The sequence below is a fragment of the Variovorax sp. NFACC27 genome (assembly GCF_048301545.1).
GTDB classification, from domain to species: Bacteria; Pseudomonadota; Gammaproteobacteria; order Burkholderiales; family Burkholderiaceae_C; genus Variovorax; species Variovorax gossypii.
This window is the reverse complement of the sequence record NZ_CP157613.1, coordinates 8,162,581-8,216,475: the sequence shown is the minus strand read 5'-3', so window position 1 is coordinate 8,216,475 and position 53,895 is coordinate 8,162,581. Positions and strand designations below refer to the sequence as shown.

At 68.7% G+C, this 53,895-nt stretch carries 58 protein-coding genes (2 of these 58 cut by a window edge); 29 read left to right on the top strand and 29 right to left on the bottom strand.

Translation table 11 applies throughout. The features are described 5' to 3' along the window. From ABL840_RS38575 to ABL840_RS38530, 10 genes are all read left to right on the top strand, one after another. A protein-coding gene (locus ABL840_RS38575) for a HipA domain-containing protein (RefSeq protein ID WP_093300570.1) crosses the window boundary here: on the top strand, positions 1-1,240 show its 3' portion. Its footprint begins 62 nt before the window's first position; 1,240 of the gene's 1,302 nt are visible here — the last part of the coding sequence; the start codon falls outside the window, past its left edge; the stop codon is at positions 1,238-1,240. Positions 1,241-1,331: 91 nt separating this feature from the next. After that, positions 1,332-2,054 carry a glycine zipper 2TM domain-containing protein gene (locus tag ABL840_RS38570; protein ID WP_093300244.1) on the top strand — a complete coding sequence of 241 codons (723 nt, stop codon included), beginning with the start codon at positions 1,332-1,334 and terminating at the stop codon, positions 2,052-2,054. 173 nt (positions 2,055-2,227) lie between these two features. Further along, positions 2,228-3,142, top strand: coding sequence for a dihydrodipicolinate synthase family protein (locus ABL840_RS38565; RefSeq protein WP_093195892.1), 915 nt, complete (start codon positions 2,228-2,230; stop codon positions 3,140-3,142). An 84-nt stretch (positions 3,143-3,226) separates the two neighbouring features. Further along, positions 3,227-4,366, top strand: coding sequence for a branched-chain amino acid ABC transporter substrate-binding protein (locus tag ABL840_RS38560; RefSeq protein ID WP_093195893.1), 1,140 nt, complete (start codon positions 3,227-3,229; stop codon positions 4,364-4,366). A 31-nt stretch (positions 4,367-4,397) separates the two neighbouring features. Then, positions 4,398-5,336, top strand: coding sequence for a 4-hydroxyproline epimerase (locus tag ABL840_RS38555; RefSeq protein ID WP_093300243.1), 939 nt, complete (start codon positions 4,398-4,400; stop codon positions 5,334-5,336). Positions 5,337-5,347: 11 nt separating this feature from the next. Then, on the top strand, positions 5,348-6,451 hold the full coding sequence (locus ABL840_RS38550; RefSeq protein WP_093300242.1) for an NAD(P)/FAD-dependent oxidoreductase: 1,104 nt from the start codon (positions 5,348-5,350) through the stop codon (positions 6,449-6,451). Then, positions 6,448-6,696: a (2Fe-2S)-binding protein gene (locus ABL840_RS38545; protein WP_093300238.1), complete on the top strand. Its 249-nt coding sequence runs from the start codon at positions 6,448-6,450 to the stop codon at positions 6,694-6,696. The genes ABL840_RS38550 and ABL840_RS38545 overlap by 4 nt, the downstream gene beginning before the upstream one ends. Further along, entirely contained in the window at positions 6,693-7,982 is a 1,290-nt protein-coding gene (locus ABL840_RS38540) for an NAD(P)/FAD-dependent oxidoreductase (protein WP_093300236.1), read from the top strand. The genes ABL840_RS38545 and ABL840_RS38540 overlap by 4 nt, the downstream gene beginning before the upstream one ends. 26 nt (positions 7,983-8,008) lie before the next feature. After that, positions 8,009-8,683 (top strand): GntR family transcriptional regulator, encoded by a 675-nt coding sequence (locus ABL840_RS38535; RefSeq protein WP_093196177.1) that lies wholly within the window; start codon positions 8,009-8,011, stop codon positions 8,681-8,683. A 106-nt stretch (positions 8,684-8,789) separates the two neighbouring features. Further along, complete coding sequence (locus ABL840_RS38530) at positions 8,790-9,719, top strand: fatty acid desaturase family protein (protein WP_093300235.1); 930 nt, start codon at positions 8,790-8,792, stop codon at positions 9,717-9,719. On the opposite strand, the gene ABL840_RS38525 is transcribed toward ABL840_RS38530, so the two are convergent. Next, positions 9,716-10,606, bottom strand: a complete 891-nt coding sequence (locus ABL840_RS38525; protein ID WP_093300233.1) for an EamA family transporter — start codon at positions 10,604-10,606, stop codon at positions 9,716-9,718. The two genes, ABL840_RS38530 and ABL840_RS38525, sit on opposite strands and share 4 nt — an antisense overlap. A gap of 81 nt (positions 10,607-10,687) precedes the next feature. Here ABL840_RS38525 and ABL840_RS38520 point away from each other — a divergent pair, with 81 nt between their 5' ends. Continuing rightward, the gene (locus tag ABL840_RS38520; RefSeq protein WP_093300231.1) at positions 10,688-11,575 is read left to right on the top strand and encodes a LysR family transcriptional regulator; all 888 of its coding nucleotides are present in this window, start codon (positions 10,688-10,690) and stop codon (positions 11,573-11,575) included. Here ABL840_RS38520 and ABL840_RS38515 read toward each other — a convergent pair. From ABL840_RS38515 to ABL840_RS38500, 4 genes are all read right to left on the bottom strand, one after another. Further along, positions 11,512-12,729 carry an acyltransferase family protein gene (locus ABL840_RS38515; RefSeq protein ID WP_093195901.1) on the bottom strand — a complete coding sequence of 406 codons (1,218 nt, stop codon included), beginning with the start codon at positions 12,727-12,729 and terminating at the stop codon, positions 11,512-11,514. The two genes, ABL840_RS38520 and ABL840_RS38515, sit on opposite strands and share 64 nt — an antisense overlap. A 34-nt stretch (positions 12,730-12,763) precedes the next feature. Next, a complete protein-coding gene (locus tag ABL840_RS38510) occupies positions 12,764-13,798 on the bottom strand; it encodes a MerR family transcriptional regulator (RefSeq protein WP_093300230.1) in 1,035 nt (344 codons plus the stop codon). Between the two features lie 19 nt (positions 13,799-13,817). Continuing rightward, a complete protein-coding gene (locus ABL840_RS38505) occupies positions 13,818-14,138 on the bottom strand; it encodes a hypothetical protein (protein ID WP_093300229.1) in 321 nt (106 codons plus the stop codon). A gap of 105 nt (positions 14,139-14,243) precedes the next feature. Then, on the bottom strand, positions 14,244-14,414 hold the full coding sequence (locus ABL840_RS38500) for a hypothetical protein (protein WP_164546861.1): 171 nt from the start codon (positions 14,412-14,414) through the stop codon (positions 14,244-14,246). Positions 14,415-14,473: 59 nt separating this feature from the next. Between ABL840_RS38500 and ABL840_RS38495 the strand changes: the two genes are divergently transcribed. After that, on the top strand, positions 14,474-15,919 hold the full coding sequence (locus ABL840_RS38495) for an MATE family efflux transporter (RefSeq protein WP_093300228.1): 1,446 nt from the start codon (positions 14,474-14,476) through the stop codon (positions 15,917-15,919). On the opposite strand, the gene dbpA is transcribed toward ABL840_RS38495, so the two are convergent. From dbpA to ABL840_RS38480, 3 genes are all read right to left on the bottom strand, one after another. Then, positions 15,894-17,324, bottom strand: a complete 1,431-nt coding sequence (dbpA, locus tag ABL840_RS38490) for an ATP-dependent RNA helicase DbpA (RefSeq protein WP_093300227.1) — start codon at positions 17,322-17,324, stop codon at positions 15,894-15,896. The genes ABL840_RS38495 and dbpA overlap by 26 nt on opposite strands. 85 nt (positions 17,325-17,409) lie before the next feature. Next, positions 17,410-17,697, bottom strand: coding sequence for a translation initiation factor IF-1 (gene infA / locus ABL840_RS38485; RefSeq protein WP_093195906.1), 288 nt, complete (start codon positions 17,695-17,697; stop codon positions 17,410-17,412). A 362-nt stretch (positions 17,698-18,059) separates the two neighbouring features. Then, complete coding sequence (locus ABL840_RS38480; protein WP_093300226.1) at positions 18,060-19,322, bottom strand: MFS transporter; 1,263 nt, start codon at positions 19,320-19,322, stop codon at positions 18,060-18,062. Between the two features lie 87 nt (positions 19,323-19,409). Here ABL840_RS38480 and ABL840_RS38475 point away from each other — a divergent pair, with 87 nt between their 5' ends. Continuing rightward, positions 19,410-20,870, top strand: a complete 1,461-nt coding sequence (locus ABL840_RS38475) for a PLP-dependent aminotransferase family protein (protein ID WP_093300225.1) — start codon at positions 19,410-19,412, stop codon at positions 20,868-20,870. 3 nt (positions 20,871-20,873) lie between these two features. On the opposite strand, the gene ABL840_RS38470 is transcribed toward ABL840_RS38475, so the two are convergent. Further along, entirely contained in the window at positions 20,874-21,356 is a 483-nt protein-coding gene (locus ABL840_RS38470) for an Lrp/AsnC family transcriptional regulator (RefSeq protein ID WP_164546862.1), read from the bottom strand. Between the two features lie 120 nt (positions 21,357-21,476). On the opposite strand from ABL840_RS38470, the gene ABL840_RS38465 reads away from it, so the two are divergent. Then, a complete protein-coding gene (locus tag ABL840_RS38465; RefSeq protein WP_093300223.1) occupies positions 21,477-22,775 on the top strand; it encodes an aspartate aminotransferase family protein in 1,299 nt (432 codons plus the stop codon). A gap of 8 nt (positions 22,776-22,783) precedes the next feature. Here the strand turns inward: ABL840_RS38465 and ABL840_RS38460 are convergent, their stop codons facing one another. Then, complete coding sequence (locus tag ABL840_RS38460) at positions 22,784-23,839, bottom strand: sugar phosphate isomerase/epimerase family protein (protein WP_093300222.1); 1,056 nt, start codon at positions 23,837-23,839, stop codon at positions 22,784-22,786. 140 nt (positions 23,840-23,979) lie between these two features. Here ABL840_RS38460 and ABL840_RS38455 point away from each other — a divergent pair, with 140 nt between their 5' ends. Next, positions 23,980-24,867 carry a type 1 glutamine amidotransferase gene (locus tag ABL840_RS38455; protein WP_093300569.1) on the top strand — a complete coding sequence of 296 codons (888 nt, stop codon included), beginning with the start codon at positions 23,980-23,982 and terminating at the stop codon, positions 24,865-24,867. Between the two features lie 16 nt (positions 24,868-24,883). On the opposite strand, the gene ABL840_RS38450 is transcribed toward ABL840_RS38455, so the two are convergent. Genes ABL840_RS38450 through ABL840_RS38440 form a run of 3 tightly spaced genes read right to left on the bottom strand, consistent with a single transcriptional unit; the run spans position 24,884 to position 28,004 of the window. After that, on the bottom strand, positions 24,884-25,468 hold the full coding sequence (locus tag ABL840_RS38450) for a hypothetical protein (RefSeq protein WP_093300220.1): 585 nt from the start codon (positions 25,466-25,468) through the stop codon (positions 24,884-24,886). A gap of 35 nt (positions 25,469-25,503) precedes the next feature. After that, positions 25,504-27,144 carry an acyl-CoA dehydrogenase family protein gene (locus ABL840_RS38445; RefSeq protein WP_093300219.1) on the bottom strand — a complete coding sequence of 547 codons (1,641 nt, stop codon included), beginning with the start codon at positions 27,142-27,144 and terminating at the stop codon, positions 25,504-25,506. Positions 27,145-27,167: 23 nt separating this feature from the next. Next, positions 27,168-28,004, bottom strand: coding sequence for a thioesterase family protein (locus tag ABL840_RS38440; protein WP_093300218.1), 837 nt, complete (start codon positions 28,002-28,004; stop codon positions 27,168-27,170). 75 nt (positions 28,005-28,079) lie between these two features. Between ABL840_RS38440 and ABL840_RS38435 the strand changes: the two genes are divergently transcribed. Continuing rightward, a complete protein-coding gene (locus ABL840_RS38435) occupies positions 28,080-28,706 on the top strand; it encodes a TetR/AcrR family transcriptional regulator (RefSeq protein ID WP_418116150.1) in 627 nt (208 codons plus the stop codon). Here the strand turns inward: ABL840_RS38435 and ABL840_RS38430 are convergent, their stop codons facing one another. The 3 genes from ABL840_RS38430 to ABL840_RS38420 all read right to left on the bottom strand — a co-directional run bounded on the left by ABL840_RS38430 (position 28,707) and on the right by ABL840_RS38420 (position 32,974). Then, positions 28,707-28,904 (bottom strand): hypothetical protein, encoded by a 198-nt coding sequence (locus tag ABL840_RS38430; protein WP_093300216.1) that lies wholly within the window; start codon positions 28,902-28,904, stop codon positions 28,707-28,709. 110 nt (positions 28,905-29,014) lie between these two features. Then, positions 29,015-30,007, bottom strand: a complete 993-nt coding sequence (locus ABL840_RS38425) for a Bug family tripartite tricarboxylate transporter substrate binding protein (RefSeq protein ID WP_418116149.1) — start codon at positions 30,005-30,007, stop codon at positions 29,015-29,017. Positions 30,008-30,010: 3 nt separating this feature from the next. Beyond that, complete coding sequence (locus ABL840_RS38420; protein WP_093300215.1) at positions 30,011-32,974, bottom strand: DNA topoisomerase III; 2,964 nt, start codon at positions 32,972-32,974, stop codon at positions 30,011-30,013. Positions 32,975-33,061: 87 nt separating this feature from the next. On the opposite strand from ABL840_RS38420, the gene ABL840_RS38415 reads away from it, so the two are divergent. The 3 genes from ABL840_RS38415 to ABL840_RS38405 are packed head-to-tail and all read left to right on the top strand — an operon-like array spanning position 33,062 to position 34,798. Further along, the gene (locus ABL840_RS38415) at positions 33,062-33,772 is read left to right on the top strand and encodes an SET domain-containing protein (RefSeq protein WP_418116148.1); all 711 of its coding nucleotides are present in this window, start codon (positions 33,062-33,064) and stop codon (positions 33,770-33,772) included. A gap of 2 nt (positions 33,773-33,774) precedes the next feature. Further along, positions 33,775-34,593, top strand: coding sequence for a biotin--[acetyl-CoA-carboxylase] ligase (locus ABL840_RS38410; RefSeq protein WP_093300213.1), 819 nt, complete (start codon positions 33,775-33,777; stop codon positions 34,591-34,593). A 4-nt stretch (positions 34,594-34,597) separates the two neighbouring features. After that, positions 34,598-34,798, top strand: a complete 201-nt coding sequence (locus ABL840_RS38405) for a sporulation protein (protein ID WP_093300212.1) — start codon at positions 34,598-34,600, stop codon at positions 34,796-34,798. A gap of 28 nt (positions 34,799-34,826) precedes the next feature. On the opposite strand, the gene ABL840_RS38400 is transcribed toward ABL840_RS38405, so the two are convergent. The 3 genes from ABL840_RS38400 to ABL840_RS38390 form a co-directional block, all read right to left on the bottom strand. Then, complete coding sequence (locus ABL840_RS38400; protein ID WP_093300211.1) at positions 34,827-36,269, bottom strand: sensor histidine kinase; 1,443 nt, start codon at positions 36,267-36,269, stop codon at positions 34,827-34,829. A gap of 112 nt (positions 36,270-36,381) precedes the next feature. Next, on the bottom strand, positions 36,382-37,056 hold the full coding sequence (locus ABL840_RS38395; RefSeq protein ID WP_093300210.1) for a response regulator transcription factor: 675 nt from the start codon (positions 37,054-37,056) through the stop codon (positions 36,382-36,384). A gap of 73 nt (positions 37,057-37,129) precedes the next feature. Next, positions 37,130-37,615: a MarR family winged helix-turn-helix transcriptional regulator gene (locus ABL840_RS38390; protein WP_093300209.1), complete on the bottom strand. Its 486-nt coding sequence runs from the start codon at positions 37,613-37,615 to the stop codon at positions 37,130-37,132. Between the two features lie 146 nt (positions 37,616-37,761). Here ABL840_RS38390 and recA point away from each other — a divergent pair, with 146 nt between their 5' ends. From recA to ABL840_RS38375, 3 genes are read left to right on the top strand one after another with little or no spacing between them, the layout of a single operon-like run. Next, positions 37,762-38,856, top strand: coding sequence for a recombinase RecA (gene recA, locus ABL840_RS38385; protein ID WP_093195926.1), 1,095 nt, complete (start codon positions 37,762-37,764; stop codon positions 38,854-38,856). Between the two features lie 42 nt (positions 38,857-38,898). Further along, positions 38,899-39,357 (top strand): recombination regulator RecX, encoded by a 459-nt coding sequence (recX, locus tag ABL840_RS38380; protein WP_093300208.1) that lies wholly within the window; start codon positions 38,899-38,901, stop codon positions 39,355-39,357. Then, positions 39,341-39,769, top strand: a complete 429-nt coding sequence (locus ABL840_RS38375; protein WP_093300207.1) for a polyketide cyclase — start codon at positions 39,341-39,343, stop codon at positions 39,767-39,769. Before recX ends, ABL840_RS38375 begins: the two co-directional genes overlap by 17 nt. A gap of 24 nt (positions 39,770-39,793) precedes the next feature. On the opposite strand, the gene ABL840_RS38370 is transcribed toward ABL840_RS38375, so the two are convergent. The 8 genes from ABL840_RS38370 to ABL840_RS38335 are packed head-to-tail and all read right to left on the bottom strand — an operon-like array spanning position 39,794 to position 46,146. Continuing rightward, positions 39,794-40,903 (bottom strand): mandelate racemase/muconate lactonizing enzyme family protein, encoded by a 1,110-nt coding sequence (locus ABL840_RS38370; protein ID WP_093300205.1) that lies wholly within the window; start codon positions 40,901-40,903, stop codon positions 39,794-39,796. A gap of 5 nt (positions 40,904-40,908) precedes the next feature. After that, positions 40,909-41,736 (bottom strand): transporter substrate-binding domain-containing protein, encoded by an 828-nt coding sequence (locus ABL840_RS38365; protein WP_093300201.1) that lies wholly within the window; start codon positions 41,734-41,736, stop codon positions 40,909-40,911. A gap of 32 nt (positions 41,737-41,768) precedes the next feature. Beyond that, entirely contained in the window at positions 41,769-42,497 is a 729-nt protein-coding gene (locus ABL840_RS38360; protein WP_093195931.1) for an amino acid ABC transporter ATP-binding protein, read from the bottom strand. Next, positions 42,481-43,128 carry an amino acid ABC transporter permease gene (locus tag ABL840_RS38355; RefSeq protein ID WP_093300566.1) on the bottom strand — a complete coding sequence of 216 codons (648 nt, stop codon included), beginning with the start codon at positions 43,126-43,128 and terminating at the stop codon, positions 42,481-42,483. The genes ABL840_RS38360 and ABL840_RS38355 overlap by 17 nt, the downstream gene beginning before the upstream one ends. Positions 43,129-43,150: 22 nt before the next feature. Next, a complete protein-coding gene (locus tag ABL840_RS38350) occupies positions 43,151-43,834 on the bottom strand; it encodes an amino acid ABC transporter permease (protein WP_093300199.1) in 684 nt (227 codons plus the stop codon). A 55-nt stretch (positions 43,835-43,889) separates the two neighbouring features. Beyond that, the gene (locus tag ABL840_RS38345; RefSeq protein WP_093300198.1) at positions 43,890-45,122 is read right to left on the bottom strand and encodes a UxaA family hydrolase; all 1,233 of its coding nucleotides are present in this window, start codon (positions 45,120-45,122) and stop codon (positions 43,890-43,892) included. A gap of 15 nt (positions 45,123-45,137) precedes the next feature. Continuing rightward, a complete protein-coding gene (locus ABL840_RS38340) occupies positions 45,138-45,464 on the bottom strand; it encodes a UxaA family hydrolase (RefSeq protein ID WP_093300197.1) in 327 nt (108 codons plus the stop codon). A gap of 10 nt (positions 45,465-45,474) precedes the next feature. Further along, positions 45,475-46,146: an RraA family protein gene (locus tag ABL840_RS38335; RefSeq protein ID WP_093300196.1), complete on the bottom strand. Its 672-nt coding sequence runs from the start codon at positions 46,144-46,146 to the stop codon at positions 45,475-45,477. 231 nt (positions 46,147-46,377) lie between these two features. Between ABL840_RS38335 and ABL840_RS38330 the strand changes: the two genes are divergently transcribed. Next, positions 46,378-47,148: an SDR family oxidoreductase gene (locus tag ABL840_RS38330; protein ID WP_093300195.1), complete on the top strand. Its 771-nt coding sequence runs from the start codon at positions 46,378-46,380 to the stop codon at positions 47,146-47,148. Positions 47,149-47,158: 10 nt separating this feature from the next. After that, complete coding sequence (locus ABL840_RS38325) at positions 47,159-48,013, top strand: IclR family transcriptional regulator (RefSeq protein ID WP_093300194.1); 855 nt, start codon at positions 47,159-47,161, stop codon at positions 48,011-48,013. Between the two features lie 39 nt (positions 48,014-48,052). Here ABL840_RS38325 and yiaA read toward each other — a convergent pair whose 3' ends face one another. Continuing rightward, positions 48,053-48,490 carry an inner membrane protein YiaA gene (yiaA, locus tag ABL840_RS38320; protein ID WP_093195938.1) on the bottom strand — a complete coding sequence of 146 codons (438 nt, stop codon included), beginning with the start codon at positions 48,488-48,490 and terminating at the stop codon, positions 48,053-48,055. A gap of 128 nt (positions 48,491-48,618) precedes the next feature. Between yiaA and ABL840_RS38315 the strand changes: the two genes are divergently transcribed. Then, positions 48,619-49,362, top strand: a complete 744-nt coding sequence (locus ABL840_RS38315; protein WP_093300193.1) for a hypothetical protein — start codon at positions 48,619-48,621, stop codon at positions 49,360-49,362. 33 nt (positions 49,363-49,395) lie between these two features. Here the strand turns inward: ABL840_RS38315 and argC are convergent, their stop codons facing one another. After that, a complete protein-coding gene (gene argC, locus ABL840_RS38310) occupies positions 49,396-50,319 on the bottom strand; it encodes an N-acetyl-gamma-glutamyl-phosphate reductase (protein ID WP_093300192.1) in 924 nt (307 codons plus the stop codon). Between the two features lie 205 nt (positions 50,320-50,524). Here argC and sucC point away from each other — a divergent pair, with 205 nt between their 5' ends. The 4 genes from sucC to ABL840_RS38290 form a co-directional block, all read left to right on the top strand. After that, a complete protein-coding gene (gene sucC / locus ABL840_RS38305) occupies positions 50,525-51,691 on the top strand; it encodes an ADP-forming succinate--CoA ligase subunit beta (protein WP_019653821.1) in 1,167 nt (388 codons plus the stop codon). A 10-nt stretch (positions 51,692-51,701) separates the two neighbouring features. Beyond that, positions 51,702-52,595, top strand: a complete 894-nt coding sequence (gene sucD / locus ABL840_RS38300) for a succinate--CoA ligase subunit alpha (protein ID WP_093195941.1) — start codon at positions 51,702-51,704, stop codon at positions 52,593-52,595. 114 nt (positions 52,596-52,709) lie between these two features. After that, positions 52,710-53,393, top strand: a complete 684-nt coding sequence (locus ABL840_RS38295; RefSeq protein WP_093195942.1) for a TerC family protein — start codon at positions 52,710-52,712, stop codon at positions 53,391-53,393. Between the two features lie 31 nt (positions 53,394-53,424). Beyond that, on the top strand, positions 53,425-53,895 hold the 5' portion of the coding sequence (locus ABL840_RS38290) for a Stp1/IreP family PP2C-type Ser/Thr phosphatase (RefSeq protein WP_093300191.1). 339 nt of this gene lie beyond the right edge of the window; only the first 471 of its 810 coding nucleotides appear in the window; its start codon is at positions 53,425-53,427; its stop codon lies beyond the right edge, outside the window.

The following is a 53,895-nucleotide window of genomic DNA, read 5'->3' as shown; positions in this document are numbered from 1 at the left end:
CCCCCGCTGGCTGACGCTGCCCCGGCACCGCTCGTTGTCGCTGTCGATCCCGATCAACCCGGCGCTCGAAGTGCGGGGCGAGGTGGTGAAGAACTACTTCGACAACCTGCTGCCCGACAGCGACAGGATTCGCGCGCGTCTGCGCAGCCGCTTCAGGCTCAAGGACGCCAGGACCTTCGACCTGCTCGAAGCCATCGGCCGCGACTGTGTCGGGGCCGTGCAGTTGTTGCCCCAGGACGCAGTGCCCCAGGGCTGGGACACCGTGAACTGCGAGCCGCTGGACGAAGAGCAGATCGCGGCGCTGCTCCAGGCCATTCCATCCGAGGACACACCGGAGGGAATGCAGGACGAAGATCTGTTTCGCATCTCCCTTGCCGGCGCGCAGGAAAAGACCGCCCTGACCTTCTGGAACGGCAGGTGGTGCCGTCCGCACGGCGCCACGCCCACCACGCACATCGTCAAGCTGCCGCTCGGACTGATCGGCGGCTCGAAGCGCGTGGACGCCTCCGATTCGGTGCAGAACGAATGGCTGTGCGCGCAGATCGTCGAGGCACTCGGCCTGCCTGTGGCGCCGACCTCCATGGCCTCTTTCGGCGGACAGACGGTTCTTGTCGTGGAGCGATTCGATCGCGAGCGGATGGACGGCGGCGCCTGGATCGCGCGCCTGCCGCAGGAAGACTTCTGCCAGGCGATGGGCCTGCCCTCCGACAAGAAATACGAGCAGCACGGTGGCCCCGGCATGGGCAAGTGCCTGCAGCTTCTGCAAGGCAGCGGGAATGCCGGCGACGGCACTCGGTTCCTGCTCGCGCAACTGGCGTTCTTTCTGCTCGCCGCCACGGACGGCCACGCCAAGAACTTCTCGATCCGCCTGCTGCGCGGCGACGCTTACGAAATGACGCCGCTCTACGACGTCATCTCGATGTGGCCGTACTTCGGCAACGGACCCAATCAGTTCCAGCCGCGCAAGGCGGGCCTGGCCATGGCCATCCGGTCGAAGAACCCGCACTATCTCCTTCACACCATCCAGGCTCGCCATTGGCATGGATTGGCCATGAAGCACGGTGGCATCGACGTCTGGAATGCCATGCTGGAGATGGTGGCTTCAGTGGATGACGCATTGGACGAAGTCGAGGCCCTGCTGCCTGCGGACTTTCCTGAATGGACCTGGGAGTCCATCTCGCGCGGCATGCAAAGCGAGAGCGAGCGGTTTCTCAGGGAGGTGGCTCACATCGCCGTGTAGGACGCCGGTCAATTGACAACGCGCCCGCCGCATTCATGCTTCCTCGTGGGTTCCGGGGCATTCCGCCCCGGTCCGCGAAAGGAGCTTTTTCATGGATCCGACGTCGCCATTCAATCCGCCTCCGGGCCAGCCGGTGACCAGGTCGCCCAAGGCGCTGTGGGCAGTGATCGGCGCTCTCTCGGTGGCCGTGGTGGCGCTTGGCGGGGTGCTGTTGCACCGGCAGCAAGGGCCGGATGCGGCCGCGAGTGTCCCGCCTCCCGTCGTCGTCGCCGCGGCTCCGGCCACGCCCAACGCGCTGGACGACTTCAAGCCTGAAGCGCTGCAGGCGCCGCCCGCAATGCCCGCGCCCGTTCCGGCAGCGGCGCCTGTCAGGGCGCCCGAACCCGCGCCGGTCCAGGCGATGCAACCGGCAGTGCCGCAGGCGCCCGCACCAGCCGCAGCACCGGTTGCTGCCGCGCAGCCCGCTCCACCGCCGTGCGCGGTCTGCGGCCGCGTGGAATCGGTGCACCCGGTACAGCGCGCACAGAAGACCACCGGTGTCGGCGCCGTCGCGGGCGGCGTGGTCGGCGGCCTTGTCGGCAACCAGTTCGGCCATGGCAACGGGCGCGTCGCCACCACGGTGCTGGGCGCGGTGGGCGGCGGTTTCGCCGGGAATGCCGTCGAGAAGCACGTGCGCACCGTCACCGTCTACGAGGTGGGCGTGCGCATGGACGACGGCGCGCTGCGCACCGTCGAGACGAAGACCGCGCCGCCCATCGGCAAGCCGGTCACGCTCAGGCGCGGCGTGCTGCGCCCCGCCGACGGGCACAAGTAGCCGGTCGGAAACCGTTGTCGCCGGCCCCGCCGCGGGGCTCGGCGCCTTGTGCCGCCGATATCACAGAAGAACCTCGCCCGGAAGAGCGCTTGCCCGACGGATATCTTGACCATATATCCTTAATATATTTAAAGTGCGACGCTTCCACACCGCACACCAAAAGGAGCGATCAAGTGAGCAATCCCCGCTGGCAAGGCATCTTTCCCGCCGTCACCACCAAGTTCAACGCCGACGAGAGCATCGATGCCGAGGGCACGGCCCGGCACATCGACTTCCAGATCCGCAACGGCATCCACGGCCTCGTCACCTGCGGCTCGCTCGGCGAAGCCAGCACGCTGACGCTGGAGGAGAAGCTGCAGGTCGCGAAGATCGCGCTGGAGGCCGCCGACGGCCGCATCCCGGTGCTGGCCAACGTGTCCGAGACCAGCACGCGCGAGGCGCTGCGCTACGTCGACGGCGCCAACAAGCTCGGCGTGGCCGGCTTCATGGTGATGCCCTCGGTGATCTACGTGGCCGACGCGCGCGAGGCCATGCTCAACGTGCGCACCATCGCCAACGCGGCGCAGAAGCCCATCATGGTCTACAACAACCCGGTGGCCTACCGCGTCGACCTCAAGCCCGCGCACATGGTCGAGCTGGCCGACTGCGAATGGATCGCCGCCATCAAGGAAAGCACCGACGACATCCGCCGCATCACCGACCTGCGCAACACCGTGGGCGACCGCTACCAGCTCTTCCTCGGCGTTGACGACCTCGCCTACGAGGGCCTGGCGCTGGGCTGCGACGGCCTGCTCGCCGGCGTGGGCTGCGCCTTCCCGCGCGAGACCGTGGCGCTCTACGACCTGATGAAGGCCGGCAAGTTCGCCGAGGCGCTCAAGCTCTACCAGTGGATGACGCCGATGCTGCACCTCGACGTGTCCACCAAGCTCGTGCAGAACCTCAAGCTCATCGACGCGCTGGTGGGCGTGGGCACCGAGCACATGCGCCGCCCTCGCCTGCCGCTCGTCGGCGCCGAGCGCGAGTTCGTCGAAGGCATCGTGAAGAAGGCGCTCGCGACGAGGCCTGTTCAATACCAGTCGGTCATGTAATAAACCGACGGCGCGCTGGCGCCGGCTTACCCGTCGGCCGCCGGCAGCGTGTTTTTCATCGTCCCCAACCCAGCAGGAAGAAGCATGAAGACAAAAGCAAGCATGGTTTCGTTTCCCGGTCTCGCCGTCATCGCCCTGGCCCTCGCCGGCCAGGCGCATGCGCAGGAGCAGGTGGTCAAGATCGGTCACAGCGGTCCGCTGTCGGGCCCCAATGCCTTCGCGGGCAAGGACAATGAAAACGGCGTGCGCCTCGCCATCGAGGAGCTCAACGCGAAGAAGCTCGTCGTCGGCGGCAAGACGCTGAAGTTCGAGCTGGCCTCGGAAGACGACCAGTGCGACGCCAAGACCGGCGTGAGCGTGGCGCAGAAGTTCGTGGACGACGGCGTGAAGTACGTCATGGGCCCGTACTGCTCGGGCGTGGCCATCCCGGCCTCGCGCATCTACAGCGACGGCGGCACCATGGTCTCCACCGTGGGCACCAACCCGAAGGTCACGCAGGGCGGCTACAAGAACCTCTACCGCATCATCGCGAGCGACAACCAGATCGGCAGCGCCATGGCCGTGTACGCGGCCAAGGAAATGAAGGTGAAGAAGGTCGGCGTGATCGACGACCGCACCGCCTTCGGCCAGGGCCTCGCCGAGGAGTTCACCAAGGAAGCGAAGAAGCAGGGCCTGACCGTCGTCGGCCAGGAGTTCACCACCGACAAGGCCGTGGACTTCACCGCCATCCTGACCAACATGAAGTCCAAGGCGCCAGAGGCCATCTTCTTCGGCGGCTACGCGCCGCAGGCCGCGCCCATGGCGCGCCAGATGAAGCAGCTCGCGGTGCCCGGCAAGCTGCTGGGCGGCGACACCGTCTGCAGCCCCGCCACCGGCAAGCTCGGCGGCGACGCGGTCAACGACCTGGTGTTCTGCGCGCAGGGCGGCTCCATCCTCGAGAAGGCGCAGAGCGGCCCGGCCTTCAAGGAGAAGTTCAAGAAGCGCTTCAACGCCGATCCCGACGCGTACGCCGCCTCGTACTACGACCAGGTGCTCTTCATCGGCGAGTCGATGAAGAAGGCCAACTCCATCGATCCCGACAAGGTCGGCGCCGAGCTCTACAAGGCCACCTACAAGGGCGTGGCCGCCACCTACGCCTACGACGACAAGGGCAACATGAAGCAGGCGCCGATCACCGTGTTCACCTTCAAGAACGCGGCCCCGGTGCCCATCGCGAGCTACTGAGCCGAAGCGAAGAAGAAAGAAGAAGACGAGCATGCAGCGCATCCAGGTCATCGACTCACACACGGGCGGCGAGCCCACGCGCCTGGTGATCGGGGGCTTCCCCGACCTGGGCAAGGGCAGCATGGCCGAGCGTCGCGCGCTGCTGGCCGACCAGCACGACAAATGGCGTGCCGCCGCCGTGCTGGAGCCGCGCGGCAGCGACGTGGTGGTGGGCGCGCTGTTGTGCGAGCCGGTCTCCGCCGATGCGGCGGCTGGCGTCGTCTTCTTCAACAACGCCGGCTATTTGGGCATGTGCGGCCACGGCACCATCGGGCTGGTCGCGAGCCTCGCGCACATGGGGCGCATCGGCATCGGCGAGCACCGCATCGAGACGCCCGTGGGCACCGTGACCACCACGCTGCACGAAGACGGCTCGGTGAGCGTGCGCAACGTGCCCGCCTACCGGCACCTGCGGCAGGCGGCGGTCGAGCTTCCGGGCCACGGCACCGTACGCGGCGACGTGGCCTGGGGCGGCAACTGGTTCTTCCTCGTGAGCGAACACGGCCAGCGCGTGGCGAGCGACAACCTCGCCGCGCTGACCGACTACACCGCCGCATTGCGCAAGGCGCTCGCGGCACAGGGCATCACCGGTGCCGACGGCGCCGAGATCGACCACATCGAACTCTTCGCCGACGACAGCGAAGGGGCAGACAGCCGCAACTTCGTGCTGTGCCCCGGCAACGCCTACGACCGCTCGCCCTGCGGCACCGGTACCAGCGCCAAGATCGCCTGTCTCGCAGCCGACGGCAAGCTCGCGCCGGGCGAGGTGTGGAAGCAGGCCAGCGTGATCGGCAGCGTCTTCGAGGCCAGCTACGCGCTCGACGGCGAAGGCCGCGTCATCCCCACGCTGCGCGGCCGCGCGCACATCAGCGCCGAGGCCACGCTGCTGATCGACGACGCCGACCCTTTCGGCTGGGGCATTCGGCTCTGACATCGGTCGGAATGAACGCGGACGTCATCGTCATCGGCGCCGGCATCGTCGGCGCCGCGTGCGCGCATGCGCTCGCCGGTGCCGGCGCGAAGGTGCTGGTGCTCGACGCTGGCATCGGCGGCGCCACCGGCGCGGGCATGGGCCACCTCGTGGTGATGGACGACAACCCGGCCGAGCTCGAACTGAGTCGCCGGTCGATCGCGCAGTGGCGCGAGCTCGCGCCGCGCATGGGCGAAGACTGCGCGTACAGCGCCTGCGGCACGCTGTGGATCGCCGCGAACGACGAAGAGATGGCCGAGGCCGAGCGCAAGCTGCAGCGGCTGCGCGCCGACGGCATCGACAGCCGCCTGCTCGACGCGCATCAGCTCGCGGCCGCCGAACCGGCGCTGCGCAAGGGCCTCGCGGGCGCGCTCGAAGTGCCGGGAGACGGCATCCTCTACGCACCCAACGCGGCACGCTGGCTGCTCGCGCAGCACGAGGCATCGATCCGCGTCGAGCACGCGAAGGTCGAGGCCATCGACGACGACGGCAGGCTGCGCCTCGCAGACGGCACCCGCCGCGCCGCGCCGCAGGTCGTACTCGCCAACGGCATCCAGGCGACGACGCTGTGCCCCGAACTGCCGATACGCCCGAAGAAGGGCCACCTGCTCATCACCGACCGCTATCCGGGCACGGTGCACCACCAGCTGGTCGAGCTCGGCTACGTGACCAGCGCGCACCACAGCGAGGGCGACTCGGTCGCCTTCAACGTGCAGCCGCGTCCCACGGGGCAGCTGCTGATCGGCTCCTCGCGCCAGTTCGACACCACCGATCCGGCGGTCGAGGCGCCGATGCTGGCGCGCATGCTCCGCCGCGCGCTCGACTACCTGCCGGGGCTCGCGAACCTCAACGCCCTGCGTTCGTGGACCGGCATGCGCGCGGCCTCGCCCGACGGGCTTCCGCTTCTGGGCAAGCATCCGTGGCGCGAGAAGCTCTGGCTTGCCGTCGGGCACGAAGGTCTCGGCGTGACCACGGCGCCGGGCAGCGCGCATCTGCTCGCCGCGCTGATGACCGGTTCGACACCCGACTTCGACGCTGCGCCCTATGCGCCTCGCGGACTGCGGGAGGCTGCATGAGCGCCCACACGCTGCTGAACATCGACGGCCACCTGGTCCGCGTGCAGGCGGGCACTTCGGTTGCCGCAGCGCTGCGCGTGGCCGGCGGCATGGGCGTGGCACGCACCTCCGTCAGCGGCCAGCAGCGTGCGCCCTTCTGCGGCATGGGCGTATGCCAGGAGTGCCGCGTGCTGATCGACGGCCGGCGCAGGCTCGCGTGCCAGACCGTCTGCACCGAAGGCATGCGCGTGGAGACTTCGGAATGAACGGCGTCGTGTCGGAGCGCTGCGACGTGCTCGTCATCGGCGCTGGCCCGGCCGGCATGGCAGCCGCCGTGGCCGCTGCACCGAGCGGCGCATCGATCGTCATGATCGACGACAACCCCGCGCCCGGCGGACAGATCTGGCGCGACGGCCCCGGCGCGAAGCTGCCGCCTGCCGCGCGCAGGTGGCGCGACGCGCTCGAACGCCACGCCAACATCCGCGTGCGCAGCGGCACGCGCGTCGTCGCCGCTTCCGCGCCTGGCGAGCTGCTGCTCGAAGACGCGGAGGGCGCCACGCGCATGCGATGGGGCAAGCTCATCCTCTGCACCGGCGCGCGCGAACTGCTGTTGCCTTTTCCGGGCTGGACGCTGCCCGGCGTGACCGGCGCGGGTGGCCTGCAGGCACTCATCAAGGCCGGCCTGCCGGTCGAAGGCGAGCGCATCGTCATCGCAGGCAGCGGCCCGCTGCTGCTTGCCGCCGCCGCGACGGCGCGCGCGGTAGGCGCCAAGGTGTTGCGCATCGCCGAGCAGGCATCGTTCGCCTCGGTCGCGCGCTTCGGCGCCAGCCTTGCGCGCTGGCCGGGCAAGGCCGCGCAGGCGGTGACGCTGGCCGATCCGCAGTACCGCACCTCGTCGCGCATCGTCTCGGCGCAGGGCACGACGCAGGTCGAGTCGGCGCGCCTACAGCAGGGCAACGGAACGGAGGTCGAAATCGCCTGCGACCGCATCGCCTGCGGCTTCGGCCTCGTGCCCAATACACAGCTCGGCCGCATGCTCGGTTGCACTCTCGCGCCTGCGGGCGGCCTGTCTGTCGACGTGCTCCAGGCCACCAGCATCGCCGGCGTCTACGCGGCAGGCGAATGCACCGGCTTCGGCGGCAGCGAGCGCGCGCTTGCGCAGGGCGCCATCGCCGGCTATGCCGCGGTGGGCGACGAGCGCGCGGCGAAAGCCCATGAAGGCGAGCGCGACCGCTGGGACGCCTTCGCCGCGCAGCTGCACCGCAGCTTCGCGCTGGCCGCCGACATCCGGACGATGCCGAAGGCCGACACGCTCGTCTGCCGCTGCGAAGACGTGCCGTTGTCTTCGCTGCAAGGCTGCTCCGGCTGGACCGACGCCAAGCTGCACCGCCGCTGCGGCATGGGCGCCTGCCAGGGCCGAGTCTGCGGCGACGCCGCGCAGTTCCTCTTCGGATGGACGCCGCCCGCGCCGCGCCCGCCGCTGTCGCCGGTGCGCATCGCGACGCTCGCGGGCCTCGGCGAAGCCGCGGCCGACGCGGACGCCCGACAATGACGCCGCAGCATCCGCAGAAGAAGACCATGGCCTCCCCGAAGAATCCCGCCGCATCCCGTCCACCGCCCAAGCGCCGCGCCGCCGACGAGGCCTACGACGCCATCGAGACGCTGCTGTCGACCATGCAGCTGCAGCCCGGCAGCCAGATCGTCGAGGCCGATCTCGCGGAGCGCACCGGGCTGGGCCGCACGCCGGTGCGCGAGGCGCTGATGCGCATGGTGTCCATCGGCCTCATCGTGCAGCAGCCGCGGCGCGGGCTGCTGGTGTCGACCATCGACCTGGCCGACCACCTCGACGTGATCCAGACCCGGCGCGTGCTCGAGCTGCTGATCGCCGCCTGCTCCGCGCGCCGCGCCACCGCGCAGCAACGCAAGGAGATCGTGCGCTGCGCCGAGATGATGGTCGAGGCCGCGGGCCGCGGCGATCTCAACGACTACATGCAGGCCGACCGCGCGCTCGACCTCGTCAACCATCAGGCGAGCCACAACGACTCGGCGGTGCGCGCGGTGATCCCGCCCATCGTGCAGTGCCGGCGCTTCTGGTACGCCTACCAGCACGAGGGCGAGATCGTCGAGGGCGCGAACGCGCACCTCGAACTGGCGCAGGGCATCGCCACGGGCGACGAGGCGGCCGCCATCGCGGGCGCCAACCGGCTGATGGACTACCTCGAAGTCTTCGCGCGCAAGATCATCGACAACTAGCACGCAGGCAGGGGGCGCAAGTAGGCCGAATGGACTCGCTCCTCGCTCCTGGCCTCCGGGCAATTCCGCGTGTTCCGAGGCGGCCTCGCGGCGCATACTGGCCCGCATGGCCGTCGCACCCCGAGCCCAACCCGAAGACTTCTTCACCACCGAGGAGTGGCAGTCGCTCACCACGCGTTCGTCGTGGAAGGGCCTGTGGCTGGTGCTGCATTGCTGGGGCGTGATCGGCGCCGCGATGCTCGTCGGCATCGTGTGGCCGTGGACCATCCCGCTCGTGGTGCCGATCGTCGGGGCCCGGCAGCTGGGCCTCTTCATCCTCATGCACGACGCGGCGCACGCGGCCCTGCATCGCAACCGCAAGGTCAACGACTGGGTGGGCTACTGGCTGTGCTCGTCGACGCTGCGCGACTACCGGCCCTATCACCTGCAGCACCACCGCTTCGTGCAGCAGAACGAAGACCCGGACCTGGTGCTGTCGGCGCCCTTCCCTATCACGCGCGCCTCGATGTGGCGCAAGGTGGTGCGCGACCTGAGCGGGCAGACCTTCTACAAGCAGCGCTTCGGGCACATCGCCGAGGGCATCCGCAAGCGCGCGCCAGGCGAGTCGGCGCTGAAGGCTTTCGGCCGCGAACTCGCGAAGGACCGGCGGTTCCTCATTGCCAACGGCCTGGGCTTTCTCGCCTTCGCGCTCGCCGGCTACTGGTGGGCATGGCTCGCGATGTGGCTGCTGCCGATGGCGACCTGGCTGCCGCTGGTGAGCCGCGTGCGCAACATCGCCGAGCATGCGCTGGTCGCGCAGAACGAGGCCGATCCGATGCGGCAGGCCCGCACCACGCATGCCGGCTGGCTGGAACGTACGCTGGTGGCGCCCTACTGGGTCAACTACCACTGCGAGCATCACATGTTCACCAGCCTGCCCTGCTGGGCGCTGCCGAAGGCGCACCGGCTGCTGCGACGGCAGGACGCCATCGCGCGCATGGAAGTGCAGCCGGGCTACCTGAGCCTGCTGAAGCGCGCCACCGCGCAGGCTGTCTAGCGCGCGGCCGCTGCGGCGGGCCTCGCCGCCGGCTGTCCGCCGCGCTGCGCGTGCTGGCTCAGCCAGATGCTCGCGATCACGATGAAGATGCCCAGCACCTGCCAGGTCGATAGCGCCTGGCCGAGCAACGCCCAGCCGAGGATCACGGCCGTCACCGGGCTCAGGAAGGCCAGCGGCGCGATGGTCGAGGGCTCCAGCCGGGCCACGCCGCGGAACCACACGATGTAGGTCATCGCGGCGCCCACCAGGCCCAGCCAGCCGAAGCCGATCCAGTTGTGCAGCGTGAGCGCGGGCAGCGGCGGCTCCAGCAGCAGCGCTACCGGCAGCAGCAGCAGGCCGCCGGCGGTGAGCTGCCACGCGGTGAAGGTCAGCGCCGACACCGGCGGCTGCCAGCGCCGGCTCAGCACCGTGCCGAAGGCCATCGACGTCGCCGCGGCGATGGCGGCCGCGATGCCCAGCGCATCGAGCGCCGCGTTCGGCGTCAGCACCAGCAGGGCGACACCCCCGATGCCGACCACCGCAGCCGCCACGGAGAGCATTCGCACCGGCGAGCCCAGGAAGATGCTGGCGAGGAACACCACGAAGAGCGGCTGCACCGAGGTGATGGTGGCCGCCACGCCGCCCGGCAGCCGGTAGGCCGCGAGAAACAGCATCGCCCACAGCACCGAGAAGTTCAGCGCGCCCAGGATGAAGATGCGCCCCCACCATGCCCGCTCGGGCAGCTGCCGCACGATCGCCATCAGCAGCAGGCCCGCCGGCAGCGCGCGCAGCAGCGCCACCGTCAGCGGGTAGTTCGCGGGCAGCAGCTCGGTGGTGACGATGTAGGTGCTGCCCCAGATGGCGGGCGCCGTGGCGGTGAGAAGGATGTCGGTGGTGCGGCTGGTCATGCCTCGAATCTAGTGAGTTGACCGGTGGTTGTGAATGTCCGAATAATGAATTGATTCTTTACCGACAGTCGTCAATCAGGCATGGACCACCTCACCGCCCTCAAAGTCTTCCGCACAGCCGCCGCCACGGGCAGCTTCGCCGGGGCGGCGCGGCAGATGGGGCTCTCGGCCGCGGCCGTCAGCAAGAACATCGCGGAGCTGGAGGCGCACCTGAAGGTGCGGCTCATCAACCGCACCACGCGGCAGATGAGCCTGACCGAGGCGGGCGCGGCGTACTTCGAGCGCCTGTCGCGCATCCTCGACGAGCTGAGTGAGGCCGACGCGGCGCTGGCGCCCATGGGCAGCAGCCCCGGCGGCGTGCTGCGCGTGAGCGCGCCACTGACCTTCGCGCTCACGTTGCTGTCGCCGGCCATTCCCGAGTTCATGGGCCGCTATCCGAACCTGCGGCTGGAGCTGAACCTGCAGGACACCCGCTCGGACATCATCGGCGAGGGCTACGACCTGGCCATACGCGGCAGCGACCGCCTGGAGGATTCGAGCCTCGTCGCGCGCAAGCTCATGACCATGGACCACGTGCTGTGCGGCTCGCCCGCCTACTTCGCCGCCGCCGGCCGGCCCGCGCAGCCCGAGGACCTGAAGGCCCGCGAGTGCGTGCAGTTCACGCTGTCGGGCCATGCGAACAAATGGACCTTCACGCGCGGCGGCCGCAGCGTGGCGGTGCCGATCGACGGGCGCTACAAGGTCAGCTCAAGCATCGCCGTGCGCGACGCGCTGCTCGCGGGCTTCGGCCTGAGCCTGATCCCGCGCATCTACGTCGAGGCCGAGCTGGCATCGGGCCGTCTGGAGGCGGTGCTCGAGGACTGGCAGGCGGACGAGACGCCCGTGTACGCCGTCTATCCCTCGCGTCACCTGGCGGCGAAGACGCGGGCCTTCGTCGATTTCCTGGTCGAGCGCTTTTCCGCGCGCTGACCGTTGAGCAGCCTGCCCACGAAGGTGCGGCGCACCAGCAGCTGGTAGCTGGCGAGTGCTACCAGCGAGGTGGCCAGGATGTTCAGGCCCATCTTCGCGACCACACCGAGCGGTGCATGGAACAGCAGGATGCCGAAGCCGATGGTGCCGAGCATGTGCACCAGGTACACCCAGTACGCGCTCTGAGACAGGTAGGCCAGCACCGCGTTCTGGCGCGGCAGGTAGCGCACGAAGGCGCCGACGAGGGCCAGGCTCCAGAGCCATGCGGTCGCGTTGTAGGCGAAGGCGATCCAGAACTCCGGATGCGGAAGGCGATGCGCACCGGCGCCGCGCGAGGCGCCAAGAAGCATCACCGTCGCGACGAGGAACACCAGCCCGGCCGCCGCGTAGCCCTTGCAGCGCGCCGCGAAGAGCGCCAGCAACCGCTCCCGCTGGCCGTGCACGTGCCAGCCGACCAGGAAGAACAGGCCGCTCTGCACCCATTCGCCCAGCGGCGGCAGGAACGAGCCGCTCACCGTGACCATGCCCGACGGATAGAAGGCGCCGACGACCGCCAGCGGCAGCGCGAGCACCACGAAGCCCCAGCGCCGTTCGACGAGCGTCGTGAAGCCACCGGCCAGCGCATCGCGCAGCCGCGCCGGCACGAAGCGCTGCAGCCGCACGGCGGCCCATGCCAGCACGCAGAGCCAGAGCAGCTGGTAGAGAAACCACAGGTGCATGGTGTTGAAGGGCGACCCACCGGGCTGCCGCGCCGGCGTCAGCGTGGGGTCGATGCCAGGCACGCCGCGCACGGTGAGATGGATGTAGACCATCGCCAGCACGGTGGTCGCCGCGAACAGCAGCGGCCAGAAGATCGCGAAGGGCAGCGCCAGCCGCAGGCCACGGTTCTTCAACATGCCGTTCGCGCCGCGTCGCTCGACCAGCAGCGCGGCGAAGAAACCGGCCAGCAGGAAGAACACCGGCATGCGGAAGCTGTGGATGAAGAGCACCAGCAGGTCGGCCGCCGGCGATGTCTTCGGATCGCGCCAAGGCAGCGGCGATTCGATCGTGAGATGGTTGACCGCCACGTGCAGCACGATGCCGAGCCACATCATCAGGGCGCGGAGGTTGTCGAGCGCGTGGAGCCTTTGCGAAAGGGGTTGTGCGTTGTTCATGCGGCCCACTGTCGGGCCTCACGCAACGTCAGGGTCAAGCGCTGGCGGCGGTCGGCGGCGGATTTTTCTGCTGCAGCACGGCCATGGCACGCAGCAGGTAGTCGCGCACTTCGGGCGTGGTCACCGCGGCGGCCTGCAGCACGGGCTCTGCGTTCATCGCCTGCATCAGGCGGGCTGCCAGGCCGGGGTCGTGGCCGGTGAAGGCGTCGAACAGGCGCGCCCATTCGCGCGCGATGGTCTGCACCCGCTCGTCGTCGGGCGGGACGCCGCGCGCCTTCAGCGCGGCGAGTTCGCCCGCCAGGCGCCGCCATTCGTCTTCGGGCGGGCGGCTCAGGTGCGCGAGATCGTCGGTGGTCAGGTGGCGCAGCAGCGCGGCCATGCGTATGCCGATCGCTTCGCCGATGTAATCCAGCAGTTCGGCGGGAGGCCCGTCGTCACTGCGCGCCACGGGCTCGCGCCGGTACATCTCGCCCCAGCGCGTGATGAGGTCGAAGCTGCCGTCCATCCACTGGCCCATCAGCATCATCCAGCGGGCGGCCAGCGGCTGCACCTCGGGGGCGCTGGCCGGCACGCCGCGCGACATCAGCGCGGCCACCTCGGCCACCAGCGGCGGCCACCGGTCGGCCACGGTCTTCCAGTTGGCCATGAACGACCTGATCTCAGCGGGGCTGAAATAGCGCCCGTAGGTGGTCATCTTCTCGAGCGTGTCCAGCCAGTCCTTCATGTCGGGCTGGGCGCCTTCGTCCAGGCGCTGCTGCAGCAGGCCGAGCCGCTCGCGCAGGGCGGTGGCCTGCGCGATCTGCTGGTCGAGCGATTCGATCTGCCGCGCGATGATGGCGGGCATCGAACCGCCCTCCTTGCCCAGCAGGGCGCCTATCTCGGCCAGCGGCAGTCCCAGCAGCCGCAGCGCCTGGATCGCGTGCAGGCGGGCGACGTCGGCCGCGTCGTAGAGCCGGTAGCCGGCCTCGGAGCGCGCGGAGGGCGCCAGCAGGCCGATGGCGTCGTAGTGGTGCAGCGTGCGCACCGTGAGGCCGGTGTGCCTGGCGAGTTCCCCGACCTTGAGCAGCATTGCCGGCTCCCGCTGGGGCTCAGTCGGCGCCGGACATCGGCCCGGGGTCTTCCCAGCCCAGCAGTTCGGCCAGCCGCCGCACGACCCATTCGGCCTCGGTAGGCGACACGCCGGATTCGGGGGTGGCCAGCCCGGCGTGGATGCGCCGCAGGATCTCGCTCTCGACCGGCACCTCGGTGTGGTGCTGGATCTGCGCATGGCCCACGAGGTGGCTGGCGAGGTCTTCGCAGATCTCGTAGCGCTCGCGCACCACGCCGACCGGCTCGCTCAGGCGCTGTCGCGCGTCGGAGTAGACGGCGAGGAACGAGGGCGGGATGAGGATCTGGTTGTCGTCGGACATCGCGGGTCTAGGGGGAGGTCTGGGCACGGCGGCCCCAATGACAAAACGCGCCCGGGGGCGCGTTCGTCGTGGCCCCTTCGGGGAGCCGGCAGGCCGAAGGCCGGATCAGCCGCCCTTCTTGGCGCGCTTGCCGGGGTTCTTCTTGCTGCGCGTTGCGGTGCCGCGTTCGAGGCTGACCTTCTGGCCGCCACCGGAGCGCGGCACGGTGTAGCCGGGCAGCGGCGTCGGCTTCGGGGTGGCAACGCGTTCGGCTTCGGTACGGAATGTCTTGGGCATGAAAAGCTCGGGTAAAAGTGATGTTCGAACCTGCAATTAGGCCACATCGGGAATTTCATATGCCAATAACCGCAACGGCGGGTGGTGTCGGGCGCGCACGCTTCGTTTCGGGCTCGCTGATGCGCCACGTCTGCGTGATGGCGGGCACGGGGGCCATCGGGCTGATCGCGGTGTTCGCGGTCGACCTCATCAACCTCTTCTACATCTCGCTGCTCGGCGAAAAGGAGATCGCCGCGGCGGTCGGCTTCGCGGGCGTGGTGGGCTTCTTCCATGCCTCGCTGTGCATCGGGCTGACCATCGGCATCGCGGCGGTGGTGTCGCGCACGGTGGGCGCGGGGCGAGCCGAGGATGCGCGCCGCATCGGCACCTCCAGCCTCGTGCTGATGACGGCGCTGTCGGTGGTGGCGGGCACGGGCACCGCGTTCTTCCTGCATCCCGCGCTGCATGCGCTCGGCGCCGAGGGCGAGACGGCGCGGCTCGCGCATCGCTACCTCTCGGTGACGGTGCACACGCTGCCGCTGCTGGGCATCGGCATGGCGACTTCGGCGCTGCTGCGTTCGGTGGGCGATGCGCGCCGCTCGATGACGGTGACGCTCGCGGGCGCCTTCGTGACGGCGGTGCTCGATCCGATCCTGATCTTCGGCTTCGGCCTGGGGCTCGACGGCGCGGCCATCAGCGCGGTGGTCTCGCGCACGGTGCTCGCGGCCATCGGGCTGCACGGCGTGGCGGTGAGGCACCGCATGCTCGGGCGCTTCGAGCCGTCGCGGCTGGCCGGCGATGCGCGCGCGCTGGGCTCGGTGGCCGGGCCGGCGGTGCTGACGAACCTCGCGACGCCCGTGGGCGCCGCCTTCGTCACGCATTCGGTCGCGCAGTTCGGGCCCTCGGCGGTGGCGGGCGCGGCCACCATCGACCGGCTGACGCCCGTTGCCTTCGGGCTGGTCTATGCGCTCAGCGGCGCGGTCGGGCCGATCCTCGCGCAGAACCTGGGCGCCGGGCAGTTCCGTCGCGTGCAGGAGGGGCTGCGCGACAGCCTGCTGTTCATGGTGGCGTCGGTGGCCGTGGCGTGGCTGGTGCTCGCGCTCGGACAGGGCGTGATCATCCGCGCGTTCTCGGCCGACGGGCAGGCGGCGCAGCTGATCTCGCTCTTCTGCAGCTGGCTGGCCGCTAGCTTCTTCTTCGCGGGCGGGCTGTTCGTGGCGAACGCCTCGTTCAACAACCTCGGGCATCCGCTGCTGTCGACGGGCTTCAACTGGGGGCGCGCCACGCTGGGCACCATTCCGTTCGCCTGGTGGGGCTCGCACTACGGCGCAGCCGGCGTGCTGATCGGCCAGGCCGTGGGCTCGTCGATCTTCGGACTACTGGCGGTGATCGTGGCGTTCCGCCTGGCCGCGAAGCTGGCGCGGCAGGAGGTGCCGGCGCCGGATGCCGCACCGGCCCCGGTGCTCGACGCGCCGGTGGCGCCGACCTCGGCGCAGGCGGCTACTGCTCCAGCAGCCGCACCTTGACCGACTTGCCCTTCACGCGGCCGGCGGAGAGCTTGCGCACTGCCTCGGCTGCGATCACGCGGTCCACCGCCACGTAGGTCGAGAACTCGTTGACGTTGATCTTGCCGACCTGCTCCTTGGCATAGCCACATTCGCCAGTCAGCGCGCCCAGCACGTCGCCGGCGCGGATCTTTTCCTTGCGCCCGCCCACGATCTGCAGCGTGGCCATGGGCGGCTGCAGCGGCGCGCCCTTGCCCGGCGTGAGCTCGGCCAGCTCGTGCCATTCCGATTCGCGGCCCTGCAGCTGCTCGATCTTTCCGACGCTGCCCATCTCGTCCATGCTGGCCAGGTTCAGCGCAAGGCCTTCCGACGCGCCCTGCTGCCCCACGCGGCCGGTGCGGCCGACGCGGTGGATGTGCACTTCGGCATCGGGCGTCACGTCGACGTTGATCACGGCTTCGAGCTGCGCGATGTCGAGCCCGCGCGCCGCCACGTCGGTGGCCACCAGCACCGAGCAGCTGCGGTTGGCGAACTGCACCAGCACCTGGTCGCGCTCGCGCTGCTCCAGCTCGCCGAAGAGGGCCAGCGCACTGAAGCCCTGGCCGCGCAGCACGTCGACAAGGTCGCGGCACTGCTGCTTGGTGTTGCAGAAGGCCAGCGTGCTGACGGGGCGGAAATGGTCGAGCAGCAGGCTCACGGTGTGGAGGCGCTCGTTGTCCGCCACCTGGTACCAGCGCTGGCGAATCTTGCTGCCCTCGTGCTGGGCCTGCACCGTGATCTGCTCGGGGCTCTTCATGAACTGCTGCGCGAGCTTGGCGATGCCCTCGGGGTACGTCGCCGAGAACAGCAGCGTCTGGCGCTCCTTCGGGCACTGGCGCGCCACCTTCACGATGTCGTCGAAGAAGCCCATGTCGAGCATGCGGTCGGCTTCGTCGAGCACCAGGGTGTTGAGAGCTTCCAGGTTCAGGTTCTCGCGCTCGAGGTGGTCCATGATGCGCCCCGGCGTGCCCACCACGATGTGCGCGCCGTGCTCGAGGCTGGCCACCTGCCCGCGCAGCGCGACGCCGCCGCAGAGCGTGACCACCTTGATGTTTTCCTCGGCGCGCGCCAGGCGGCGGATCTCGGTCGTGACCTGGTCGGCCAGCTCGCGCGTGGGGCACAGCACCATCGCCTGCACGGCGAAGCGGCGCGGGTTCAGGTTGGAGAGCAGTGCCAGCGCGAAGGCGGCGGTCTTGCCGCTGCCGGTCTTGGCCTGCGCGATCAGGTCCTTGCCGAGCAGCGCCGGCGGCAGCGCTGCTGCCTGGATCGGCGTCATCTGCGTGTAGCCGAGCTGCGTGAGGTTGGCCAGCATCTGGGGCGAGAGCGCCAGCGCGGCGAAGCCGTTGCTGTTGTCGCCGTTGCCGGCCGTGGAATCGGGGGTGGTCATGGTTCGATGGCCGGCAGGACGCACGAATGACAAAGGCCTTGCGGCGCCCTATGTGAGCGCTGCAAGGCCTTCGGTCGGTCGGGTATCAGCGGCGGGGTGCGTTGTTGTTGCCGGAGCCGCCGGAACCGGAGTTCGTCGGCGGCGGGCCGCGACGTTCCAGGTGACGGAAGGTGATGCGACCCTTGGTCAGGTCGTAGGGCGAGAGCTCGAGCGACACCTTGTCGCCGGCCAGGATGCGGATGTGATGCTTGCGCATCTTGCCGCCGCTGTAGGCGATCAGCTGATGGCCGTTGTCCAGCGTGACGCGGTAGCGCGAGTCCGGCAGGACTTCGGTCACCGCGCCGTTCATTTCGATGAGTTCTTCCTTTGGCATCTGTGCTTACCTCTGAATCGTTCGATGTGTGTTGGAGATTGAATTGGTGTGATTGTTTCAGCCCGCGTACGGGAGCGCGAGACGGACGCGCGGTTCGCTTCAACAGGAACGACGGCAGTGGTGGCCATCATGGGCGCCGGTCTTCTGGCACTCCAACACACTGTGAAAGCCGGCTTGCCGAGCGGGGAGGCCTGGAGAATTTCCGAGGCGGCGCAGGTTTGCCGGCGGTAATGACGAAATCTTCTTCGCCGTGGTATCGAAACGAACCCGACATTATAGCTTGCGGGGCATGACAGTTGCTTGTCTTAAAACAACGACTAAAAGAAAAAGGCCCCGAAGGGCCGTCGTGCAAGCGCTTTTTGCTATCGAAAACATAGTTCTGTCGGTGTGGCGCAGGCCGCGTGCGCCCGGCGTGCGGCGCGCAGCAGCAGCATCAGGCCTGCGAACTGGCAGGCCGCGCCCACCCAGCCCACCGTGCCGACGCCGAACAGGTCGATCGCCACCCCGCCTAGGCCCGAGCCCGCCGCGATGCCCAGGTAGATCGCCGAGGCGTTGAGCGACAGCGTCATCGGCGCGCGTTCCGGCGCCAGCCGGATCAGCCGCACCGCCTGAGCCGGCCCGAAACCCCAGCCCGCGAAGCCCCACAGCGCCGACAGCCCCACGATCGCTGGTAGCGCCAGCCCGCGCGGCAGCATCTGCGCCGAGAGCGAGAGCCCGCCAAGGATCAGCACCAGCATCAGCGCGAAGCCCTGCGCCATGCGGTCGGCGCCGAAACGGTCGGTGGCCCATCCGCCGGCCGCGGTGCCGACGGCCGCCGCCACGCCGATGGCGAAGAACACCGCGCCCGTGCCTTCGGCGCCGAAGCCCAGCGTGCTCGACAGGAACAGCGCGATGTAGGTGTAGAAGCTGAAGCCGCCCGTGGCCCACAGCAGGCTGACCAGCAGCCCCGGCAGCACGCCCGGCTCGCGGGCTACCGCGAAGGCCGGCGCCTGCTTCCCGGCGGCCGGTGCCTGCGCCAGTTCGCGCGGCAGCCCCAGCGCGAGGCCCCAGGTGGCGAGCGCCGCCACCGCGGCGATCAGCAGGTAGGCCGTGCGCCAGCCGCCCCAGCCCGCGATCCACGCGCCCAGCGGCACGCCGAGCGCGACCGCCACCGTGCCGCCGCCGGTCACGATGGCCAGCGCCCGGCCGCGCAGCGCGGGCGACACCATCACCGCAGCCACCGCGCTCGCCGTCGGCAGGAACACGCCGGCCACCAGCCCCAGCGCGACGCGCGCCAGCGCCAGCTGCATGAAGCCGTGCGCCATCGACGCGGCCAGCGTCAGCCCGGAAAAGATCGCGAGGCTCGCGACCAGCAGCCGCCGGCGCCCGAAGCGCGCCAGCAGCGCCGCCATCACCGGCGAGCCGATGGCATAGCTCAGCGCGAACAGCAGCACCAGCTGCCCCGCGCGCGCGGCGCTGACATGCAGGTCGGCCGCCAGCACCGGCAGCAGCCCCGCGACCATGAAGCTCTCGGTGCCGATGGCGAAGGCGCCCAGCGCCAGCCAGCCCAGGCTCAGCGGCAGGCGCCCGGCCGGTTGCGGCGAGGAGGAGGGGGAGGGGGAGGAGGAAAGAGCCGTGTTGTTCATGACGAATGACTCCGTGGAAAGTGTGTTCAGTGCCTCCAGAATAGGTTTGCAATTGGCTCTTCAAAAGAACCACAATCAGCGAAGTTCATGGAGCCACTTTTCGAACTCGCCATCCGCCTGCCGCCAGCCGGCTCGCGCGACCTGCTGCGTGAGCTGCATCGCCAGCTGCGCGGCGCCATCCTCGACGGCCGGCTGCAGCCCGGCGCCCGCCTGCCCGCCACGCGCGCGCTGGCGCAGCGTCTTGGCGTGTCGCGCAACACCATGCTGGCGGCCTACGACCTGCTGCTGAGCGAGGGCTACCTGCTGGCCCGCCCCGGCGCCGGCACCTACGTGGCCGACACGCTGCCGGCATCGCGGCGCGGCCGAGCCCCCCGAAAGTCCCTGGCGCTCCGGCGCGACCCCCGGCTGGTGCCGCCGGGCGTGCCGGGCGCCGACCTCGCCCCCACCCTGCAGCCGCAGCCCGCGCGCGACGACTTCCGCGTCGGCCTGCCCGACGTGAGCCTCTTTCCCTTCGACATCTGGCGCCGCCTGAGCGACCGCGCCCTGCGCCGCATCGCGCGCCAGACGGCCGACTACGCCGATCCGCAGGGCCAGGCCTCGCTGCGCGAGGCGATCGCCGGGCACGTGTCGTTCACGCGCGCGGTCGGCTGCACCGCCGACGACATCGTGGTCACGGCCGGCGCGCAGCAGGCCTTCGGGCTGCTCGCGCGCATCCTGGTCGTGCCGGGGCGCACGGTGGTCGCGGTCGAGCAGCTTTTCTATCCCTCGCTGCGCGAAGCCATGCTGGCCGCGGGCGCGAAGGTGGTGACGGTGCCCACCGACGCCGAAGGCCTGTGCGTGGAGCGCATCCCGCCCGAGGCGCGCGTGGTGTGCGTCACGCCCTCGCACCAGTTCCCGACCGGCGTCGCGATGTCGCCGCAGCGCCGTGCCGCGCTGCTGGCCTTCGCGCGCGAGCGCGACGCGGTGATCGTCGAGGACGACTACGACAGCGAGTTCCGCTTCGCCGGCCGCCCGCTCGATGCGCTGCAGACGCTGGACCGCGCCGAGTCGGTCTTCTACGTCGGCACCTTCTCGAAGAGCCTCTTTCCCGCCCTGCGCCTGGGCTTCGTGGTGGCGCCGCCCTGGGCGCGCGCGGCGCTGGTGAGATCGCGCGAGCTGGCCGACTGGCACGGCCCGGTGCTCGGGCAGGAGGCGCTCGCCGCCTTCATCGCCGAAGGCCACCTGGCGCGCCACATCCGCAAGATGCGCAAGCTCTACGCCGCGCGGCGCACCGCGCTGCTCGAAGCCCTGGCGCGCCACGGCGCGGGCCGGCTGGAAGTGATTCCTTCCAGCGCGGGCCTGCACCTGTCGACATGGCTGCACGGCGGCGCGCGCGACCACGTCGTGGTGGAACGCGCGGCCGCGGCGGGCATCACGCTGCCGCCGTTGTCGCGCTATGCGCCGGAGTCGAGCGCACCCGATGCACCCAACGGCCTGGCCTTCGGCTACGGCCTCATCGGCGAGTCGCAGATCGACGGCGCCATCCGGCGGCTGGCGGCGCTGCTGTAGCGCTCAGGCCCGGTCCAGCGGCAGCTGCGTGGTGAACTTCGTGGTCGACAGCACCACGTCGCTCGAGTAGTTCTCCAGCTCCAGCGCGTCGCCCAGCTGCTCCTGCGCGAAGGCCTGGTACTCGGGCAGCGAGCGCGCGCAGATCACGAGCACGAAGTCGGTGTCGCCCGCCACGCAGTGGCACTGCAGCACCTGCGGCAGCGCATGCACCTTGCGCTCGAAGGCCTGGATCGCCTCGCGCGTGGTGCTGCGCAGCGCGACCCGCGAGATCACCAGCACCGGAAAGCCCACGCGCGCGGCGTCGAGGATCGCCACCTCCTCGCGGATCACGCCCGCGCGCCGCAGCCGCTGCACGCGCTTGAGGCAGGCCGAGGGCGAGAGGTTCACGCGCTCGGCCAGCGTCTGGTTCTGCAGGCCCGCGTCGGCCTGCAGCTCGGCGAGGATGCACTGGTCGATGCGATCGAGATCGAGGGTGCCGGTTTTCATGGTGCCGCCAGTGTGGCGCAACGCCCGGGCAATCGGATTCGCTTTGAGGCCCTCACAACGACACCGGATTCTCCGGCCGCTGGCTACGCTGCCCGCATCCCCCACGAAAAGGAGCATCCGATGGCAGAAGGCGCAACCTACGACCCCGTGGCCAGCAGGCACCTCGTGCGCTACGGCATGGGGCTCAGCCCGCACGTGATCGTCAAGGCGCGCGGCGCCACGCTGTGGGACCAGCAAGGCCGAGAGATCCTCGACTTCACCTCGGGCCAGATGTGCGCCACCATCGGCCACAACCATCCGCGCATCGTCGCGGCCATCCAGAAGGCCTGCGAGGGCGCGCTGCACCTCTACAGCGGCTTCGTCGGGCCGGCCGTGCCGGCGCTGGCCGGGCGGCTGGCGTCGATGCTGCCGCCATCGTTGTCGAAATCGATCTTCCTCTCGACCGGCGGCGAGGCCAACGAGGCCGCGGTTCGCATGGCGCGGGTGACCACCGGCCGCTACGAGATCGTGGGCCTCAACGGCGGCTGGCACGGCGTGACCGGCGGCATCGCCTCGCTCACCTTCGCCGGCCGGCATCACGTGGACTACGGGCCGCGCAAGCCGGGCACCATGTCCATTCCGGCGCCCAACTGCTACCGCTGCCCGGTGCGGCACTGCCGCGACGCCTGCGACACCACCTGCCTGGACGTGGGCTTCGACATGGTCGACGCGCAATCCAGCGGTTCGCTCGCGGCCTTCATCGCCGAGCCGGTGCTCAGCTCGGGCGGCGTGATCGTGCCGCCCAGGGGCTACTTTCCGAAGCTCAAGGAGAAGTGCCGCGAGCGCGGCATGCTGCTGATCCTCGACGAGGCTCAGACCGCCTTCGGCCGCATGGGCGCCAACTTCGCCTTCGAACAGGCCGATGTGGTGCCCGACATCCTCACCGTGTCAAAGACGCTGGGCGGCGGCGTTGCCATCGGCGCGGCTATCACCAGCGAGGCCATCGAGCAGGACTGCCACGACAAGGGCTTCGTGCACGTCACCTCGCACGTGTCCGACCCGCTGCCGGCCGAGGTTGCGCTGGCGGTGCTCGACGTGCTGGAGGAGGAAGACCTCGCCCGCCGCGCCGCCGAGATGGGCAAGCGGCTGCGCGCGGGCCTCGAGACGCTGAAGGCCCGGCACGAGGTGATCGGCGACGTGCGCGGCCACGGCCTGCTGCAGGGCGTCGAACTCGTGAAAGACCGCGAGACCCGCGAGCCCGACGCCGAGCGCGGCCGGGCCATCACCGACGCCTGCATGGAGCGCGGCCTGAGCATGAACATCGTTGCCGTCGGCGGCATGGCGGCGGTGTGGCGCATTGCGCCGCCGCTGAACGTGAGCGCCGAGGAACTCGACCGGGGGCTCGAGATACTCGACGACGCGATCCGGTCGGTGAGCTGAAGGACGGCCTAGCCGATCCCCAGCATCCGCTTGTTGGCCGCCACGTCCACGCCGCCCGCCGCGAAGTCGTCGAAGGCGCGGTCGGCCACGCGGATGATGTGGTCCGCGATGAACTTCGCGCCCTCGCGCGCGCCGTCTTCCAGGTGCTTGATGCAGCACTCCCACTCCAGCACCGCCCAGCCCGGGAAGTCGTACTGAGCCATCTTCGAGAAGATGGCCTTGAAGTCCACCTGACCGTCGCCCAGCGAGCGGAAGCGCCCTGCCCTGTTGATCCAGCTCTGGAAGCCGCCGTACACGCCCTGCTTGCCGGTCGGGTTGAACTCGGCGTCCTTCACGTGAAAGATCTTGATGCGCTCGTGGTAGTGGTCGATGTAGGCCAGGTAGTCGAGCTGCTGCAGCATGAAGTGACTCGGGTCGTACAGCAGGCAGGCGCGCGGGTGGTTGTTCACGCGCTCCAGGAACATCTCGTAGCTCACGCCGTCGTGCAGGTCCTCGCCGGGGTGGATCTCGTAGCCCACGTCCACGCCGGCTGCGTCGAAGGCGTCCAGGATGGGCCGCCAGCGGCGCGCCAGCTCGTCGAAGGCTTCCTCGATCAGGCCCGGCGGGCGCGGCGGCCACGAATACAGGTAGGGCCAGGCCAGCGCGCCCGAGAAGGTCGCGTGCGCCGTGAGCCCGAGGTTGGCCGAGGCCTTGGCCGCAAGGTGCAGCTGCTCGACGGCCCACTGCTGCCGCCGCACCGGGTCGCCGCGCACCTCGGGCGCCGCGAAGCCGTCGAAGCCCGCGTCGTAGGCCGGGTGCACCGCCACCAGCTGGCCCTGCAGGTGCGTCGATAGCTCGGTGATCTGCAGGCCGTGGCTCGCCAGCGTGCCCTTCACCTCGTCGCAGTAGGTCCTGCTTTCGGCCGCCTTCCTCAGGTCGAACAGGCGGGCGTCCCAACTGGGAATCTGCACGCCCTTGTAGCCCAGGCCGGCGGCCCAGCCGGCGATGCCGTCGAGGGTGTTGAAGGGGGCGGTGTCTCCCGCGAACTGGGCCAGGAATATGGCTGGGCCCTTGATGGTTTTCATCGGCTTGTCTTCCTTGTACGTTGGGGCAGCGTTGAAAGCATACTTGGCGTGTCGTCCGACCCCGTGCGAGAGGCCAACGAGCCAAAATGGACTTTCCTTTTCGCATCACCCGTCCGGTTCCCACCGACGACAGTCCAGCGATGACACAACCTGTTTCCGCCAGGCTCAAGATCGGCCTGTCCGCCTGCTTCTCGCATGCGGACCCGGCCCGCTCGCTCTTCACCAACAAGACTTTGCAGTACGTCGAGCAGTCGATCGCGCACTGGCTCATGTCCGCCGGCGCGATGGTCGTGATGGTGCCCTGCCCCACCGGCGAGACCGCGCGCGGCGACACCAAGCTGTCGCACTACGCCGAATGGCTCGACGGCGTGGTGATGCACGGCGGTGCCGACGTCTGGCCCGGCAGCTACGGCGAGGTGCCGCTGAAGGACGCCTGGATCGGCGACCGCATCCGCGACCTCTACGACCTCGCGCTGGTCGAGGCCTTCGAGCAGGCCGGCAAGCCCATCTTCGGCGTGTGCCGGGGGCTGCAGCTCATCAACGTGGCCTTCGGCGGCACGCTCTACCAGGACATCGAGGAACAGCACGGCCACCCCCAGACGCTGAAGCACCGCGACCCGGTGACCTACGACCAGAACTTCCACGACATCGAGATCGTGGAGGGCACGCGGCTGTCGAAGCTCTATCCCGAGGTGCGCACCGCGCGCGTCAACAGCATTCACCACCAGGGCATCAAGGGCCTCGCGCCGGGCTTCGAGGTCGAGGCCTGGAGCATGCCCGACCGCGTGCCCGAGGCCATCCGCCGCCGTCCCGAGAAGGGCCGCAGCTACATCTCGGCGACCCAGTGGCACCCGGAGTTCCACAAGTACGGCAGCACCGAGACCGTGGACGACACGCCGATCCTGCACGACTTCCTGTGGGCCTGCGCCACCGCCAAGGTCGCGCCCAAGACCACGCCGCGCTCCGGCTCCGGCAAGATCCGCGATCGCGCCGCGCGGGTGCTGCGGCAGGCGCTGCTGCGGCGCTGAGGAGGAAGTTCGCGGGCTAGGTCCGGCCCACGAAGGTGGCCGCCGGCACGTTCGTTCTCCAGAAAGCCTCGTCGCGAACGGGCGCGCCCCAGGCTTCCAGATAGTCGAGCACCAGCTCTCGCGTCAGGCGGTCCCTGACCAGCCTCGATGCATAGCGCTCGGTCCGTTCGAACCCGAACGGGCTGCCTTCCTGGAAGAAGGCCCAGCGATCGTCCTTCATCGCGCGCACCATGCGCCTCGGCTTGCCGTCCGCATCGACCTCGAACGAGTTGATCGGGTCCTCCGCCTGCGGCGAAGTGCTCCGCACCTCGGCGACGTCGAACAGGAAGCGGGTGCAGTACGAGCGGAAGAAGTAGTCGCTCGACGCGGCGTGCGGCATGAAGGCCGTGAGATGCGGGGCGGCTTCCGGCACCCAGAGCAGCATGGTGGAGCCTTCCCCACTGTACGACTGGGATGGAAAGGCGAATGGCGCGGCCGCCACCTTCACCTTCATCGGGGGATGGCCGTCGAAGGCGCGCGCCACCTCGATCAAGGGAGCGCGAACGACAACGAGATTGAAATACGCCCGATCCAGCACTCCGGGTTGCGCCGCAATGGTCATGGGCGCGATTCTCAACTGCTGGGACAGGCGTCTGGTCAGCGCCAGGCAGCACGCAGCAGCGCCGCCGGATCCGAAGTGCCGGCGCTGATGCCCGTCACAGGCCCCCAGTCGGGATCGAAGCGGCTCGACAGGAACGCGGCCGATTCCTCCGCGCTCGCGTGCTCCAGCATCAGGCAGGCCTGCGCGGCCAGCACCAGCCGCTGGATGAAGCGGCGGGCCTGCTGCTCCAGCTCCTGCGGCGGCAGCTGCGTCATCCGGCGCACGGTCTGCAGCGCGTCGAGCACGCGGGGCTCGCCGGTGGCGACTTCCTGCAGGTGATCGAGCACGAGGTGCGCGTCGTCGGGGTTGCGCGAGACGGCGCGCAGCACGTCCAGGCACATCACGTTGCCCGAGCCTTCCCAGATCGAGTTGACCGGCGCCTCGCGGAAGAGCCGGCCCATCGGGCCCTCTTCCACGTAGCCGTTGCCGCCGAACACTTCCATCGCCTCGCCGGTGAGCGCCACCGCGCGCTTGCAGTTCCAGAACTTCGCGGCGGGCGTGAGCAGCCGGCGCCAGGCCGTGTCCAGCGGCGCCGCGGAGCCGAAGCGCGAGGCCAGCCCCATCGCCAGCAGCGTGGCGCTTTGCGATTCGAGCGCCATGTCGGCCAGCAGGGCGGTCATCACCGGCTGGTCGGCCAGCGCCTTGCCGAAGACGTGGCGGTTGCGCGCGTAGTGCAGCGCCTGCGCGAAGGCCTGGCGCATGAAGCCGGCGCTGGCCAGCGCGCAATCCAGCCGCGTCACGGTCGCCATCTCGATGATGGTCGGGATGCCGCGGCCCTCGTCGCCCACGAGCACGCCCCAGGCGTCCTTGAACTCGACCTCGCTGCTCGAATTGGAGCGGTTGCCGACCTTGTCCTTCAGCCGCTGAATGTGGATCGCGTTCTTGCTTCCGTCGGGCCGCCAGCGCGGCACGAAGAAGCATGAGGAGCCGTGCTCGTCGGTCTTGGCGAGCACCAGGTGGCCGTCGCACATCGGCGCCGAGAAGAACCACTTGTGGCCTGTGATGAGGAATTCGTCGCCCCACGGCCCGCTGCCCGCAGGCACGGCGCGCGTGGTGTTCGTGCGCACGTCGCTGCCGCCCTGCTTCTCGGTCATGCCCATGCCGACCGTGATCGAGGTCTTGCCCTCGAGCGGGATGTCGCGCGCATCGTGGTCGTTCGACGCCAGCTTGTCGCGCAGCGCGGCGTACAGCGCCGCGTTGCGGCGCACGACCGGGATGCAGGCCTTGGTCATGGTGGTCGGGCAGGTCGAGCCCGATTCGATCTGGCTGTGCATATAGAGCGACGCGCCGTAGCCCACCCAGGCCGAGGGCCGCTCGTCGAAGAACGGCAGGTTGGCGATGCCGTTGCGCCGGGCGATGGTCATCATCGTGTGCCAGGCCGGGTGGAAGCGCACCTGGTCGATGCGCTCGCCGGTGCGCGAGTGGGTGTGCAGTTCGGGCTCGTGGTGGTTGGCGTCTTCCGCGGCGCGCAGCGTGGCCTCGGCGCCGTACTCCGCGCCCTGGCGCGCCAGCTCCTCGTCGCGCCAGGCCGCGCCGCCGCGTGTCACTGCGCCGCGCAGCGTGGGGTCGCTGGTGTAGACGTTGTAGTCCTTGAGTTCGGGGACCTGGTTGTCGGGGTGGATGCCGGTGGTGGTCATGGTCGTTTCTTCCGGTTGAAGGCTCAGGCTTCGGGGCGCCGCTCGCGCAGCACCAGCGTCTGGGTGGCGAGGCCGATGGGGCCGCTCTCGTCGTAGAGATGGGACACGACGAGGCCCGCGCCGCCGCCGTGGGCCTCGGTGACCGAGCTCACGCCGATCCACTCGCCCTGCGGCACGCGGAACAGGTTCATGCTCATGTCGGCGTTGGTGAACAGGTAGCGCTCGGCCGGCAGCACCCAGCTCAGGCCGTTACCGAAGTCGGCGGCGGCCGCAGCACGCATCGCGGGCGAAGTGGCCGCACCGTGCAGCAGCGGCACCGCGAGGCGGAACCACGCGCCGCATGGGCCGGGCCGGGCGGCGTCGCCTTCGGCCACGCGCGTTTCCATGGCGGTGCCGTAGAACGACACGCCCCTGGGCAGCCCCGGGATGCGCACGGGCTCCTTGCAGTCGCGCGGCAGCGGCAGCATCTGCCGCCGCGGCCAGCCGGGCAGATCGGACGGCAGCGTCAGCTGCTGTTGCGCCAGCAGCAGGACATTCGCCCGCGCCACCAGCACCTCGCCGGCGAGCAGGTCGATGCCCACGCGCACGGTCGAGCGCGAAGCCTGCACCTGCGTGCGCGTCGTCAGCGGCGCCACGGGCACCGGCTTCACCAGCTCGGTGGTGAGCCGCGCCAGCTGCCAGCCGGTGCCGGGCGCGGCCCGCTCGGCTACGTACGCGAGAAGTGCGCAGGGCGCGCCGCCATGCTGCGCGCGCGGGTCCCAGGGGCCGCGCGAGAGTTCGCTCGGCAGCCAGGCGTCGCCGCCCTGCGCGGTGTAGACGGCGGGGTGGGAGCCGTCCGGATCGATGTCGTCTTGAGCCATTGCAGAATGCCGTTCGATGGGTCAAAAAATTCTAGGAACAACCCGCCCGCGAGGTGTTCGGGTTCGGCTGCGCTGATGGCTGCTCCCCGCGCCGCCGCCGCCCCGAGGAGAAAGCCGCGCCAGTCCCGCGCGCTCCACACCTCGCAGGCGCTGCAGGAAGCCTTTGTTCGGCTTTTGGTCGAGAAGGGTTTTGCCGCCATCACCATCCGCGAGATCGTGTCCGTGGCGGGCACGGGGCTCGGCAGCTTCTACGAATACTTCGCGAGCAAGGAAGACCTGGCGCGCGTTGTCCTGCACCTGCGCTCCAAGGCGCTGCTGCTGGACATGCGCGCGGCCGTCGCCGCGCACGCGGGGCGGCCGCTGGCGGAAATAGTGGATGCGGTGATCGACGCGCAGCTGGAGGCGCACCGCGCGCAACCCCTGGCCTGGGGCGCGCACTACCTGCTGGAGCGGCACCTCTCGGGTCCGGAGGCCTACCGCAAGATGTACGACCGCTTCGTGGGCGAATGGGTGGGCGTGCTCGACGCGGCTGTTGACCTGTCGCCGGACTGCCAGAAGAAGGAAGTTGCCCGCGTGTGCCAGACCATCATCTACGGCCTGTTCGCGCACCTGCACATCGGTACGGGCGGGCGGCCCGACCTGCAGGCGCTGTCACGGCAGCTGCGTGCCGCGTTGCACGGCTACCTGGCGGGCGTGGCCTGATCAGCGCGCGCCGCTGCTGTTCTTGTAGCCGCTGACGCTGGCGTCGATGGTGCCGAACACCGTGACGCCGCTGCCGCTGGTCGGCGTGGCGGCGGAGGAGCCGGCATTGCCGTTGCCGGCCGAACCCGTGCCGGCGCAACCCGTGGCCAGTACGCCCATTGCGATCGCGAATGCTGCGGCGATGAAAGACGACTTCAACGGAATCTCCTGGATGGTTGGACCGGGGCCACTATAGGCCGGCCGCGTAAAGCGGCTGTAACAGCACACCCGGCGCCGTCAGGGTTGTTGGCGCCGCCTGCCCCTCCTGCTTATTCGGGCTTGGCGCCCGAGGCCTTCACCGCCGCGCCCCACACGCCGATCTCGCTCGCCACGAAGCGGTCGAACTCGGCCGGGGTCGTCGGTGCGGGCTCGGAGCCGCGCTCGCGGATGAAGCGCGCCATCTGCTCGCTCTTCAGGATGTCGGTCACCTCGCGGTTGAGGCGCTCGACGATGTCGGGCGGCGTGCCGCGCGGCGCCATCAGGCCGAGCCAGCCCACGGCCTCGAAGTTCTTCGTGCCCGCCACGCCGCTTTCGCGCACGGTGGGCACGTCGGGCAGCTGCGAGGAGCGCGTGGCCGAGGTCACGGCCAGCGGTACCGCCCGGCCCGACTTGATGTGCGGCAGCGCGGCCGTCACCGAGTCGATCATCAACGGCACCTGGTTGCCCAGGAAGTCCGACTGCGCCGGGCCGCTGCCCCGGTACGGAATGTGCGTGACGAAGACATGCGCCGCCGCCTTGTACATCTCGCCCGACAGATGCTGCGTGCCGCCGATGCCGGCGCTCGCGTAGCTCAGCCGGCCGGGCTCGGCCTTGGCGCGCGCGGTGAGCTCGGCCAGCGTGCGGATGCCGCTCTCGGGCGTGGCCAGGAACACCAGCGGCACCTTGGCGATGAGCGAGATGCCGACCAGGTCCTTGCGCGGATCGAACCCCGGCTTGGCGTAGAGCGTCTGGTTCACCGCCATCGCGCTGCCCGCCACCACCAGCGTGTAGCCGTCGGGCTGCGAGCGCACCACGAACTCGGTGCCGATGTTGCTGCCGGCGCCGGCCTTGTTGTCGACCACCACCGGCTGGCCCAGCCGCTTGCCGAGCTGTTCGGCGATGGCGCGGGCGAAGATGTCGGTGGCCTGCCCGGGCGGGAACGGCACGACCAGCTTGACCGGCCTGTCGGGCCATGCGGCGGCATGCGCCATGCCCGTGCCGCCGAGCACCGCCGTGGCCAGGGTGGCCAGCGCCACGCTCGTCGCGAAGTGTCTGCGCAGCATGGCTCAGGGCGCCGAGAGGTGCTTGCCCACGATGCCCGCGAGCTCGAACATCGTCACCTGGTCCTTGCCGAACACCGGCTTGAGCTTGGCGTCGGCGTTGATCGCGCGCTTGTCCTTCGCGTCCTGCAGGCCGTTGGCCTTGATGTAGTCCCAGAGCTTCTTCACCACCTCGGTGCGCGCGACCGGCTCGTTGCCGATCACCGCCGCCAGGGCGTCGCTGGGCTTCAGGCCCGCGCCGGGCTTGCGTGGCGCGGCGGCCTTCTTCGCTGCCGGGGCCTTCTTGGCCGCGGGCGTCTTCTTCGCCGCCACCTTCTTCGCGGCAGCCGTCTTGCCGGCCGGCGCAGCCTTGCCGAAGGTCTTGCGCGGCGGGAACTTGCTGCCGCCCTCGCGCGGCGCGAACTCGAAGGTCACCTTGCCCTCTTCGGCGTTCCAGGTCAGGAAGGCCTTGAAGGCGCGGCGCGTGCGCATGCTCACGAACTTGTCGAGCAGGTCGGTCTTGCCGGTGGCGAGCAGCTTTTCCATCTGCGCGCGCTCCACCGGCTGCTGCAGGATGATCTTGCCGGTCTTGAAGGTGCAGCTCGGCGTGGGCTGCGAGTTGGTCGGCACCGACTTCTCGCAGACGTAGTTGCTGCCATGCTCGAACACCGGCGCGCCGCACACCGGGCACGGGCCCACGGTGTCCTGCTCGCTGAAGTCGACGATCTCGCCGCTTTCCTCGTTCTTGTCGTCGCCGAAGTCGAACTCCAGCTTCCAGTTCTTCGCTTCCTCGTCGTACTTGATGACGATCTCGGAGGTGAAGGGCCAGCCGGCCTTGGAGCGGAAGCCTTCCAGCGGGCCGATGTGCTTGTCGTGCAGCAGCGCCTCGGCCTCGGCCACCTCGAAGGTGCGCCCGGCCGGCGACTTGCCGAACGAGAAGCCGCAGGCGTCCTCGCCGGTGCCGCTCTTGCCGGTGCAGGCGTAGCGGCGGTAGTTCTCGCGCACGATGCCGCCGCAGTTGGGGCACGGCGTGCGCAGCGTGGCGTAGTCGCCCGGCACGGTGTCGCGGTCGTACTCCTTGGCCTTCTTGACGATGTGCTCCGTCATCTCGGCAATCTCGCGCATGAAGGCGTCGCGGCTGAGCGCGCCCTTCTCCATCTGCGCGAGCTTGTATTCCCACTCGCCTGTGAGCTCGGCCTTGGAAAGTTCCTCCACGCCCAGGCCGCGCAGCAGCGTCATGAGCTGGAAGGCCTTGGCCGTCGGGATCAGCTCGCGGCCTTCGCGCAGCATGTACTTCTCGGTGATCAGGCCTTCGATGGTGGCCGCGCGCGTGGCTGGCGTGCCCAGGCCCTTCTCCTGCATGGCCTCGCGCAGCTCGTCGTCGTCGATGGTCTTGCCCGCGCCTTCCATGGCGCCGAGCAGCGTGGCTTCGGAATAGCGTGCCGGCGGGCGCGTCTTCAGGCCCTTGATGTCGGCCGACACGGTGTTGACGATCTCGCCCGGCTTCACCGGCACGAGGCGCTTGCCGTCCTTGTCGTCTTCCTTCTCGTCGTCCTGGGCTTCCTTGCCGTAGATGGCGAGCCAGCCCGGCTTCACCAGCACCTTGCCGTCGGTGCGGAAGGCGTATTTCTTTCCGCCCTGCTCCACCGTGCTGATGCGCGTGGTCACCTGGTATTCGGCGCTCGGGAAGAACACCGACATGAAGCGGCGCACCACGAAGTCGTACAGCTTCTGCTCTGCTTCGCTCAGGCCGCTCGGTGCCTGCAGCGTCGGGATGATCGCGAAGTGGTCCGACACCTTTGCGTTGTCGAAGATGCGCTTGTTGGGCTTGACGTAGTTGCCGTCCACCGCCTGCTGGGCGAAGGGCGCCAGGTGCTTCATGCCGCTGTTGGCGAGCATGCCCATGGTCTGCTTGACCACCGGCAGGTAGTCTTCAGGCAGCGCGCGCGAGTCGGTACGCGGGTAGGTCAGCGCCTTGTGGCGCTCGTACAGGCTCTGCGCCAGCGCCAGCGTGGTCTTGGCGCTGAAGCCGAAGCGGCTGTTGGCCTCGCGCTGCAGCGAGGTCAGGTCGAACAGCAGCGGCGATGCCTGCGTGGTGGGCTTGCTCTCTTCCGTGACGGTGGCGGGCTTGCCGCGCGAGGCGTCGGCGATGGCGCGGGCTTCCTGCTCGTTCCACACGCGGTCGGCGCGCTGCTCGGGATCGGGCTCGCCGTTGGCCAGCAGCGGCGCGTTGGCCTTCTTCCAGTCGGGGTTGAACCACTTGCCCGGGTACTCGCCGGCCTCGGCGCCGAAGGTGCCGTGGATTTCCCAGTAGTCGCGCGAGACGAACTTGCGGATCTGTTCCTCGCGCTCCACCACCACCGAGAGCGTGGGCGTCTGCACGCGGCCCACGGTCGTGAGGAAGAAGCCGCCGTCGCGCGAATTGAAGGCCGTCATCGCGCGCGTGCCATTGATGCCCACCAGCCAGTCGGCTTCCGAGCGCGAGCGCGCGGCGTCGGCCAGGCCCTGCATCTGCTTCTCGGTGCGCAGCGCGTCGAAGCCGTCACGAATGGCCTGCGGCGTCATCGACTGCAGCCACAGGCGCTTCACCGGCTTGTTCAGGCCCGACTTGCCGCCCGCGTACTGCTCGATGAGGCGGAAGATCAGCTCGCCCTCGCGTCCCGCGTCGCATGCGTTGATGAGCTGCGTCACGTCCTTGCGCTTGGCCTGCTTGACCACCGCGTTCAGGCGGGTCTTGGTCTTGTCTACGGGCTTGAGGTCGAAGTGCGGCGGGATCACCGGCAGGTTGGCGAAGCTCCACTTGCCGCGCTTGACGTCGAATTCCTCGGGCGCCTGGATCTCGACCAGGTGACCGACAGCGCTGGTCACGACATAGCTGTCGTTCTCGAAATGCTCGTCATGTTTGTCGAATTTCCCTGCGACCGGCGTGAGGGCGCGGACGATGTCCTGCGCCACCGACGGCTTTTCTGCGATTACCAACGTCTTTGTCATCTAAGGGCTCTCTATACTCTGCGGCTTCCCGCGTGCGCACGCGCACACGCGCATGTGTGTGCATATTCAAACTAACAGACTTCGGCGATGCCTTCCAAATCCCCACTTCCGGCCGGTCGTGATACGCAGGCCACCGCGCTCCCCGAGGCTGATGCGCAGCCCGCCGCCAAGGAGCGTTCCGGCCGCCGCCGCATCCAGATGCGACGCTCCGATGTCCACGGCAACGGCGTGTTCGCCGTGCAGGACCTGGCCGAAGGCGAGACGCTGATCGAATACAAGGGCGAGGTCATCAACTGGAAGGAGGCGCTGCGCCGCCATCCGCACGACCCGACCCAGCCGAACCACACTTTCTACTTCCACATCGACGACGGCCGCGTGATCGACGGCAACGTCAAGGGCAACGATGCACGCTGGATCAACCACTCGTGCGAGCCGAACTGCGAAGCTGACGAGGTCGATGGGCGCGTTTATATCAAGGCGCTGCGCAACATCGCCGCCGGCGAAGAGCTCAACTACGACTACGGCCTGATCATCGACGAGCCGTACACGCCGAAACTTCTTTCCGAATTTCCCTGCTGGTGCGGCTCGGAGCAGTGCCGCGGCACGCTGCTGACGCCCAAGGACGAGGACGAAGAGAAGAAGAAAAAGAAGAAGGCGAAGAAAAAGGCCGAAAAGAAGAAAGCCGAGAAGAAGGCTGAGAAGAAGGACGCCAGGAAGGCGGAGAAAAAGGCTGAAAAGAAGGCCGAGAAAAAAGCGGAAAAGAAATCCGCCAAGAAAGACAAGTCCGCCAAGGACTGACCATGGACAACAGCAGCACGGCCGACTGGTTCCAGGACCGGATCGCCGCGGCGATCACGCCGCTGCTGCCCGGCTTCGCCGTCGAGGCCGTGGCCGAGATCGACTCCACCAACACCGAGCTGATGCGCCGGGCGCGCGCAGGTCGCGTCGAGCCCGTGTTGCTCGTGACCGAGCGCCAGACGGCCGGGCGTGGCCGTCTGGGGCGGCCCTGGCAGAGCGGCGACGCGCGGCAGGAGGCGTCGGCCTCGCTCATGTTCTCGCTGGGCCTGCCGCTGGCGCCGGCCGACTGGTCGGGGCTCTCGCTGGCCGTGGGTGTCAGCGTCGCCGAAAGCCTCGATCCTTCCGGCGCGCAGAAGGTCGGCCTCAAGTGGCCCAACGACGTGTGGGTCAACGATCGCAAGCTGGTCGGCATCCTCGTCGAGACCGCATTGCCGGCCAATGGCCGGCCCGATGCCTCGCGCTACCTCGTGATCGGCATTGGCGTGAACATCGGCGCACGCGAGGCCGACGGCATGCGCACGCCGCCGGCCTGGGTGCATCAGTGGCGTCCGAGCGTCGGTGCGCCCGAGGTGCTGGGCGAGCTGGTCTTGCCGCTGGTGCGCACGGTGCTCGACTTCGAGACCCGCGGCTTCGCGCCCTTCGCCGAGCGCTTCGCCGCGCGCGACGTGCTGCGCGGGCGCGAGGTGACGCTCAGCGACGGCACCGCCGGCCTGTGCGAAGGCGTGACCTGGGGCGGCGAGCTTCAGGTGCGCACCGACGCCGGCCTGCAGCTGATCTCGAGCGACGAAGTGAGCGTACGCCCTCGCGGCATGGCTTTCTGAGCATATGAAGCTGCGCCTGCTCCTCGTCGTCCTGCTGCTGGCCAACGCCGGCTACTTCCTCTGGACGCGCGGCGATCTCGCCGGCTTCGGCCTGGCGCCGGCGGGCCTCAGCGAGCGCGAGCCGCAGCGCATGGCGCGCCAGATTCATCCCGAATTGCTGCAGATCCGCAAGGAAGCGGCGAAGCCCGCCGCGCCGGCGCCCTGACGACCGACGAGCCCTTCTGCGGGGCTGCTCAGGGGGGCGGCTCGTTCTCGAAGCGCACCGTGAACAGCGCCCCCGGCGGATGCCGGCCCGGATGCGCGTCCTCCAGCTTCACCTGCGCGCGATGCTGGTTCGCGATCTCCAGCACGATCGGCAGCCCCAGCCCCGAGCCGTCGGCCTCGTTGCCGAGCACGCGGTAGAAGGGCTCGAACACCAGCTCGCGATCGGCTTCGGCGATGCCGGGGCCGTTGTCCTCCACCTGCAGCAGCAGCACGTGGCCGAAGGGGTCGGCGAGCACACGCACTGTGATCAGGCCGGGACGCTCGGGCGTCGAGGGCGTGTAGTTGATCGCGTTGTCGACCAGGTTGCGCACCAGTTCCTTCAGCAGCGTCGCGTTGCCGTCGAACACCACGCCCGGCGCGCCGGGCTCGACGCCGTCGTAGCCCAGGTCGATGCGCTTCTCGATCGCGCGCGGCACCGCCTCGCGCACCACCTCGATGGTCAGCTTCGCCAGGTCGCAGGGCTGGTGGTGCGCGTTGGCGCTGTTGCCCTCGGCGCGCGCCAGCGACAGCAGCTGGTTCACCGTGTGCGTGGCGCGCTTGCTCGCGCGGCCGATCTGCTTGAGCGACTGCTTCAGCTCGTCGGCGTTGGCGCCCTCGCGCTGCGCCAGGTCGGCCTGCATGCGCAGGCCCGCCAGCGGCGTCTTCAGCTGGTGCGCCGCGTCGGCCAGGAAGCGCTTCTGCGTGCCGATCGAATCGTTGAGCTTGTCGAGCAATTCGTTGACCGACGACACCAGCGGAACCACTTCCAGCGGCACCGAGGATTCGTCCAGCGGGCTCAGGTCGCCCGGTCGGCGCTCGCGGATGCGCGCCTCCACCACCGACAGCGGCTTGATGCCGCGCACCAGCGCCAGCCAGATCAGCAGCACTGCCAGCGGCAGTATGGCGAACTGCGGCAGCAGCACGCCCTTGATGATCTCGGCCGCCAGCACCGACTGCTTCTCGCGCGTCTCGGCCAGTTGCAGCAGCGTGGGCGGCACGTCGTCGGTGCCGCTGGCGATCCACATCGAGGCCACGCGCACCGGCTGGCCGTGCACGTCGCTGTTGTGCAGGAACACCTGGCCGGGCGGCAGCGGCTCGTCGAGGCCGGGCTGCGGAATGTCGCGCTCGCCGCTGAGCAGGTTGTCGTAGCCATCGAGCAGCTGGTAGTACACGTGGCCGCTCTCGTCGGCGCGCAGGATCTCGCGCGCCGACTGCGAGAGCACGAACTGCGCGTGCCCTTCCTTCATCGTCACCAGTTCGGCCAGCGCCTTCACGTTGTGCTCGAGCGCGCGGTCGAAGGGCGCGTTGGCGATGCCCTGCGCCACCAGCCAGGTGACGCCGATGCTCACCGGCACCAGCAGCAGCAGCGGCGTGAGCATCCAGTCGAGGATCTCGCCGAAGAGGGAGCGCTGCGCGCGCTGGAAAAGCTTCACTTGATTCGCTCCCGGGCCGCGCGCACCACCTGTCTTCGCGCCGCCTTGCCGAGGGCGATGCCTGCGGCCCGGCAAAGCCGGTTCCGCGGCATTTCCCGCATGTCAGGGTGCATCAGGGCTGGATCTTTTCGAGGCAGTAGCCCAGCCCGCGCACCGTCGCGATGCGCACCGGGCCCTTCTCGATCTTCTTGCGCAGGCGGTGGATGTAGACCTCGATGGCGTTGAGGCTCACCTCCTCGCCCCACTCGCACAGCCGGTCGACGAGCTGGTCCTTGCTCACCAGCCGGCCGGCGCGCTGCAGCAGCACCTCGAGCAGGCCGAGTTCGCGCGCCGACAGCTCGACCATCTTGCCGTCGATGGTGGCCACGCGGCCGGCCTGGTCGTACACCAGCGGGCCGTGGCGGATGGTGTTGCTGGTGGCGCCCATGCCGCGCCGCGTGAGGGCGCGCACGCGCGCTTCCAGTTCCTGCAGGCTGAAGGGCTTGGCCATGTAGTCGTCGGCGCCATGGTCCAGGCCCTTGACGCGCTCCTCCACGCTGTCGGCCGCGGTCAGCACCAGCACCGGCAGCTGCGAGCCGCGTGCACGCAGGCGCTTCAGGATCTCGATGCCGTGCAGGCTGGGCAGCCCGAGGTCGAGGATCAGCAGGTCGAACTCGTCGTGGGTCATGAGCGCGGTGTCGGCCTGCGAGCCGTTCGCCACGTGGTCGACCGCCGCGCCCGAGGTGCGCAGGCTGCGCAGCAGGGCATCGGCAAGCACCTGGTCGTCTTCGGCAATCAGAATCCGCATGCTTCACCTCCGGCCTGTTTCGGGTGTCGGGGCGCCGGGCCGGCGCCGTTCACATTTGTCTCTGCGCAGGAGTCTAGCCCGCCGTATAGGCTTCGAGTCCGATGGTTACCACGGTGGCGATCTCGTCGCCCACGCTGCTCCTGAACTCCTTTTCGGCCTGCATCACCGCGCCGCGGAAGGCATCGAGCCAGGCCAGCCCGTCGGCGGTGAAGAGCACGCGCCGCGCCCGCGCGTCGAGCGGATCGGGCCCGCGGGTGACCAGCCCCCAGGCCTCGCACTGGTCGACCAGCGCGCCCATCGCCTGCTTGGTCATGCCGGCGCGCTCGGCCAGCTCCGTGAGGCGCGAGCCCTCGCGCGACAGGTGCCGCGTGATGTGGATGTGCGCCGCGCTCACCTGCGCGCGCGCCGCGAGGTTCGACAGGGCCAGCGGCACGTCGACGTCGTGCGCCATCAGCTCCAGCACGCGCTCGTCGAAACGGCGCATGGCGTGGCCCAGCAGGCGACCCAGGTGGGTCTGGCGCCAGGCGTCGTGATCAGTGGGAAAGGCGGCGTCGGCCATGGCTCGGAATGGTAAAGCAAACTGACCAAAAAACAGGTTTACGCCGAAGCATCAGCCCCTACACTACTGTTCAAGCATCCAGCCTGTAGTTAAACGCAGATGGATGGTGTCACACACAAGCCATTGATTTTCAAGGAGATTTCCACATGGACGCAGTCGTCAAAGGTTCGAGCATCGGTGCCAACAGCGAAAAGGCCAAGGCCCTGCAGGCCGCGCTGGCCCAGATCGAGAAGCAGTTCGGCAAGGGCACCATCATGCGGCTCGGCGAGGGCGAGGTGCTGGAGGACATCCAGGTGGTCTCCACCGGCTCGCTGGGCCTGGACATCGCCCTGGGCGTCGGCGGCCTGCCGCGCGGCCGGGTGGTCGAGATCTACGGCCCTGAATCGTCGGGCAAGACCACGCTCACGCTGCAGGTCATCGCCGCCATGCAGAAGCAGGCCGGCACCTGCGCCTTCGTCGACGCCGAACACGCCCTCGACGTGCAGTACGCCCAGAAGCTCGGCGTGAACCTGTCGGACCTGCTGATCAGCCAGCCCGACACCGGTGAGCAGGCCCTCGAGATCGTCGACTCGCTGGTGCGCTCCGGCGCCGTCGACCTGATCGTGGTCGACTCGGTCGCCGCGCTCACGCCCAAGGCCGAAATCGAAGGCGAAATGGGCGACTCGCTGCCCGGCCTGCAGGCCCGCCTGATGAGCCAGGCGCTGCGCAAGCTGACCGCCACCATCAAGAAGACCAACTGCATGGTCATCTTCATCAACCAGATCCGCATGAAGATCGGCGTGATGTTCGGCTCGCCCGAAACCACCACCGGCGGCAACGCGCTGAAGTTCTACGCCTCGGTGCGCCTGGACATCCGCCGCATCGGCACCATCAAGAAGGGCGACGAGGCCATCGGCAACGAGACCAAGGTGAAGGTGGTGAAGAACAAGGTCTCGCCTCCGTTCAAGACGGCCGAGTTCGACATCCTGTTCGGCGAGGGCATCAGCCGCGAGGGCGAGATCATCGACATGGGCGTGAACGCCAAGATCATCGACAAGTCGGGTGCCTGGTACGCCTACAACGGCGAGAAGATCGGCCAGGGCCGCGACAACGCCCGCGAGTTCCTGCGCGAGAACCCCACGCTGTCGCGCGAGATCGAGAACAAGGTGCGCGAGTCGCTGGGCGTGCCGCTGCTGGCCGCCGATGCCGACGACACGCCCGAGAAGCCGCAGAAGGCGGCCAAGGCCGACAAGGGCGAGTAAGCACAGGCGCGGCTCCACGGGGGCCGCGCGAGCGACCCCCGCATGGCATTCGACGCCCCATCCCTCAAAGGCCGCGCGCTGCGCCTGCTGAGCCAGCGCGAGCATTCGCGCGCGGAGCTGGAGCGCAAGCTGGCCAGGCACGAGGAAGAGCCCGGCACGCTGGCGAAGGCGCTCGACGAGCTGGCGGCCAGGGACTTCATCAGCGAGCCGCGCGTGGTGGCCTCGGTGCTCAACCAGCGCGCGGCCCGCTCGGGCGCGCTGCGGGTGAAGCAGGAGCTGCAGGCCAAAGGCATCGCGCCCGAGGCCATCGCCGAAGCCGTGGCCGGCCTGCAGGAAACCGAAGTCGAGCGCGCCACGGCCCTGTGGCGCCAGCGCTTCGCCGGGCCGCCCGCCGACGCGAAGGAACGGGCGAAGCAGATGCGATTCCTGATGGCGCGCGGTTTCTCGGGCGCTGTCGTGTCAAAGGTGCTGAGGAGCGATTTCGATGAAACCGACGAATGAGCACTCCCCCGCGCAGTCGCGCGTCGTCACGCTGCGCGTGGCTTGCGACTGGCGCCGAGCCTATGTATTGGCGGCCGATCCGAAGCGCCTGCCCGACTGGGCCAGCGGCCTCGCGAAGAGCGCGCTGGTGCCGCACGGCGACCACTGGATCGTGCGCACGCCCGAGAGCGGCGAAGCCCGCATGCGCTTCGCGCCGCGCAACGACTTCGGCGTGCTCGACCACTGGGTGGCGCCCGAGGGCGTGCCCGAGGTCTACCTGCCGTTCCGCGTGATCGGCGTCGCACCGGACGCCTGCGAGCTGCAGTTCACGCTGCTGCGCCAGCCGCACATGGACGACGCGGCCTTCGAGCGCGACGCGCAGTGGGTCGCCCGCGACCTGCGGACCCTGCGCGACCTGCTCGAAGCCGACTGATTGCCGACTGACCGGCGCGCGGGTTCAGCCGCGCAGCACGATCGGCGCGAACTTGCGCCGTGCCTTCAGCTGGTCGGCATCCCACTCGATGCCCAGCCCCGGTGTCTGTGGCGCCACCGCATGGCCGCCCTCGATGCGCAGCCGGCTCGTCGTGAGGTCGTCGAGCTGCGGGATGTATTCCACCCAGCGCGCATTCGGCACCGCCGCGCACAGGCTCACGTGCAGCTCCATCAGGAAGTGCGGGCACATCGCGATGTTGTGCGCCTCCGCGAGGTGCGCGATCTTGAGCCACGGCGTGATGCCGCCCACGCGCGCCACGTCGGCCTGCACGATGGAGCAGGCGCCCTGCTGGATGTACTCGGCGAACTGCGACGGGTGGTACATCGACTCGCCCACCGCGATCGGCACGCTGGTGCTCCCCAGCAGCTGCGCATGCGCGCGCACGTGCTCGGCCGGCATCGGCTCCTCGAACCAGGCGAGGTCGAGCGGCGCGTACTGCCGCGCGCGGCGAATGGCTTCCGCCACTGTGAAGCTCTGGTTGGCGTCGACCATCAGCTCGAAGTCCGCGCCCACCGCCTCGCGCACGGCCGACAGGCGTGCGATGTCCTGCGCCACGTGCGGCTTGCCGACCTTGATCTTCGCGCCGAGAAAGCCGTCGGCCTTCGCGGCCAGCGTCTGCTCCAGCAGCTGCGCGGGCTCCAGGTGCAGCCAGCCGCCCTCGGTGGTGTAGACCGGCACGCGTTCCTGCGCGCCGCCGGCCAGCTTCCACAGCGGCAGGCCCGCCGCGCGTGCGTTGCGGTCCCACAGCGCGGTGTCGATGGCCGCGAGAGCGAGGCTGGTGATCGCGCCCACGGCGGTGGCGTGCGTGTGGAAGAAAAGGTCGCGCCAGATGGCCTCGTACTGCTGCGGGTCGCGCCCGATCAGCCGCGGCGCCAGGTGGTCGTTCAGCAGCGCCACGATGGACGAGCCGCCCGTGCCGATGGTGTACGTGTAGCCCATGCCAGCCGAGCCGTCGTCGCAGCGCACGGTGACCATCACCGTCTCCTGCGTCACAAAGGACTGGATGGCGTCGGTGCGCCGGACTTTCGGCGCGATGTCGATCTGCGAGATCTCGACCTGGTCGATCTTCGCCATCGTGCTCAGCCTGCGTTGCGCGTCACGTCGGCCGGCAGGTCCGCGCCATGGAACTTCTTGTAGATGCTGTTGAGCTCGCCGCTCTTGAGCTGCGCCTTCACGAACTCGTCGAGCTTGGCCTTCAGGCGGGGCTCGTTCTTGCGCATGCCGATGGCCAGCATGTTGACCTTCATCGTGAACTTCGGCTCCATCTGCTTGGCCGGGTTCTTCTCGTTGATGGTCTTCAGCAGCGGCGGCGCGGTCGCGAAGATGTCGGCCTGCCCGCTCACCACCGCGGTGATGGAGGTGGCGTCGTCGTCGAAACGCACGATCTGCGTGCCGGCCGGCAGGATCTTCGTCACTTCCTGGTCGTTGGTGGTGCCGCGCGTGGCGATCACCTTCTTGCCCGCCAAGTCGGCCGGGCCGGCGATGTTCATGCTCTTGGGCGCACCCACCACGGCCAGGATGGCGGCGTAAGGCACCGAGAAGTCGACCACCTTCTCACGCTCCGGCGTGACCGACATGCTGGAGATCACGATATCGGCCTTGTCGGTCTGCAGGAAGGGAATGCGGTTGGCGCCGGTGGTCGGCACGATCTCCAGCTCGAGGCCCAGGCTCTTGGCCAGCAGGCGCGCGGTCTCGACGTCGGAGCCGGTGGCGTTGAGCTTCTCGTCCTTCAGGCCGTAGGGCGGCACGGCGAGGTCGATGGCCACGCGGATCTTCTTGGCGGCCGTGATGGTGTCGAGCTGGTCGGCGTGCGCCGATGCGCTCGCGAAGGCGAGCGGCAGGGCCAGCGCGAGGGCCGACAGCAGGGTGCCGCGGCGCTTCAGCGAAAGCGGGAAGGAAGAAGTCATCGAAAGTCTCCTGGAGTTGTCTGAACGAAAAATCAAAGCCCGGTGCCGATGAACTGGCGCAGCTCCGGCGTCTGCGGGTTGCTGAGGATGCTGGCGTCGCCCTCCTCCCACACCAGTCCCTGGTGCATGTAGATGACCTTGTCGGCCACGCCGCGCGCGAAGGCCATCTCGTGCGTGACGAGGATCATGGTCATGCCCTCGGAGGCGAGCTTCTCCATCACCTTGAGCACTTCGCCGGTGAGCTGCGGGTCGAGCGCGGAGGTGACTTCGTCGAACAGCATCAGCTGCGGCTTCATCGCGAGCGAGCGGGCGATGGCCACGCGCTGCTGCTGGCCGCCCGAGAGCTGCTCGGGGTAGGAGTCGGCCTTTTCCGCCAGGCCCACGCGCTCCAGCACTTCCATGGCGATGGCGCCTGCTTCCGAGGCGCTCATCTTCTTCACCGACTGCGGCGCGAGCGTGATGTTCTGCTTCACCGTGAGGTGCGGGAACAGGTTGTAGCTCTGGAACACGATGCCCACGTCCTTGCGCAGCGAGCGCAGCTCGAGCGCCGGGTCGTGCACCGCGTGGCCGCAGCACTGGATGGTGCCGCTGTCGATGGTCTCCAGCCGGTCGATGCAGCGCAGCGCGGTGCTTTTGCCCGAGCCGCTCTGCCCGATGATGGCCACCACCTGCCCGCGCGTCACCGAGAACGACACGCCCTTGAGCACATGCAGTTTGCCGAAGTGCTTGTGGACGTCGTTGAGTTCAACCACGGGCTGCATTGAGCTTCCTTTCAAGGGCGCGACTCCATCGCGAGAGCGGATAACAAAGGGCGAAATAAAGAAGCGCCGCGCAGCCGAAGTACAGGAAGGGCTGGAAGGTCGAGTTGTTCAGAACCTTGGCGTTGTAGGAAAGCTCGGCGTAGCCGACCACCAGCGAGGCGATCGAGGTGTTCTTGATGATCTGCACCAGGAAGCCCACCGTCGGAGGCGTGGCGATGCGCAGCGCCTGCGGCAGGATCACGCGGCGCATGCGCTCGATGCGCGTGAGCGCCAGGCACTCGGCGGCTTCCCACTGGGCGCGCGGCACTGCCTGGATGCAGCCACGCCAGATCTCGCCGAGGAAGGCGCTCGCGTAGACGGTGATGGCCAGCGCCGCCGCGGCCAGCGCCGGCACCGAGCCGATGCCCACGATGTTCGGGCCGAAGAAGCACACGCCCATCAGCACCAGCAGCGGCGTGCCCTGGATGACCTGGATGTAGCTCGCGGCGGCCACGCGCACCGCCTTCACGGGCGACACGCGCGCCAGCGCCAGCGCGAGGCCGACGAGACCGCCGCCGATGAAGGCCAGCGCCGAGAGCTGCACCGTGCCCCATGCGCCCATCAGGAGGAAGCCGAGATGCTCGGCCGGCATGAATTTCATGTCCGCGCCCTCCTCACAGCGGCGTGCCGAGCTTGCGCCGGCGCGGGAAGACCAGCATGCCCAGCAGCCAGAAGCCCAGTCGCATCGCATACGACAGCGCCAGGTACACCACCCACAGCACGATGAAGATCTCGAAGTTGCGGAAGGTGTCCGACTGGATGCGGTTGGCCACGCCGAAGAGTTCTTCCGCGCCGATCGACGACATGATGCTGGAGGCCAGCATCAGCAGCACGAACTGGCTCGCGAGCGCCGGGTACACGCGCTCCACCGCCGGGCGCAGGATCACGTGCCAGAACACCTGCACCTTCGACAGGCCAAGGCACTCGGCCGCCTCGAGCTGGCCCTTGTGAATCGACTCGATGCCCGCGCGGATGATCTCGCAGCTGTATGCGCCGATGTTCACCACCAGCGCGAGCACCGCGCCGACCATGATCGGCATCGTCACGCCCGCGCTCGACAGGCCGAAGATCAGGAAGTAGCTCTGGATCAGCAGCGGCGTGTTGCGGATCGCCTCCACGTAGCCGCCCGTCAGGCGCTGCAGCCAGCCTTGGCGGCTGTTGCGGCCCAGCGCGCAGACGGTGCCGAGCATGAAGCCCAGCACGGTGGCGAGAAAGGACAGCTGCACGGTCGTCCACGCGCCTTCGAGCAGCAACGGCCACTGCTCGAGCACGGGCATGAAGTCGAACTGGTAGTTCAATGCGTTGGGCTCCGGAAGTCCAATGAATGCAGGAAGGAAGAAAGGAAAGAAGCGGCTACGCGGCGCGCGCGAGCGGCAGGCATGAGGGCCCGAGCGGCTCGAAAGCCTTGTAGGTCAGTATGAATTCGCGATGCCCCAGCGCTTCGGACTTGGTGGCGGCGCCGTCGGCCACGCTGCGAACCGCGTCGAAGATCTCCTCGCCCACTTCCTGCAGCGTGCCGCGCCCTTCGAGGATGCGGCCGGCGTCGACGTCCATGTCCTCGTGCAGGCGGCGGTAGGTGTCCGGGTTCGCGCAGACCTTGATGACCGGCGAGACGGCAGAGCCCACCACCGAGCCGCGCCCCGTGGTGAACAGGATCACATGCGCGCCGCAGGCGATGAGTTCGACGATCTCCGCGTTGTCGCTGATGTTCGGAAAGCCGAAGCGCGGCTCGCCGTCAGGCACCACGTCCAGCAGGTAGAGGCCGCCCTGCGGCGGCACGTCGCCGGGCTTGACGATGCCGTTGATGGGCGAGGCACCGCTCTTGGCGTACGCGCCCAGCGACTTCTCCTCGATGGTCGAGAGCCCGCCGTCGGCGTTGCCCGGCGCGAAGCTGCCGTGGCCCATGGTGCTGTAGTAGCGCGCCGCCTTGTTCACGCATTCGACGATGGCATCGCCCAGCTCGGGCGTGGCGGCGCGCCGCTGCATGTGGAACTCGCAGCCGATCAGCTCGCCGGTTTCCTCGAAGATGCAGCGCGCGTCCTGCTCGATCAGCAGGTCGAAGGCGCGGCCCACGGCCGGGTTGGCGGTGATGCCGCTGGTGCCGTCGGAGCCGCCGCAGATGGTGCCCACCACGAGCTCGCTCATGGCCATGGGCACGCGCTGCTGCTGGGCGAGTTCGGCCAGCGCCCACTGCACCCACTCCGTGCCCTCGCGGATCGTGCTGCGCGTGCCGCCTTCCTGCTGGATGGTGAGCGTGTGCACCGGGCGGCCCGAGGCGGCCACCGCCTGCTCGAGCTTGCGCTTGTTCATGCTCTCGCAGCCCAGCGAGATCAGCAGCGCCGCGCCCACGTTGGGGTGCGTGGCGATCGCTTCCATCATGCGTTCGGCGTATTCGTTCGGGTAGCAGCCGGGAAAGCCGACGAGGTGCACTTCCGATTCACCGTCCTGCCGGCGGAAGTTCAGCGTGATCTCGCGCGCCACGTGGTGCGCGCATTCGACGAGGTAGGCCACGACCACGACATTGCGGATGCCCTTGCGGCCGTCGGCGCGCGGGAAGCCCTGGATCTGGAGGTTGGGAGCGTTCATGCGGAGGAGGGCGCTTCAGGCGTGGCCGACGAAGGTCTTGCCCTCGTCCAGCGTGTAGGTCGGCGTGTAGTCGCTGTCGAGGTTGTGCGTGTGGATGTGCTCGCCGGCCGTGACCGGCGCGTGCAGGCTGCCGATGACCGCGCCGTACTTCAGCACCTGCTCGCCGGCGGCGATGGCATGGCGGGCGAGCTTGTGGCCCAGGCCGATGTCCTTGGCCAGCGTGACGGCGCCGCTTTCGAGTTGCACGGCCGTGCCGGCGGCAAGGTGCGTGCAGGCGATCAGGCAGTTGTCGCCGGGCGAGAGCAGCACCAGCCGGCTGTCGATGGATTGCGGGTTCGGCATCCGGCGGCGCTCAGAACTTGCGGTACTTCAGGTAGGCCTCCTGCGGGTCGGTGCCCGCGAGGATGGCGGTGCGCACGAGGTTCTCGCGGCCCATCATGTGTTCGGCCTCGGCAATGATTGCCTCGGCCTGCGCGATCGGCAGGCGGATCACGCCGTCGGTGTCGGCCAGCAGCAGGTCGCCGGGGTTCACCGTCACCTCGCCGATGCGCACCGGCACGTCCATCGCGTCGGGCAGCCAGTAGCCCACGATGTCGCGCGGCGTGAAGTAGCGGTGCCACACCTGGAAGCCCTGCTGGATGATGAATTCGGCGTCGCGCACGCCGCCGTCGGCGATCACGCCCAGCACGCCCTTGCGGCCCAGCGTCTCGGCCGAGAGCTCGCCCATGTGCGAGACGGTCGAGTCGTTGGGCTGGATCACCGCGATGTGGCCGGGCTTGGCGCGCGAGAGGAAGCCCGTCCACGCCATCAGCGTCTCGTGCGGATCGGCCGTGGGATCGACGCGGCCGTTCACCGTGAACGCCGGCCCGCAGAGCTTCTGGCCGGGGATCAGCGGGCGCAGCGTGGGCGGCAGCGTGAAGTCGCGCAGCCCCGCGGCGCGCATCACGTCGTGGAGGATGCCTGTGTAGCAGGCCTGCAGGCGGGTGAGCAGCGAGGCTGCCGGGGCGTCGGGAGTTTGGGCCATGGGGTGAATCTTGTTTTCTTAGATAAAAACACTTTTCATGAATGAGATTAACAGTGGAGCCCTCGTCGGAAGCTGGGGTTTGCGCTGATTCGAGGGTAACTACCGAGCCGATGGCTGGCGAATGCGGGTTCTGGCGGGGGTGACAACGCGCGCGGCTCGCGTATATTTGATTTCATCAGTGAAATATCTATTTCACATGTGCGTCACAACTCTCAACCAAAGGACATCGCAGTGACTTCACGCGTTCAAGGAAAGAACATCCTCGTTACCGCAGCCGGCAAGGGCATCGGACGCGCCAGCGCGCTGGCGCTGGCCCGCGAAGGCGGCACCGTGTGGGCCACCGACGTGGACGAGGCCGCGCTGGCCGAACTCGCCGTGCTGGCCCGCGAGGAAGGCCTGGCCGGCCTGAAGACCGCCACGCTCAACGTGCGCGACAACGCCGCGGTGCAAGCCTTCGCGCAGGCCACGGGGCGGCTCGACGTGCTCTTCAACTGCGCCGGCTACGTGCATGCCGGCAACATCCTGGCCTGCGAGGAGGCGGACTGGGACTTCAGCATGGACCTCAACGCGAAGTCCATGTACCGCACCATCCGCGCCTTCCTGCCGGCGATGCTGGAGCGTGGCGGCTCGATCATCAACATGGCCTCGGCCGCATCGAGCGTGAAGGGCGTGCCGAACCGCTTCGTGTACGGCGCTTCCAAGGCCGCCGTCATCGGGCTGACCAAGGCGGTGGCGGCCGACTTCATCCAGCAGGGCGTGCGCTGCAACGCCATCTGCCCCGGCACCGTCGAGTCGCCCTCGCTGCGCGACCGCATCGCGGCACAGGCCGAGCAGGCCGGCACCGACGAGGCGGCGGTGCGCGCCGCCTTCGTGGCGCGCCAGCCGCTGGGGCGCGTGGGCAAGCCCGAGGAAATCGCCGCGCTGGTGGTGTACCTGGCTTCCGACGAGTCGGCCTTCACCACCGGCGCGATCCATATGATCGACGGTGGATGGTCGAACTGAACGGGGAACGATGAAGCAAGCAGCACCAGCGCCGGAAGAACAGCAGGGCCAGGAAACCGACGAAGGAGCCGCGCCGGAAGGCGAGGGCGCGCTGCGCTATGCCGCGCCGGCCCTGGAGAAGGGGCTGGACATCCTGGAGGCGCTGGCCGACAGCGTCTCCGGCTACACGCTCAACGAACTGGCGCAGAAGGTCGGGCGCAAGGTCAGCGAGATCTTCCGCATGGCGGTGACGCTGCAGCGGCGCGGCTTCGTGCAGGTCGACGAGAACGACCGCTACACGCTCACGCTGCGCATGTTCGAGCTGGCGCATCGCCAGCAGCCGCTCAAGAGCCTGGTGAGCGTGGCGCTGCCGCTGCTGCGCGAACTGGCCAACCGGTCGCGCCAGTCGTGCCACCTGGCCATGTACCAGGGCGGGCGCGTGGTCGTCATCGCGCAGGTCGAGAGCCCGGAGCGCTGGTCCTTCGGGCTGAAGGTGGGCGTGGTGATGGGGCTGACCGACACCTCGTCAGGCCACGTGCTGCTGGCCTTTCGCGACGAGATCGACCGCGCCCGCATGCTGCGCGCCCACATAGGCGTGGAGGGCGAGCTCGAGATGGATCCGGGCGAACTCTTCGCCATCCTGCAGGACGTGCGCGAGCGCGGCTACTCGGCCATGTCGAGCAAGCAGACGCGCGGCATCACGAACATCGCGTTTCCGGTGATGGGGGCGGCCGACCATGTGATCGCGTCGATCAACGTGCCGTACATCGAGCGCATCGACCAGAAGTCGGCGCCCGACGTCGCGCAGGTGCGCGGCATCGTGGGCAACATCGCCGGGCGCCTGTCGGCGCTGATGGGGGCCAGCGGCTACAACGACAACGAGTAGCGCCGGCCCGCGGAAAGCAAGGGCGGGTGGGGCGCTCGCTCAGTTGGCGTCGGGCGCCTCGTCGAGCTGGGGCGTCTCGCTCTTGTGCGCGGCGATGTCGCGCACGTTCTTCTGCACAGCCACCGCGCCGAAGAGGCTCAGCAGGAAGGCCATCGCGTAGAAGCCCTTCTCGCTGGAAGCCAGCGTGGCGTTGAAGAGGCCGACGGCCAGCAGCGCCACCGACAGCAGCAGCGAGATCCAGCACAGGCCGTAGTAGATGCCGGTGACCTGGATGCCCTCGAGGCGGTCGCGCACCGTCTTCTGCAGCGACACGGCGGAGAAGAGGCCGTACATCAGCACGGTGAAGTAGTAGCCCTTCTCGTTGAGCTGCATGGCCGCGTTCCACAGCCCGATCAGGTAGACGACGGCGCCGATGAACAGCGCTGCCCAGGAAGCGGCGACGAATGCCGCGGTCGGTTTCTGGAATCGGACGGCCATGGGATTCTCCTCGTATGGTTTGCGCGCGATTATGGTGGAGCGGCGCCGATGGCATGATCCGCGGCAGGCCGCCGGATCGCACGGCAATCGCACAAGGCGGCCGCCAACAACAACGGAGGAGTTTCCATATGTCGTCAACCGACCCCGCGGCCCAGCAGCCGTCGCTCGTGCGCACCGGTGCCAAGGCCGGGCTGTCCTTCGCCGGCTCCGTGATCAAGGGAGGCCTGCTCGGCGTGTTCCTGGGCGGCGGTGTTTTCTTCTTCTACCTGGGCCAGCTGCAGGGGCCGGGCAATGTCGCCGCGCGCGCGGGCGGCGTCGGCGCCGTGCTCGCGCTCATCACCTCGCCGCCGCTGCTGGTGGCGCTCCTGCTGCTGTTCTTCGTGGTCGTCTACGTGGCGCTGGGCGTGCAGCAGGGGCGTGCGCGCGCGATGCAGCACCTGGTGGCGGCGCGCGGCGAGGCGGTGTCGCAGCGGCTGGGTGGCGCGATCGCCGGCCGCATCGAGGCCATGCCGCGCACCCACGGCGCGCTGCAGCGCGTGGCCGACTGGCTTTCGGTCGATGCGCTGAGCAAGCAGCTCGCGCCGGTGCTGGGTGAAGGCAGGGCGGTGCGCGCGGTCGTGGCCTTCGTGATCGACAGGCTGCCCCTGAGCGAGATGCTGGCCGAATGGCAGCAGGGCCGCGCGGAGCATGGCGAACAGCCGGTGGCGGCGGGGGAGGGCGGCGCGCCCCAGGACCCGGCGCTGCGCGCGCTGCTCACGCGCCGCATCCACGAGACGCTTCAGGACATGTCGACGCCCTCGCGCAAGCCGCTGTACATCGCGCTGGGCGCGCACGCGGCCCTGCTGGGCCTGGGGCTCTGGCTGGTGAACTGACCGGCGGCGGTTACCGCTGAGGAAGCGGGGCGCTCAGAGCCCCAGCATCAGCTTCAGGTTCTGCACCGCGGCACCGCTGGCGCCCTTGCCGAGGTTGTCGAGGCGGGCGATCACCACCGCGTGGCGGTGGTCTTCGTTCGGGAACACGCGGATCTCGAGGTTGTTGGTGTCGTTGAGCGCCAGCGCCTCGAGCTTGCCGTCTTCGGTGGGCGGCAGCACCTTCACGAACTTCTCGGGCGTGTTGCTGCGCGCGTAGTGCGCGGCCAGCGCGTCCTGCAGGTCGCCGGCCTTCGGCTTGCCGGGCAGCAGGTCGAGGTGCAGCGGCAGCTGGACCAGCATGCCCTGCTTGAAGTTGCCCACCGACGGAATGAACACCGGCCGGCGGGTGAGGCCGGTGTAGGTCATGATTTCGGGGATGTGCTTGTGCTTGAGGCCCAGCGCGTAGATCTCGAAGGCCGGGGCCTCGCCCTTCTCGTAGGCCTCGATCATGGTGCGGCCGCCGCCCGAGTAGCCGCTCACGGAGGGCAGCGAGATGGGGAAGTCGGCCGGCAGGATGCCCGCGTCGACCAGCGGGCGCACCATGGCGATGGCGCCGGTGGCGTAGCAGCCGGGGTTGCCGACGCGCTCGGCCTTGGCCACGGCCTGCCAGTGGCCTTCGGTGAGTTCGGGAAAGCCGAACACCCAGCCGGGGGCGATGCGGTGCGCCGTGGAGGCGTCGATGATCTTGGGCTTGTTGCCGGGCAGCTGGTCGATCAGCGCGACCGATTCGCGCGCCGCGTCGTCGTGCAGGCACAGCATCACCAGGTCGACGCCGGCCATCAGCTCGCGCTTGGCGTTGGCGTCCTTTCGCAGCTCGGGCGCGATGCTCACGAGTTCGATCTGCGGCATCGCCTGCAGACGTTCACGAATCTGAAGGCCGGTGGTGCCGGCTTCGCCGTCGATGAAAACCTTGGCCATGATGGAAGTGCCCCAGGGTAACTAGTAGGAAGTACGTATTGCCCGCAACCCCACTTACAGCATTGGTGCGGCGCACCATGATACAGTCCGCGGTTGTTCGCCGCCCCCAGCCGTCAGGCTGCCGTCGCCCGCGAACAACAGAGCATAGACCCTCTCAGCCCGATCTCCCGATTTCTCAACTTCCTCCTTCCGAGAGACATCCCTCATGAAGATTCACGAGTACCAAGGCAAGGAAATCCTTGCCAAGTTCGGCGTGCCGGTGCCGCGCGGCATCCCGGCCTATACGGTCCAGGAGGCGGTTGAAGCCGCCCAGAAGCTTGGGGGCCCGGTCTGGGTCGTCAAGGCCCAGATCCACGCGGGTGGCCGCGGCAAGGGCGGTGGCGTCAAGGTCGCCAAGTCCATCGAGGACGTCAAGAAGCTCGCCGGCGAGATCCTCGGCATGCAGCTCAAGACGCACCAGACCGGCCCCGAAGGCCAGAAGGTCCGTCGCCTCTACATCGAGGACGGCGCCGACATCCAGAAGGAATACTACGTTTCGGCCGTGACCGACCGCGCCACCCAGAAGGTGGCCTTCATCGCTTCCAGCGAAGGCGGCATGGACATCGAGGAAGTGGCCCACTCCTCGCCCGAGAAGATCATCACCGTGTTCGCCGACCCGGCCCAGGGCCTGACCGACGAACAGGCCAAGCAGATCGCCGACGGCATCGGCATCCCGGCCGACTCCACCGCGCAAGCCGTGGACATCTTCAAGAAGCTCTACACCTGCTACATGGAGACGGACGCCTCGCTGGTCGAGATCAACCCGCTCAACCGTGACAGCAAGGGCAACATCATCGCCCTGGACGCCAAGTTCAACTTCGACAGCAACGCGCTGTTCCGCCACCCCGAGATCGTCGCCCTGCGCGACCTCGACGAGGAAGACGCGGCCGAAGTGGAAGCCTCGAAGTTCGACCTTGCCTACATCTCGCTGGACGGCAACATCGGCTGCCTGGTGAACGGTGCCGGCCTGGCCATGGCCACCATGGACACCATCAAGCTGTTCGGCGGCGAGCCGGCCAACTTCCTGGACGTGGGCGGCGGCGCCACCCCCGAGAAGGTCACCGAGGCCTTCAAGATCATGCTGAAGAACAAGAACGTGGAAGCCATCCTCGTCAACATCTTCGGCGGCATCATGAAGTGCGACACCATCGCCACCGGCGTGATCGCGGCCTGCAAGGCCGTGAACCTGCAAGTGCCGCTGGTCGTGCGCATGAAGGGCACCAACGAAGTCGAAGGCAAGAAGCTGCTGGCCGAATCGGGCCTGCCGATCATCAGCGCCGACACCATGGCGGAAGCGGCCCAGAAGGTCGTGGCAGCAGTCAAGAAGGCCTAAGGAACAAGTCATGTCGATCTACATCAACAAAGACACCAAAGTCATCACGCAGGGCATCACCGGCAAGACCGGCCAGTTCCACACCGAGAAGTGCCAGGAATACGCGAACGGCAAGAACGCCTTCGTGGCCGGCGTGAACCCGAAGAAGGCCGGCGAGTCGATCTTCAACATCCCGATCTTCGGCTCCGTCAAGGAAGCCGCCACGCAGACCGGTGCGACCGTGTCGGTGATCTACGTGCCGCCGGCAGGCGCCGCGGCCGCCATCTGGGAAGCCGTCGAGGCCGACCTGGACCTGGCGATCTGCATCACCGAAGGCATCCCGGTCCGCGACATGCTCGAAGTGCGCAACAAGATGAAGGCCAAGGAAGCGGCCGGCGGCAAGAAGACGCTGCTGCTGGGCCCGAACTGCCCCGGCCTGATCACGCCCGACGAAATCAAGATCGGCATCATGCCCGGCCATATCCACCGCAAGGGCCGCATCGGCGTGGTCTCGCGCTCGGGCACGCTGACGTACGAAGCCGTGGCTCAACTGACGGAAATCGGCCTGGGCCAGTCGTCGGCAGTCGGCATCGGCGGCGACCCGATCAACGGCCTGAAGCACATCGACGTGATGAAGGCATTCAACGACGATCCGGACACCGACGCCGTCATCATGATCGGCGAAATCGGCGGCCCGGACGAGGCTGACGCAGCCCGCTGGTGCAAGGACAACATGAAGAAGCCGGTCGTCGGCTTCATCGCTGGTGTCACCGCTCCTCCCGGCAAGCGCATGGGCCACGCCGGCGCGCTGATCTCGGGCGGCGCCGACACGGCCGAGGCCAAGCTGGCCATCATGGAAGAATGCGGCTTCACCGTGACGCGCAACTTCTCGGAGCTCGCCAAGCTGCTGAAGGCAAAGCTCTAAGCGACAAGAAAAAGACGGTAGCGGTTCGCCGCGAAACCGACCACGCAGAAACAAAAAAGCGCCCGCACTGGATTGCGGGCGCTTTTTTCAATAAAACACAGTGGGATCAGAGACATGGAATTTCTTCAAAGCACAGATTTCTGGATAGGTCTGCTCAAGATCATCTGGATCAACATCATCCTGTCGGGGGACAACGCGGTGGTGATCGCCATGGCGGCGCGCTCGCTGCCGCCCGCGCAACAGAAAAAGGCCGTGCTTTTCGGTTCGGGCGCGGCCGTGGTGCTGCGGATCGTGCTGACAGTGGTGGCGGCCAAGCTGCTCGCCCTGCCTTACCTGCAGATCATCGGCGGCCTGCTGCTGCTGTGGATCGGCCTTCAGCTGCTCGGCGAGGAAGACGAGGGCGACGGCGAATCCAAGGAGTACGGCAGCATGATGGTGGCCGTGCGCACCATCCTGCTGGCCGACCTGGTGATGAGCCTGGACAACGTGATTGCCGTTGCGGCCGCCGCACAAGGCAGCATGGTCCTGCTGATTCTCGGCCTGGCGATAAGTATTCCCTTGGTGATTTTCGGCAGCACGCTCATGATCAAGCTCATGGAACGTTTCCCGATCATCGTCATGCTGGGCGCCGCGCTGATCGGCTGGGTCGGCGGCGAAACCATCGTGCAGGACACCGTACTGCGCGAAACGCTGGTGGCCAACCCCTGGTTGCACTACGCGGCTGCCGCCGCCGGTGCCCTGTTCGTCGTGGCCGCCGGCCGCCTGATGCAGCGGCGCGCGCAAGCCGCTGCGCACTGAGCAGTTCGAGAGAGATCGGCGCTGACAGACCATGGCGAGTGTCGGCGTCTCCCTTTTCTCCACCCGCCCTCCGCTGACCTGGGAATTTGCCTTCCTGACCGACGTCGGTCGGACGCGCTCCCATAACGAAGACGCCGTTCACGTGGATCCGGCCCTTGGGCTGGCTCTGCTGGCCGACGGCATGGGCGGCTACAAGGGCGGCGAGGTGGCGAGCGCCATGGCCGTCTCGCTGCTGCACGCGAGCTTCGGCCGCTGGTTCGCCCAGGCAGGCATGCAGGCGCCGTCCCGCGTGGTCCGGCGGGCGCTGCAGGCGGCCACGGACGAGGCCAACAGCTCGATCCTGCACGCCGGCACGACCAATCCCGAACTCCAGGGCATGGGTACGACCCTGGTGCTGGCGGCTTTCCGGCCGCAGCGCGTGGTGGTCGGCCACATCGGCGATTCGCGCTGCTACCGCGTGCGCAACAACAAGCTGGAGCTCCTCACCCGCGACCACTCGCTG

Bases quoted from the DNA above. Each gene is read 5' to 3' on its own strand.
- ABL840_RS38570 (WP_093300244.1), top strand. From the start codon at position 1,332: ATGGATCCGACGTCGCCATTCAATCCGCCTCCGGGCCAGCCGGTGACC.
- ABL840_RS38560 (WP_093195893.1), top strand. From the start codon at position 3,227: ATGAAGACAAAAGCAAGCATGGTTTCGTTTCCCGGTCTCGCCGTCATC.
- ABL840_RS38555 (WP_093300243.1), top strand. From the start codon at position 4,398: ATGCAGCGCATCCAGGTCATCGACTCACACACGGGCGGCGAGCCCACG.
- ABL840_RS38550 (WP_093300242.1), top strand. From the start codon at position 5,348: ATGAACGCGGACGTCATCGTCATCGGCGCCGGCATCGTCGGCGCCGCG.
- ABL840_RS38545 (WP_093300238.1), top strand. From the start codon at position 6,448: ATGAGCGCCCACACGCTGCTGAACATCGACGGCCACCTGGTCCGCGTG.
- ABL840_RS38540 (WP_093300236.1), top strand. From the start codon at position 6,693: ATGAACGGCGTCGTGTCGGAGCGCTGCGACGTGCTCGTCATCGGCGCT.
- ABL840_RS38535 (WP_093196177.1), top strand. From the start codon at position 8,009: ATGGCCTCCCCGAAGAATCCCGCCGCATCCCGTCCACCGCCCAAGCGC.
- ABL840_RS38530 (WP_093300235.1), top strand. From the start codon at position 8,790: ATGGCCGTCGCACCCCGAGCCCAACCCGAAGACTTCTTCACCACCGAG.
- ABL840_RS38525 (WP_093300233.1), bottom strand. From the start codon at position 10,606: ATGACCAGCCGCACCACCGACATCCTTCTCACCGCCACGGCGCCCGCC.
- ABL840_RS38520 (WP_093300231.1), top strand. From the start codon at position 10,688: ATGGACCACCTCACCGCCCTCAAAGTCTTCCGCACAGCCGCCGCCACG.
- ABL840_RS38515 (WP_093195901.1), bottom strand. From the start codon at position 12,729: ATGAACAACGCACAACCCCTTTCGCAAAGGCTCCACGCGCTCGACAAC.
- ABL840_RS38510 (WP_093300230.1), bottom strand. From the start codon at position 13,798: ATGCTGCTCAAGGTCGGGGAACTCGCCAGGCACACCGGCCTCACGGTG.
- ABL840_RS38505 (WP_093300229.1), bottom strand. From the start codon at position 14,138: ATGTCCGACGACAACCAGATCCTCATCCCGCCCTCGTTCCTCGCCGTC.
- ABL840_RS38500 (WP_164546861.1), bottom strand. From the start codon at position 14,414: ATGCCCAAGACATTCCGTACCGAAGCCGAACGCGTTGCCACCCCGAAG.
- ABL840_RS38495 (WP_093300228.1), top strand. From the start codon at position 14,474: ATGCCAATAACCGCAACGGCGGGTGGTGTCGGGCGCGCACGCTTCGTT.
- dbpA (WP_093300227.1), bottom strand. From the start codon at position 17,324: ATGACCACCCCCGATTCCACGGCCGGCAACGGCGACAACAGCAACGGC.
- infA (WP_093195906.1), bottom strand. From the start codon at position 17,697: ATGCCAAAGGAAGAACTCATCGAAATGAACGGCGCGGTGACCGAAGTC.
- ABL840_RS38480 (WP_093300226.1), bottom strand. From the start codon at position 19,322: ATGAACAACACGGCTCTTTCCTCCTCCCCCTCCCCCTCCTCCTCGCCG.
- ABL840_RS38475 (WP_093300225.1), top strand. From the start codon at position 19,410: ATGGAGCCACTTTTCGAACTCGCCATCCGCCTGCCGCCAGCCGGCTCG.
- ABL840_RS38470 (WP_164546862.1), bottom strand. From the start codon at position 21,356: ATGAAAACCGGCACCCTCGATCTCGATCGCATCGACCAGTGCATCCTC.
- ABL840_RS38465 (WP_093300223.1), top strand. From the start codon at position 21,477: ATGGCAGAAGGCGCAACCTACGACCCCGTGGCCAGCAGGCACCTCGTG.
- ABL840_RS38460 (WP_093300222.1), bottom strand. From the start codon at position 23,839: ATGAAAACCATCAAGGGCCCAGCCATATTCCTGGCCCAGTTCGCGGGA.
- ABL840_RS38455 (WP_093300569.1), top strand. From the start codon at position 23,980: ATGACACAACCTGTTTCCGCCAGGCTCAAGATCGGCCTGTCCGCCTGC.
- ABL840_RS38450 (WP_093300220.1), bottom strand. From the start codon at position 25,468: ATGACCATTGCGGCGCAACCCGGAGTGCTGGATCGGGCGTATTTCAAT.
- ABL840_RS38445 (WP_093300219.1), bottom strand. From the start codon at position 27,144: ATGACCACCACCGGCATCCACCCCGACAACCAGGTCCCCGAACTCAAG.
- ABL840_RS38440 (WP_093300218.1), bottom strand. From the start codon at position 28,004: ATGGCTCAAGACGACATCGATCCGGACGGCTCCCACCCCGCCGTCTAC.
- ABL840_RS38435 (WP_418116150.1), top strand. From the start codon at position 28,080: ATGGCTGCTCCCCGCGCCGCCGCCGCCCCGAGGAGAAAGCCGCGCCAG.
- ABL840_RS38425 (WP_418116149.1), bottom strand. From the start codon at position 30,007: ATGCTGCGCAGACACTTCGCGACGAGCGTGGCGCTGGCCACCCTGGCC.
- ABL840_RS38420 (WP_093300215.1), bottom strand. From the start codon at position 32,974: ATGACAAAGACGTTGGTAATCGCAGAAAAGCCGTCGGTGGCGCAGGAC.
- ABL840_RS38415 (WP_418116148.1), top strand. From the start codon at position 33,062: ATGCCTTCCAAATCCCCACTTCCGGCCGGTCGTGATACGCAGGCCACC.
- ABL840_RS38410 (WP_093300213.1), top strand. From the start codon at position 33,775: ATGGACAACAGCAGCACGGCCGACTGGTTCCAGGACCGGATCGCCGCG.
- ABL840_RS38405 (WP_093300212.1), top strand. From the start codon at position 34,598: ATGAAGCTGCGCCTGCTCCTCGTCGTCCTGCTGCTGGCCAACGCCGGC.
- ABL840_RS38395 (WP_093300210.1), bottom strand. From the start codon at position 37,056: ATGCGGATTCTGATTGCCGAAGACGACCAGGTGCTTGCCGATGCCCTG.
- ABL840_RS38390 (WP_093300209.1), bottom strand. From the start codon at position 37,615: ATGGCCGACGCCGCCTTTCCCACTGATCACGACGCCTGGCGCCAGACC.
- recA (WP_093195926.1), top strand. From the start codon at position 37,762: ATGGACGCAGTCGTCAAAGGTTCGAGCATCGGTGCCAACAGCGAAAAG.
- recX (WP_093300208.1), top strand. From the start codon at position 38,899: ATGGCATTCGACGCCCCATCCCTCAAAGGCCGCGCGCTGCGCCTGCTG.
- ABL840_RS38375 (WP_093300207.1), top strand. From the start codon at position 39,341: ATGAAACCGACGAATGAGCACTCCCCCGCGCAGTCGCGCGTCGTCACG.
- ABL840_RS38370 (WP_093300205.1), bottom strand. From the start codon at position 40,903: ATGGCGAAGATCGACCAGGTCGAGATCTCGCAGATCGACATCGCGCCG.
- ABL840_RS38365 (WP_093300201.1), bottom strand. From the start codon at position 41,736: ATGACTTCTTCCTTCCCGCTTTCGCTGAAGCGCCGCGGCACCCTGCTG.
- ABL840_RS38360 (WP_093195931.1), bottom strand. From the start codon at position 42,497: ATGCAGCCCGTGGTTGAACTCAACGACGTCCACAAGCACTTCGGCAAA.
- ABL840_RS38355 (WP_093300566.1), bottom strand. From the start codon at position 43,128: ATGCCGGCCGAGCATCTCGGCTTCCTCCTGATGGGCGCATGGGGCACG.
- ABL840_RS38345 (WP_093300198.1), bottom strand. From the start codon at position 45,122: ATGAACGCTCCCAACCTCCAGATCCAGGGCTTCCCGCGCGCCGACGGC.
- ABL840_RS38340 (WP_093300197.1), bottom strand. From the start codon at position 45,464: ATGCCGAACCCGCAATCCATCGACAGCCGGCTGGTGCTGCTCTCGCCC.
- ABL840_RS38335 (WP_093300196.1), bottom strand. From the start codon at position 46,146: ATGGCCCAAACTCCCGACGCCCCGGCAGCCTCGCTGCTCACCCGCCTG.
- ABL840_RS38325 (WP_093300194.1), top strand. From the start codon at position 47,159: ATGAAGCAAGCAGCACCAGCGCCGGAAGAACAGCAGGGCCAGGAAACC.
- yiaA (WP_093195938.1), bottom strand. From the start codon at position 48,490: ATGGCCGTCCGATTCCAGAAACCGACCGCGGCATTCGTCGCCGCTTCC.
- ABL840_RS38315 (WP_093300193.1), top strand. From the start codon at position 48,619: ATGTCGTCAACCGACCCCGCGGCCCAGCAGCCGTCGCTCGTGCGCACC.
- argC (WP_093300192.1), bottom strand. From the start codon at position 50,319: ATGGCCAAGGTTTTCATCGACGGCGAAGCCGGCACCACCGGCCTTCAG.
- sucC (WP_019653821.1), top strand. From the start codon at position 50,525: ATGAAGATTCACGAGTACCAAGGCAAGGAAATCCTTGCCAAGTTCGGC.
- sucD (WP_093195941.1), top strand. From the start codon at position 51,702: ATGTCGATCTACATCAACAAAGACACCAAAGTCATCACGCAGGGCATC.
- ABL840_RS38295 (WP_093195942.1), top strand. From the start codon at position 52,710: ATGGAATTTCTTCAAAGCACAGATTTCTGGATAGGTCTGCTCAAGATC.